The organism is Acidovorax delafieldii (assembly GCF_007993815.1).
In the GTDB taxonomy this organism is placed as follows: Bacteria; Pseudomonadota; Gammaproteobacteria; order Burkholderiales; family Burkholderiaceae_C; genus Acidovorax; species Acidovorax delafieldii.
This window is the reverse complement of the sequence record NZ_VJWE01000011.1, coordinates 845,369-901,966: the sequence shown is the minus strand read 5'-3', so window position 1 is coordinate 901,966 and position 56,598 is coordinate 845,369. Positions and strand designations below refer to the sequence as shown.

Annotated in this window: 51 protein-coding genes and 1 riboswitch (2 of these 52 only partly in view); of the genes, 32 read left to right on the top strand and 19 right to left on the bottom strand. The window is 66.3% G+C overall.

Features of this window, described 5'->3' with window-relative positions; translation table 11 throughout:
* The 5 genes from ATF69_RS06860 to ATF69_RS06840 form a co-directional block, all read left to right on the top strand.
* Window positions 1-1,536, top strand: partial view of a nitric-oxide reductase large subunit gene (locus ATF69_RS06860; RefSeq protein WP_146870297.1) — the 3' portion only. The gene continues 750 nt to the left of window position 1, outside the view; only the last 1,536 of its 2,286 coding nucleotides appear in the window; the start codon falls outside the window, past its left edge; the stop codon is at window positions 1,534-1,536.
* Window positions 1,537-1,613: 77 nt separating this feature from the next.
* A complete protein-coding gene (locus ATF69_RS06855; protein ID WP_146870295.1) occupies window positions 1,614-2,042 on the top strand; it encodes a hemerythrin domain-containing protein in 429 nt (142 codons plus the stop codon).
* Window positions 2,043-2,337: 295 nt separating this feature from the next.
* Window positions 2,338-4,356: a ribonucleoside triphosphate reductase gene (locus ATF69_RS06850; protein WP_208758699.1), complete on the top strand. Its 2,019-nt coding sequence runs from the start codon at window positions 2,338-2,340 to the stop codon at window positions 4,354-4,356.
* A gap of 187 nt (window positions 4,357-4,543) precedes the next feature.
* Window positions 4,544-4,744 carry an anaerobic ribonucleoside-triphosphate reductase gene (nrdD, locus tag ATF69_RS06845; RefSeq protein WP_146870292.1) on the top strand — a complete coding sequence of 67 codons (201 nt, stop codon included), beginning with the start codon at window positions 4,544-4,546 and terminating at the stop codon, window positions 4,742-4,744.
* A complete protein-coding gene (locus ATF69_RS06840) occupies window positions 4,722-5,387 on the top strand; it encodes an anaerobic ribonucleoside-triphosphate reductase activating protein (RefSeq protein ID WP_146870290.1) in 666 nt (221 codons plus the stop codon). The genes nrdD and ATF69_RS06840 overlap by 23 nt, the downstream gene beginning before the upstream one ends.
* Window positions 5,388-5,419: 32 nt before the next feature.
* Here ATF69_RS06840 and ATF69_RS06835 read toward each other — a convergent pair whose 3' ends face one another.
* Window positions 5,420-5,803: a DoxX family protein gene (locus tag ATF69_RS06835; protein WP_208758698.1), complete on the bottom strand. Its 384-nt coding sequence runs from the start codon at window positions 5,801-5,803 to the stop codon at window positions 5,420-5,422.
* A gap of 344 nt (window positions 5,804-6,147) precedes the next feature.
* Window positions 6,148-8,010 carry a DNA helicase RecQ gene (gene recQ / locus ATF69_RS06830; RefSeq protein ID WP_146870732.1) on the bottom strand — a complete coding sequence of 621 codons (1,863 nt, stop codon included), beginning with the start codon at window positions 8,008-8,010 and terminating at the stop codon, window positions 6,148-6,150.
* A gap of 185 nt (window positions 8,011-8,195) precedes the next feature.
* Here recQ and ATF69_RS06825 point away from each other — a divergent pair, with 185 nt between their 5' ends.
* The 5 genes from ATF69_RS06825 (at window position 8,196) to ATF69_RS06805 (ending at window position 14,040) form a co-directional block, all read left to right on the top strand.
* Window positions 8,196-9,260: a homocysteine S-methyltransferase family protein gene (locus tag ATF69_RS06825; RefSeq protein ID WP_056057104.1), complete on the top strand. Its 1,065-nt coding sequence runs from the start codon at window positions 8,196-8,198 to the stop codon at window positions 9,258-9,260.
* Between the two features lie 177 nt (window positions 9,261-9,437).
* Window positions 9,438-10,388 (top strand): tRNA 2-thiocytidine(32) synthetase TtcA, encoded by a 951-nt coding sequence (gene ttcA / locus ATF69_RS06820; protein ID WP_146870287.1) that lies wholly within the window; start codon window positions 9,438-9,440, stop codon window positions 10,386-10,388.
* A 36-nt stretch (window positions 10,389-10,424) separates the two neighbouring features.
* A complete protein-coding gene (gene trhP / locus ATF69_RS06815; protein ID WP_146870285.1) occupies window positions 10,425-11,864 on the top strand; it encodes a prephenate-dependent tRNA uridine(34) hydroxylase TrhP in 1,440 nt (479 codons plus the stop codon).
* A 21-nt stretch (window positions 11,865-11,885) separates the two neighbouring features.
* Window positions 11,886-13,262, top strand: coding sequence for an SH3 domain-containing protein (locus tag ATF69_RS06810; protein WP_244303668.1), 1,377 nt, complete (start codon window positions 11,886-11,888; stop codon window positions 13,260-13,262).
* A gap of 49 nt (window positions 13,263-13,311) precedes the next feature.
* Window positions 13,312-14,040, top strand: a complete 729-nt coding sequence (locus ATF69_RS06805; protein ID WP_146870283.1) for a hypothetical protein — start codon at window positions 13,312-13,314, stop codon at window positions 14,038-14,040.
* Window positions 14,041-14,137: 97 nt separating this feature from the next.
* Here the strand turns inward: ATF69_RS06805 and ATF69_RS06800 are convergent, their stop codons facing one another.
* Window positions 14,138-14,779: a hypothetical protein gene (locus ATF69_RS06800; protein WP_146870282.1), complete on the bottom strand. Its 642-nt coding sequence runs from the start codon at window positions 14,777-14,779 to the stop codon at window positions 14,138-14,140.
* A gap of 207 nt (window positions 14,780-14,986) precedes the next feature.
* On the opposite strand from ATF69_RS06800, the gene ATF69_RS06795 reads away from it, so the two are divergent.
* Window positions 14,987-16,153, top strand: coding sequence for a hypothetical protein (locus tag ATF69_RS06795; RefSeq protein WP_146870281.1), 1,167 nt, complete (start codon window positions 14,987-14,989; stop codon window positions 16,151-16,153).
* Window positions 16,154-16,172: 19 nt separating this feature from the next.
* Here the strand turns inward: ATF69_RS06795 and ATF69_RS06790 are convergent, their stop codons facing one another.
* The 3 genes from ATF69_RS06790 to ATF69_RS06780 all read right to left on the bottom strand — a co-directional run bounded on the left by ATF69_RS06790 (window position 16,173) and on the right by ATF69_RS06780 (window position 20,990).
* The gene (locus ATF69_RS06790; protein ID WP_116748554.1) at window positions 16,173-17,690 is read right to left on the bottom strand and encodes an MFS transporter; all 1,518 of its coding nucleotides are present in this window, start codon (window positions 17,688-17,690) and stop codon (window positions 16,173-16,175) included.
* An 8-nt stretch (window positions 17,691-17,698) separates the two neighbouring features.
* Window positions 17,699-19,387, bottom strand: coding sequence for a class I adenylate-forming enzyme family protein (locus tag ATF69_RS06785; RefSeq protein ID WP_146870279.1), 1,689 nt, complete (start codon window positions 19,385-19,387; stop codon window positions 17,699-17,701).
* A 295-nt stretch (window positions 19,388-19,682) separates the two neighbouring features.
* On the bottom strand, window positions 19,683-20,990 hold the full coding sequence (locus tag ATF69_RS06780) for a Glu/Leu/Phe/Val family dehydrogenase (RefSeq protein ID WP_056057120.1): 1,308 nt from the start codon (window positions 20,988-20,990) through the stop codon (window positions 19,683-19,685).
* A 282-nt stretch (window positions 20,991-21,272) separates the two neighbouring features.
* Here ATF69_RS06780 and ATF69_RS06775 point away from each other — a divergent pair, with 282 nt between their 5' ends.
* On the top strand, window positions 21,273-22,010 hold the full coding sequence (locus tag ATF69_RS06775) for a hypothetical protein (protein WP_146870278.1): 738 nt from the start codon (window positions 21,273-21,275) through the stop codon (window positions 22,008-22,010).
* A gap of 57 nt (window positions 22,011-22,067) precedes the next feature.
* On the opposite strand, the gene ATF69_RS06770 is transcribed toward ATF69_RS06775, so the two are convergent.
* A complete protein-coding gene (locus tag ATF69_RS06770) occupies window positions 22,068-22,979 on the bottom strand; it encodes a PPK2 family polyphosphate kinase (RefSeq protein ID WP_099731571.1) in 912 nt (303 codons plus the stop codon).
* A gap of 315 nt (window positions 22,980-23,294) precedes the next feature.
* A complete protein-coding gene (locus tag ATF69_RS06765; RefSeq protein ID WP_146870277.1) occupies window positions 23,295-24,284 on the bottom strand; it encodes a GlxA family transcriptional regulator in 990 nt (329 codons plus the stop codon).
* Window positions 24,285-24,382: 98 nt separating this feature from the next.
* On the opposite strand from ATF69_RS06765, the gene ATF69_RS06760 reads away from it, so the two are divergent.
* Window positions 24,383-25,219, top strand: coding sequence for an MBL fold metallo-hydrolase (locus ATF69_RS06760; RefSeq protein ID WP_146870276.1), 837 nt, complete (start codon window positions 24,383-24,385; stop codon window positions 25,217-25,219).
* 33 nt (window positions 25,220-25,252) lie between these two features.
* Here ATF69_RS06760 and ATF69_RS06755 read toward each other — a convergent pair whose 3' ends face one another.
* Window positions 25,253-26,194 (bottom strand): LysR family transcriptional regulator, encoded by a 942-nt coding sequence (locus tag ATF69_RS06755; RefSeq protein WP_146870275.1) that lies wholly within the window; start codon window positions 26,192-26,194, stop codon window positions 25,253-25,255.
* 74 nt (window positions 26,195-26,268) lie between these two features.
* Between ATF69_RS06755 and ATF69_RS06750 the strand changes: the two genes are divergently transcribed.
* The 4 genes from ATF69_RS06750 (at window position 26,269) to metH (ending at window position 32,294) form a co-directional block, all read left to right on the top strand.
* Entirely contained in the window at window positions 26,269-26,724 is a 456-nt protein-coding gene (locus ATF69_RS06750; RefSeq protein ID WP_056057131.1) for a PACE efflux transporter, read from the top strand.
* A gap of 88 nt (window positions 26,725-26,812) precedes the next feature.
* On the top strand, window positions 26,813-27,568 hold the full coding sequence (locus ATF69_RS06745) for a hypothetical protein (RefSeq protein WP_146870274.1): 756 nt from the start codon (window positions 26,813-26,815) through the stop codon (window positions 27,566-27,568).
* Between the two features lie 105 nt (window positions 27,569-27,673).
* Complete coding sequence (locus tag ATF69_RS06740) at window positions 27,674-29,389, top strand: IPTL-CTERM sorting domain-containing protein (RefSeq protein WP_146870273.1); 1,716 nt, start codon at window positions 27,674-27,676, stop codon at window positions 29,387-29,389.
* A gap of 29 nt (window positions 29,390-29,418) precedes the next feature.
* Window positions 29,419-29,529, top strand: a riboswitch (S-adenosyl-L-homocysteine riboswitch).
* A gap of 26 nt (window positions 29,530-29,555) precedes the next feature.
* Window positions 29,556-32,294 (top strand): methionine synthase, encoded by a 2,739-nt coding sequence (gene metH, locus ATF69_RS06735; RefSeq protein ID WP_244303667.1) that lies wholly within the window; start codon window positions 29,556-29,558, stop codon window positions 32,292-32,294.
* A gap of 75 nt (window positions 32,295-32,369) precedes the next feature.
* Here metH and ATF69_RS06730 read toward each other — a convergent pair whose 3' ends face one another.
* Window positions 32,370-32,771 carry a RidA family protein gene (locus tag ATF69_RS06730; protein ID WP_056742291.1) on the bottom strand — a complete coding sequence of 134 codons (402 nt, stop codon included), beginning with the start codon at window positions 32,769-32,771 and terminating at the stop codon, window positions 32,370-32,372.
* 160 nt (window positions 32,772-32,931) lie between these two features.
* Here ATF69_RS06730 and ATF69_RS06725 point away from each other — a divergent pair, with 160 nt between their 5' ends.
* Window positions 32,932-33,855: a LysR family transcriptional regulator gene (locus ATF69_RS06725; protein WP_146870272.1), complete on the top strand. Its 924-nt coding sequence runs from the start codon at window positions 32,932-32,934 to the stop codon at window positions 33,853-33,855.
* Window positions 33,856-33,966: 111 nt separating this feature from the next.
* Here the strand turns inward: ATF69_RS06725 and ATF69_RS06720 are convergent, their stop codons facing one another.
* Window positions 33,967-34,446, bottom strand: coding sequence for a VOC family protein (locus ATF69_RS06720; RefSeq protein ID WP_099731565.1), 480 nt, complete (start codon window positions 34,444-34,446; stop codon window positions 33,967-33,969).
* Window positions 34,447-34,653: 207 nt separating this feature from the next.
* Here ATF69_RS06720 and ATF69_RS06715 point away from each other — a divergent pair, with 207 nt between their 5' ends.
* Window positions 34,654-35,079: a hypothetical protein gene (locus ATF69_RS06715; RefSeq protein WP_143227305.1), complete on the top strand. Its 426-nt coding sequence runs from the start codon at window positions 34,654-34,656 to the stop codon at window positions 35,077-35,079.
* 123 nt (window positions 35,080-35,202) lie between these two features.
* Here ATF69_RS06715 and ATF69_RS06710 read toward each other — a convergent pair whose 3' ends face one another.
* The 4 genes from ATF69_RS06710 to ATF69_RS06695 form a co-directional block, all read right to left on the bottom strand.
* A complete protein-coding gene (locus ATF69_RS06710; RefSeq protein WP_099731564.1) occupies window positions 35,203-35,745 on the bottom strand; it encodes a shikimate kinase in 543 nt (180 codons plus the stop codon).
* A 238-nt stretch (window positions 35,746-35,983) separates the two neighbouring features.
* Entirely contained in the window at window positions 35,984-37,138 is a 1,155-nt protein-coding gene (locus ATF69_RS06705; RefSeq protein ID WP_099731563.1) for a serine hydrolase domain-containing protein, read from the bottom strand.
* A 105-nt stretch (window positions 37,139-37,243) separates the two neighbouring features.
* Window positions 37,244-38,935, bottom strand: coding sequence for a long-chain fatty acid--CoA ligase (locus ATF69_RS06700; protein WP_146870271.1), 1,692 nt, complete (start codon window positions 38,933-38,935; stop codon window positions 37,244-37,246).
* A gap of 135 nt (window positions 38,936-39,070) precedes the next feature.
* Window positions 39,071-39,844, bottom strand: a complete 774-nt coding sequence (locus tag ATF69_RS06695) for an SDR family oxidoreductase (protein ID WP_056057149.1) — start codon at window positions 39,842-39,844, stop codon at window positions 39,071-39,073.
* 327 nt (window positions 39,845-40,171) lie between these two features.
* Here ATF69_RS06695 and ATF69_RS06690 point away from each other — a divergent pair, with 327 nt between their 5' ends.
* Entirely contained in the window at window positions 40,172-41,146 is a 975-nt protein-coding gene (locus ATF69_RS06690; RefSeq protein ID WP_109790948.1) for a YihY/virulence factor BrkB family protein, read from the top strand.
* A 316-nt stretch (window positions 41,147-41,462) separates the two neighbouring features.
* On the top strand, window positions 41,463-42,257 hold the full coding sequence (locus tag ATF69_RS06685; RefSeq protein ID WP_146870270.1) for an outer membrane lipoprotein: 795 nt from the start codon (window positions 41,463-41,465) through the stop codon (window positions 42,255-42,257).
* A 61-nt stretch (window positions 42,258-42,318) separates the two neighbouring features.
* Here the strand turns inward: ATF69_RS06685 and ATF69_RS06680 are convergent, their stop codons facing one another.
* From ATF69_RS06680 to fdxA, 4 genes are all read right to left on the bottom strand, one after another.
* The gene (locus ATF69_RS06680) at window positions 42,319-43,506 is read right to left on the bottom strand and encodes an amidohydrolase family protein (protein ID WP_121941659.1); all 1,188 of its coding nucleotides are present in this window, start codon (window positions 43,504-43,506) and stop codon (window positions 42,319-42,321) included.
* A gap of 68 nt (window positions 43,507-43,574) precedes the next feature.
* A complete protein-coding gene (locus tag ATF69_RS06675) occupies window positions 43,575-44,291 on the bottom strand; it encodes a TetR/AcrR family transcriptional regulator (RefSeq protein ID WP_146870269.1) in 717 nt (238 codons plus the stop codon).
* Window positions 44,292-44,341: 50 nt separating this feature from the next.
* Window positions 44,342-45,118 (bottom strand): ferredoxin--NADP reductase, encoded by a 777-nt coding sequence (locus ATF69_RS06670; RefSeq protein WP_056742273.1) that lies wholly within the window; start codon window positions 45,116-45,118, stop codon window positions 44,342-44,344.
* A 66-nt stretch (window positions 45,119-45,184) separates the two neighbouring features.
* A complete protein-coding gene (gene fdxA, locus ATF69_RS06665; RefSeq protein ID WP_056057161.1) occupies window positions 45,185-45,514 on the bottom strand; it encodes a ferredoxin FdxA in 330 nt (109 codons plus the stop codon).
* A 175-nt stretch (window positions 45,515-45,689) separates the two neighbouring features.
* On the opposite strand from fdxA, the gene ATF69_RS06660 reads away from it, so the two are divergent.
* The 11 genes from ATF69_RS06660 to ATF69_RS06610 form a co-directional block, all read left to right on the top strand.
* A complete protein-coding gene (locus tag ATF69_RS06660; RefSeq protein ID WP_146870268.1) occupies window positions 45,690-47,309 on the top strand; it encodes a 6-hydroxynicotinate reductase in 1,620 nt (539 codons plus the stop codon).
* 12 nt (window positions 47,310-47,321) lie between these two features.
* Window positions 47,322-48,242, top strand: coding sequence for a UPF0280 family protein (locus ATF69_RS06655; protein ID WP_146870267.1), 921 nt, complete (start codon window positions 47,322-47,324; stop codon window positions 48,240-48,242).
* A 21-nt stretch (window positions 48,243-48,263) separates the two neighbouring features.
* Window positions 48,264-48,905: an amino acid synthesis family protein gene (locus ATF69_RS06650; protein ID WP_146870266.1), complete on the top strand. Its 642-nt coding sequence runs from the start codon at window positions 48,264-48,266 to the stop codon at window positions 48,903-48,905.
* Between the two features lie 55 nt (window positions 48,906-48,960).
* Window positions 48,961-49,545: an amino acid synthesis family protein gene (locus tag ATF69_RS06645; RefSeq protein WP_063461058.1), complete on the top strand. Its 585-nt coding sequence runs from the start codon at window positions 48,961-48,963 to the stop codon at window positions 49,543-49,545.
* Between the two features lie 80 nt (window positions 49,546-49,625).
* Window positions 49,626-50,837, top strand: coding sequence for an ABC transporter substrate-binding protein (locus ATF69_RS06640; RefSeq protein WP_015012054.1), 1,212 nt, complete (start codon window positions 49,626-49,628; stop codon window positions 50,835-50,837).
* 167 nt (window positions 50,838-51,004) lie between these two features.
* Window positions 51,005-52,912: an ABC transporter permease gene (locus ATF69_RS06635; RefSeq protein ID WP_146870265.1), complete on the top strand. Its 1,908-nt coding sequence runs from the start codon at window positions 51,005-51,007 to the stop codon at window positions 52,910-52,912.
* Entirely contained in the window at window positions 52,909-53,691 is a 783-nt protein-coding gene (locus ATF69_RS06630; protein WP_099731555.1) for an ABC transporter ATP-binding protein, read from the top strand. Before ATF69_RS06635 ends, ATF69_RS06630 begins: the two co-directional genes overlap by 4 nt.
* Before the next feature lie 2 nt (window positions 53,692-53,693).
* Complete coding sequence (locus ATF69_RS06625) at window positions 53,694-54,437, top strand: ABC transporter ATP-binding protein (RefSeq protein ID WP_056057728.1); 744 nt, start codon at window positions 53,694-53,696, stop codon at window positions 54,435-54,437.
* Between the two features lie 75 nt (window positions 54,438-54,512).
* A complete protein-coding gene (gene pncA / locus ATF69_RS06620) occupies window positions 54,513-55,238 on the top strand; it encodes a bifunctional nicotinamidase/pyrazinamidase (protein ID WP_056057733.1) in 726 nt (241 codons plus the stop codon).
* Window positions 55,239-55,358: 120 nt separating this feature from the next.
* A complete protein-coding gene (locus ATF69_RS06615; protein WP_082522292.1) occupies window positions 55,359-56,531 on the top strand; it encodes an ABC transporter substrate-binding protein in 1,173 nt (390 codons plus the stop codon).
* Between the two features lie 21 nt (window positions 56,532-56,552).
* Window positions 56,553-56,598, top strand: partial view of a (2Fe-2S)-binding protein gene (locus ATF69_RS06610; RefSeq protein WP_146870264.1) — the start only. Its footprint extends 461 nt past the window's final position; 46 of the gene's 507 nt are visible here — the first part of the coding sequence; it begins with the start codon at window positions 56,553-56,555; the stop codon falls past the right edge of the window.

Here is a 56,598-nt window from a genome sequence, read left to right as displayed (position 1 = left end):
TGGTCTTTCCTGCGCAAGCATGACGAGGTGGAGCCCACGCCACCCCAGCACGACCCGCTCTCGCGCGTGCCGCTCACGCCGTCGCAGCGCGCTCTGGGCAAGTACCTGTTCCTCATCGTGGCGCTGTTCAGCTTCCAGGTGCTGCTGGGTGGCTTCACAGCCCACTACACGGTGGAGGGCCAGCAGTTCTACGGCATCAACGTGTCGCAGTGGTTCCCGTATTCGCTGGTGCGCACCTGGCACATCCAGAGCGCGCTGTTCTGGATCGCCACGGGCTTCCTGGCCGCCGGCCTGTTCCTTGCGCCGCTCATCAACGGTGGCAAGGACCCGGCTTACCAGAAGCTCGGTGTGGACATCCTGTTCTGGGCGCTGGTCGTGGTGGTCGTGGGCTCGTTCACGGGCAACTACCTGGCCATCGCGCAGATCATGCCGCCCGAGTGGAACTTCTGGTTGGGCCACCAGGGCTATGAATACGTGGACCTGGGCCGCCTGTGGCAGATCGGCAAGTTCACCGGCATCGCCTTCTGGCTGGTGCTCATGCTGCGCGGCATCGTGCCGGCGCTGCGCACTCCCGGCGGCGACAAGAACCTGCTGGCGCTGCTGACGGCTTCGGTGGTGGCCATCGGCCTGTTCTATGGCGCGGGTTTCTTCTACGGCGAACGCACCCACCTGTCGGTGATGGAGTACTGGCGCTGGTGGGTGGTGCACCTGTGGGTGGAGGGCTTCTTCGAGGTCTTCGCCACCACGGCGCTGGCCTTCATCTTCTCGACGCTGGGGCTCGTGTCGGTGCGCATGGCCACCACGGCCAGCCTGGCCTCGGCCTCGCTGTTCATGCTGGGTGGTGTGCCCGGCACCTTCCACCACCTGTACTTTGCAGGCACCACCACCCCGGTGATGGCGGTGGGCGCAGCCTTCAGCGCGCTCGAAGTGGTGCCGCTGGTCGTGCTGGGCCACGAGGCCTGGGAACACTGGCGGCTGCAGCACCGCACGCCCTGGATGGCCCGCCTGCGCTGGCCGCTGATGTGTTTCGTGGCCGTGGCCTTCTGGAACATGCTGGGCGCGGGTGTCTTCGGCTTCATGATCAACCCGCCCATCTCGCTGTACTACGTGCAGGGCCTGAACACCACGCCGGTGCATGCCCACGCCGCGCTGTTCGGGGTGTATGGCTTCCTGGCGCTGGGCTTCACGCTGCTGGTGCTGCGCTACATCCGGCCGCAGCTGGTGTTCAGTGAGCGGCTCATGACGACGGGCTTCTGGTGGCTCAATGCCGGCTTGGTGCTGATGATTGCCACCAGCCTGCTGCCCATCGGCTTGTTCCAGTTCCACGCCAGCGTGAGCGAAGGCCTGTGGTACGCCCGGGGTGAGGCCTTCATGCAGCAGCCTTTCATCCAGACGCTGCGCTGGGTGCGCACCTTCGGCGACGTGGTCTTCATTGTCGGCGCGCTGGCCATGGCCTGGCAGGTGGTGAGCGGCGTGTTTGGCTCGCGGGCCACTGTTGCCAACGCTGGCGCCTACCTCGCGGAGACCCGCCGCTGATACGCCACCGACCTGCGCCGCGCGCCACCCCCCTCGGCGGCAGCGCAGGCCCTTCATTCATCCCACAAGGAGTGAGCATGAACCTCGAAAAATTCAAGCACCAGCACACCGACATCCTGCGCAGCATCGCCACCTTGCGCGCCCTGGCCCAGGCGGGCGTGGAAGGCAATGCCCGCGCCATCGCGCAGGGCATCGTGGCCATGAGCGGCACCATCAAGCTGCACCTGGCCGTGGAAGACCAGGTGCTCTACCCCGCGCTGCAGCGTGGCGGCAATGTGGAACTGGCGCGCCTGGGCCGCCAGTACCAGAGCGAGATGGCCTCGATTGCCAGCGCCTACGACGCCTTCGCGCGCCGCTGGAACACGGCCGAGAACGTGCGCCGCGATGCGCAGGATTTCCGCAACGAGGCCAACGTGGTGCTGCGCCGTGTGTTCGAGCGCATGCAGCGCGAGGACCATGACTTCTATCCCCGCATCGAGGAGGAAGAAACCGCCGCCTGCCATTGAGCGCCAACGAGAGCGCAGCCCGGCCGCAGCGGTGTGGCCCCCACGGCCCACAACCCCCCAAGAGAAACAACCCACCCTTTTCTTACGCACCCCTGGTGCGCCAGCGTGCCTCCGCACGCACCCCCATCCATCGGTAGGGCCTGACGGCACCTTCCTTTTGCCGGCCTTTGTGCCGGCATTTTTTTACCCCTGCTTACCGCCTCGATTGTGTTGGGTCAAACTACCTATAGTGTTTGATGGGTATCGTGGACACCATAGGTAGTGTTTTAACCCGTTCCATAGATTGGTCGAACCCATGGCGCCCACCCTTGTCACCCTGCCCCGCGATGTTGTGTTGCGCAGCGGCCAGCGCGTTCCTTTTGATGCCGAACGCATCCGCGCTGCGCTGGCCAGTGCGGGCCAGGCCTCGGGCGAATATGGCGCCGAAGAAGCGGCGTTGCTCACCGCGCAGGTCACCAAGGTGCTGATCCACCGCTTCCATGGCGAGGCGCCCACGGTCGAACAGATCCAGGACGTGGCCGAGCAGACCCTCATCGCCGCCAACCACCTGGCCACGGCACGGGCCTACATCGTCTACCGCGAGCAACACGCCACACTGCGCGCCGACAAACAGACGCTTGTCGATGTGGAAAGCTCCATCAACGAATACCTCACGCGCGCCGACTGGCGCGTGAACGCCAACGCCAACCAGGGCTACTCGCTGGGCGGGCTGATCCTGAACGTGGCAGGGAAGGTCACGGCCAACTACTGGCTGTCGCACGTCTACACGCCCGAGATCGGCGAGGCGCACAGGAGCGGCGACCTGCACATCCACGACCTCGACATGCTCAGCGGCTACTGCGCGGGCTGGTCGCTGCGCACGCTGCTGCACGAGGGGCTCAACGGCGTGCCGGGCAAGGTGGAGGCGGGGCCGTCCAAACACATGAGTTCCGCCGTGGGGCAGATCGTGAACTTTCTGGGCACGCTGCAGAACGAGTGGGCGGGCGCGCAGGCGTTCTCGTCGTTCGACACCTACATGGCGCCGTTTGTGCGCATCGATGCCATGGACTACGCCGCCGTGCGCCAGTGCATCCAGGAGCTGGTCTACAACCTCAACGTGCCCTCGCGCTGGGGCACGCAGACGCCGTTCACCAACCTCACCTTTGACTGGACCTGCCCCGAAGACCTGCGCGAGCAGGTGCCCGTGATCGCTGGCAAAGAGACGCCGTTTTGCTATGGCGACCTGCAGACTGAGATGGATCTCATCAACCGCGCCTACATCGACGTGATGACCACGGGCGATGCCAAGGGCCGGGTGTTCACCTTCCCCATCCCCACGTACAACATCACCAAGGACTTCCCCTGGGAGAGCGAGAACGCGCAGCTGCTGTTCGACATGACGGCCAAGTACGGTCTGCCGTACTTCCAGAACTTCATCAACTCCGAGCTGGAGCCCAACATGGTGCGCTCCATGTGCTGCCGCCTGCAGCTCGATTTGCGCGAGCTCTTAAAACGCGGCAACGGCCTGTTCGGCAGCGCCGAGCAGACGGGCAGCCTGGGCGTGGTCACCATCAACTGCGCGCGGCTGGGCTACCAGCATGCCGGCGATGAAGCGGGCTTGCTCGCCGCGCTAGACCGCCTGCTGGAACTGGGCAAACAAAGCCTGGAGACCAAGCGCAAGCTGATCCAGCGCCTGATGGACCAGGGCCTCTTCCCCTACACCAAGCGGTATCTGGGCACGCTGCGCAACCACTTTTCCACGCTGGGCGTGAACGGCATCAACGAGATGATCCGCAACTTCACAGCGGACCAGCACGACATCACCAGCGACTGGGGCCACGCCTTCGCGGTGCGCCTGCTCGACCATGTGCGCGAGCGCATGACGCAGTTTCAGGAAGAAACCGGCCACCTCTACAACCTGGAGGCCACACCCGCCGAAGGCACCACCTACCGCTTCGCCAAGGAAGACAAAAAGCGCTGGCCCGGCATCCTGCAGGCGGGCACGGCCGAGCAGCCGTACTACACCAACTCGTCGCAGCTGCCCGTGGGCTTCACGGACGACCCGTTCGAGGCCCTGACGCGCCAGGAGGCGCTGCAAGCCAAATACACCGGCGGCACCGTGCTGCATCTGTACATGGGCGAGCGCTTGTCCAGCGGGGCGGCCTGCCGCGACCTGGTGCGGCGCGCGCTCACACGGTTTCGCCTGCCCTACATCACCGTCACGCCGACGTTCTCCATCTGCCCCAGCCACGGCTATCTGGCGGGCGAGCACCCGTTTTGCCCGCGCTGCGATGAAGAACGCCTGGCCGCCAAGCGTGCGGCACGGGCGGCCTGAACGCAGGGTTGCCGCGCATTGACGTCAAACAGCCCGTTGGTGCCGATTTTATAAGCACAGACAGCTATTGATTTCATAGTGAATCAATGGGGCAGGCAGAACCGCGTTCAACCTTTGCCCCGTTGCCTTCGGCGGCGCAGCACCCGCTGCGGCACGCCCGTTTATTGACCCCAAGGAGCACACACCCATGAGCCACTTTTCCGCCACCGAACACACCGCCGTTGCTGACATCCAGCTCACCGACACCGAGCGCCAGCCCTGCGAGGTCTGGACCCGCGTGATGGGCTACCACCGTCCGGTGGCGAGCTTCAACGTCGGCAAGCAGGGCGAGCACCACGAGCGCCGTTTTTTCTCTGAGCAGTCGCGTGGTTGCAGCAACATCCGCTGAGGCGCTGCGCGTGGGCGGCCTCACGCCGCTCACCACCATCGACTTCCCGGGCCGGCTCGCGGCGGTGGTGTATTGCCAGGGCTGTCCCTGGCGCTGCAGCTACTGCCACAACCCCGAACTGCTGGACGCCACGGCACCCGCCGCGATGCCGTGGCCGCAGGTGCGGGTGTTTCTCGAAAGCCGCCGGGGCCTGCTCGACGGTGTGGTGTTTTCCGGCGGCGAGCCCACCTTGCAGGCCGCGCTGCCCGCAGCCCTGGCGGAAGTTCGCGCCATGGGTTTTGCTACCGGTCTGCACACCGGGGGCATGTACCCCGAACGACTGGCCGGTTTGCTGCCGTTGCTGGATTGGGTGGGGCTGGACATCAAGGGGCCCCAACATCGGTACGACGCCATCACGGGTGTGCCGGGCAGCGGGGGCCGTGCATGGGAGTCGCTGGGTCTTCTGGTGGCCAGTGGCGTGGCGCACGAGTGCCGCACCACCTGGCATGCCGGGCTGTTCCCGACCGAGGAACTGCAGGTGCTGGGCAACACGCTGGCCAACGCGGGGGCCGTGCGGTGGAAGGTGCAGCCCTGCAACGTTGGGGGTGACCCCACGGCGGCGCGCCCGCAGAAAAGCGAACAGGGCAGCCACGTCGTGTCGTAGGCCGCCCTGGTCGCGTGGGTTCAGCGCTGGTTTCAGCTGCGGCCGGGCACCCAGCCGAGCAGGCCCGGTTCCTCGCGCCATGCATCGGCAAAAACCACCAGGGAGGCCACGGCCCAGAACACCAGGTATTCCACCCCGGACTTGTTCCAGTACCAGCCCACACCGTTGACGATCATGATCGCGCCCGCAGCCACCACCATCAGGCCGGCGGACAGGAGCGCCGCGTACTTGGTGAACACGCCCACAAGCAGCGCCACCCCCACCGCCAGTTCCATGCAACCGGACAACACCACAAACACCTCCGGCGGCTGGAAGCCGGCCTTGCCGAAGAACACCACGGTGCCTGCAAAGCCGACGATCTTGGACAGCACATGGGGCAGGTAGAAAAAGCCCACAAGCATGCGCAGGACGCGCATCAGGGGATCGTTCGCCTCACGGGAGGCGAACGAGGAAGCAGTGAGTGGAAGCGATGACATGATGACCTACCTCGACAACGGTGCACCTTCCACGTGCGAGGCGGCGAAACCTTTTGGGCCTTTGCCTGGCAACCCCGTTCGTACAGAAGGTGAGGTCAGTGTATTGGTCGAGAATTTGTTAATAAATCAGGCAATACGGGACACACTGGTGCGCCATTGGTGCTGATATTGCGCCCAATGATTGATGCATATCAAGCACGGCGGGCGCGTGTTGCGCTGGTGTTTTGGGGCCTCCACGGCAAGGCATACAAACTGCTCTCCCCCGGCTACCCCACCCAGCCGGGCTAGGTGCTTGTGCACACCCTCAACACCTCCGCCCCATACGCCTCCAGCTTCTTCGCTCCCATGCCGCTGATGCCTTGCAAGTCATCCAGCGACCCTGGGTTGCGCTCGGCAATCGCCGCCAGGGTGGCGTCATGAAAGATCACATACGCGGGCAGGTTGTGCTCGCGTGCCACTTCGGCGCGCCAGGCCTTGAGGTTGATGAAGCGCACCTGTGCGTCGGGCCCCAGGTTGGCGGCAGCGGCGGGCGGTGCGCTGCTCTTGCGCGTGCGCTTGGCGGCGGGGGCCGACGACACCGATTCGCGCAGCTGTACCGGCACCTCGCCCTTGAGCACCGCACGCGAGCCCTCGGTGAGGCACAGGGTGTCAAAGCTGTGGCCGCTGTCCAGCATGACCTTCTGCAGGCCGAGCGCGCCCGTGGCGATGAGCTGGCGCAGCACGCCGCGCAGCTGGGGCTCGGTCAGGTCCGCGCCAATGCCGAAGGTGGAGATCTTCTCGTGCCCGAACTGCGCGACCTTCTCGGTCTTCTTGCCACGCAGGATGTCCATGATGTGCCCCGTGCCAAAGCTGATGCCGCTGGCCTGGTTCACGCGGTAGATGGTGGACAGCAGCTTGCGCGCCGCGTCGGTCGCGTCCCAGATCGCGGGTGGCGTCAGGCAGTTGTCGCAGTTGCCGCAGGGCGTGGACTGCTCGCCGAAATAGGCCAGCAGCCGCACGCGGCGGCAGTCGGTGGCCTCGGCCAGCGCCAGCAGCGCATCGAGCTTGCCGCGCAGCGCCTGCTTGAACTCCTCGCCCGCCGGGCTCTCGTCGATCATGCGGCGCTGGTTGACCACGTCGTTCAGGCCGTAGGCCATCCAGGCATCGGCGTTCAGGCCGTCGCGGCCCGCGCGGCCGGTCTCCTGGTAGTAGCCCTCGATGTTCTTGGGCATGTCCACGTGCGCCACAAAACGCACATCGGGCTTGTCGATGCCCATGCCGAAAGCGATGGTGGCCACCATCACGATGCCCTCCTCGCGCAGAAAGCGGTCCTGGTTCTTCTGGCGCACCTTGGTGTCCAGCCCCGCGTGATAGGGCAGGGCGGTGATGCCCGCGTCGCTCAGGGTGGAAGCCAGCTCCTCCACGCGCTTGCGCGACTGGCAATACACCACGCCCGCCTCGCCCGCGTGCTCGCGCTCGATGAAGCGCAGCAGCTGAGTGGTGGCGTCCTTCTTCTCGACGATGGTGTAGCGGATGTTGGGCCGGTCAAAGCTGCTGATGAACAGGCGTGCGTCTTCCAGCTGAAGCCGCTCGATGATGTCGGCGCGTGTGAGGTCGTCGGCCGTGGCCGTGAGCGCAATGCGTGGCACGCCCGCATAGCGTTCGTGCAGCACCGTGAGCGCGCGGTATTCGGGGCGGAAGTCGTGGCCCCACTGGCTCACGCAGTGCGCCTCGTCGATGGCAAACAGCGAGAGGTGGCCGCCTTCGTACAGGCTATCGAGCAGGCCCAGAAAACGCGGCGTGTTCAGCCGCTCGGGCGCGGCGTACAGCAGGGTGATGTCGCCGGTCTGCAGGCGCAGCTCCACATCCTGTGCCTCATCAAAACTCAGCGTGGAGTTCAAAAAGGCCGCATCCACCCCCGCCTCGTGCAGTGCCCCCACCTGGTCGTGCATCAGCGCGATCAGCGGAGACACCACGATGGTCACCCCGCGCCCCTGCCGCTGGCGCACGATGGCCGGCACCTGGTAACACAGGCTCTTGCCGCCGCCGGTGGGCATGAGCACCAGCGCATCGCCACCGGCGATCACATGCTCAACAATGGCCTGCTGCGGGCCGCGAAACTGCTCGTAGCCAAAAACGTCCTGCAAAACGGCATGGGCAGGGGACAGCGCGGGAGACGGGCGAGAGGACAAGCGGATACTCTGAAATGGATAGCTGCGAGCGCATATAAATCAAGCGCTTGGTGCCGATAAGGCCAGTATTTTCTGGCGCGCCAGGGCTTGGCCCTGAGCGCGGCAGGCGCATATTGTGCGCTGCAAGGGCTTAGGGGCCGCACTTTCTACAATAGGGGCCTATGCAAGCCCTCCACTACACCCGCGCCGCGCAACTGCCCGACATCCTCGCCCAACGCATCGTCATCCTCGACGGCGCCATGGGCACCATGATCCAGCGCTTCAAGCTGGGTGAAGCGCAGTACCGGGGCGAGGGCTACACCGGGCCGGACGGCGCGGGGGACCGGTTCAAGGATTTTGCGTACGACGTGAAGGGCAACAACGAGCTGCTCAGCATCACCCGGCCCGACGTGATTCGCGATATCCACGAGCGGTATCTGGCCGCTGGCGCCGACCTCATCGAGACCAACACCTTCGGCGCAACCACTGTGGCGCAGGAGGACTACCACATGGCCGAGCTGGCGCGCGAGATGAACCTGCGCTCGGCCCAGCTGGCGCGCGCCGCTTGCGACAAATACAGCACGCCCGACAAGCCCCGCTTCGTGGCCGGCGCCCTCGGCCCCACGCCCAAGACGGCCAGCATCAGCCCCGACGTGAACGACCCCGGTGCGCGCAACATCGACTTTGAAACCCTGCGCGCTGCCTACTACGAGCAGACCGAGGCGCTGGTCGAAGGCGGCGCCGACGTGCTGCTGGTCGAGACCATCTTCGACACCCTGAACGCCAAGGCGGCGCTGTTCGCGATTGACGAGTTCTTTGAAAAGAGCGGCGAGCGCCTGCCGCTCATCATCAGCGGTACCGTGACCGACGCCTCGGGCCGCATCCTCTCCGGCCAGACCGTCACCGCCTTCTGGCACAGCGTGCGCCACTCGCGCCCGCTGGCCATTGGTCTGAACTGTGCCCTGGGCGCCACGCTGATGCGCCCCTACATCCAGGAGCTGAACCGGGTGGCCGAGGACACCTTCATCAGCTGCTACCCCAACGCCGGCCTGCCCAACCCCATGAGCGACACCGGCTTTGACGAAACGCCTGAGATCACCAGCCGCCTGGTGCACGAGTTTGCGGCCGAGGGGCTGGTCAACATCCTGGGCGGCTGCTGCGGCACCACGCCGGACCACATTGGCGCCATTGCCAAGGCGGTGGCCGATGTGCCCACTCGCAAGATGTTCTACCCCGCAGAAGCCTGAATTTGAGTCGAATTGGCTGCTAGCGTCTGTTCCATATGCGCTGGTAGCTATAAAAATAGTAGTCAATGCCGTACCAGCGCAGTGCGGCAGCCCATTGCAAGGCGCCGCTGGGTGCGGCAACCTTGCAATCCCCCCTTCATTGCGCCTTCCCGTTTCGCCGTCTGGTCCGTCCATTCCATGCTTGATACCGCCACCCCGCCCGCCTCTTCCTTTGTGGAGGGCGACGACGACGCTGCCGCAGCGGCTGCCAAAGCCGCCGCCCACGCCGCGCTCAAGCTCGAAAAGCGCCTGGTGCGCCAGGTGGCCCAGGCCATCACCGACTTTGGTCTGATCGAAGACGGCGACAAGGTCATGGTGTGCGTCTCCGGTGGCAAGGACAGCTACGCCATGCTGGACGTGCTGCGTTTGCTGCAGCAGCGCAACGGCCACAGGTTCGAGCTGATCGCCGTCAACCTCGACCAGAAGCAGCCGGGTTTTCCGGCCCATGTGCTGCCGGAGTATCTGACGCAGGTCGGCGTGCCCTTTCATATCGAAACGCAGGACACCTACAGCGTCGTCAAGGAGCACATCCCCGAAGGCAAGACCATGTGCAGCCTGTGCAGCCGCCTGCGCCGGGGCATCCTGTACCGCGTGGCCGACGAGCTGGGGTGCACCAAGATCGCGTTGGGCCACCACCGCGACGACATGCTGCAGACCTTCTTTTTGAACATGTTCTTCGGCGGCAAGCTCAAGGGCATGCCGCCCAAGGTGCAGAGCGACCGGGGCGACCACCTCATCATCCGCCCGCTGGCCTATGTGGCCGAGGATGACCTCACCCGCTGGGCCGAGGTTCGCAACTTTCCCATCATTCCTTGCACCCTGTGCGGCAGCCAGGAGAACCTGCAGCGCAAGCAGATCGGCCAGATGCTGCGCGACTGGCAGCAGCTCTACCCCGGCCGCATCGAAAACATGGCCGTGGCGCTGCGCAACCTGGTGCCTTCGCACTTCATGGACACGCGCCAGTTTGACTTCAAGGGGCTGGTACCCAACGGCGTGGCCGACGCCGATGGTGACAAGGCCTTTGATGCCGAAGAACTGCCTGCGCAGGCCGTGGGCATGCTCGCGGGCCTGCCCCTGATGCCCCGCTGAACCCGACCCCCGACGATTTTTAGATTGGGCCACCCCATGACCACGCTCAAAGCCCCCGAACTGCTCCTGCCTGCCGGCTCGCTCGACAAGATGCGCGCCGCCTACGACTTCGGCGCCGACGCCGTGTACGCCGGCCAGCCGCGCTACTCCCTGCGCGCGCGCAACAACGAATTCAAGCTCGAGCAGATCCGCCAAGGCATCAGCGAGGCCCACGCACGCGGCAAGAAGTTCTTCGTCACCAGCAACCTCATTGCGCACAACGACAAGATCCGCACCTACCTGCGCGACATCGAGCCCGTGATCGACTGCCAACCCGACGCCCTCATCATGGCCGACGCGGGCCTGATCATGATGGTCAAGGAGAAGTGGCCCGAGCAGGTGGTTCACCTCTCGGTGCAGGCCAACACCACCAACTGGGCGGCGGTGAAGTTCTGGCAGAAGATGGGCGTGGAGCGCGTCATCCTCTCGCGCGAGCTGAGCCTGGACGAGATCGAGAAAATCCGCCAGGAATGCCCCGACATGGAGCTGGAAGTGTTCGTGCACGGCGCGCTGTGCATTGCGTACTCGGGCCGCTGTTTGCTCAGCGGCTACTTCAACCACCGCGACCCCAACCAGGGCACCTGCACCAACGCCTGCCGCTGGAACTACGCCACGCACGACGCCGACATCGACCCCACCACCGGCGAAGCCATTGCCCAGAAGATGGAAGGTGACTTCAACTTCGAGGCCGCGCAGCAGAAGGCCGAACAGTCCTTTGCATCGACCACCGGCAACGGCGAGCGTCATCCCAAGGCCGACAAGGTCTACCTGATCGAAGAAGCGGGCCGCCCTGGGCAGATGATGCCCATCATGGAAGACGAGCACGGCACGTACATCATGAACAGCAAGGACCTGCGTGCGGTGGAGCACGTGGCGCGCCTGGCGCAGATTGGCGTCGATTCGCTCAAGATCGAAGGCCGCACCAAGAGCCTGTACTACGTGGCCCGCACCGCCCAGGTGTACCGCCGCGCGATCGACGATGCCGTGGCGGGCCGCCCCTTCAACCCCGAGCTGCTCATCGAGCTGGAAGGCCTGTCCAACCGGGGCTACACCGGTGGCCTGCTGGAGCGCCGCCCCAGCAACGATTACCAGAACTACCTCAGCGGCCACTCGGCCACGCAGCGCAGCCAGTATGTGGGCGAGGTGCTGGGTGCCGAAGGACAGGCCAATGTGGGCCTGTCAGGAGATTGGGTACAGGTCGAAACCAAGAACCACTTTGCCGTGGGCGACCTGGTCGAGGTCGTGCACCCCAGCGGCAACACCACCGTGCGCCTGCAAGAGATGCGCAATGTGGAAGGCCAGCCCGTACAGGTCGCCCAGGGCAGCCCGGTGCGCGTGTGGATCCCGCTGCCCGGGCGCTACAGCGGCGCGCTGCTGGCGCGGGTGATTGAATCGCAACCGCCTGCTGCAGCGGCAGAGCCTGCATTGGCGGTGTAACTCTCTCGCAGGGGCTGGAGCATGAAGACTTTGGTGCACGCCACACGGCCTCGCCACTGGACCATGGCTGCTTTGCTGGGCGTAGCACTCGTGGGCCCGGCCAATGCCCAGACGCCGGCTGTGGCGCCTGCCAAGCAGCGTTATGTGCAGGGCTCCTGGGTCAACCTGCGCGATGCTGCCCAGTCGCAGGCCCGCATCGTGGCCCAGGTGCCTGCCAACACTGTGCTGCAGCAGCTCTCCGAGCGCGACGGCTGGTGCACCGTGCTCTACGCGGGCGATGCGCGCCTGGGCCCGCCTTTGCCTGAGCCCCTGCAAGCCCATGTGGCCTGCAACCTGCTGGCCGACCAGCCCCTCACCCTGGCCCAGGCGGGTAAGGACGCCGCCCGCGCCTTCTGGGTGGCGCCGTCCGCCAACCGCATGCGAGCCTATGGCAACGCCCTGCCGCGCCCCGCTGCATTGCAGTTGCCCGCGTTGGCTCAAAGCCACACGCCCCGGATGCCCGTGCAGTACCCCCTGCGCCCCGAATGGGAGGCTGCCAAAAAGCTCATGCGCGGCGGCGTGTTGCTGCGGCCCGAGCAGGAGATCGATCGGGGCCGCCCCGTCAACCCGCTGGACAACTTGAAGCTGGCCACCCGCGCCGCGGACCATAGCCCGGCCGTGGCGCCCCTGGCATCCGCCCCCACGCTGCCTGCCATTGCTCCGTCGTACTTCCGCAGCCACACCAGCGTGGCCCTGCTGCACGAGACCGAGGCCGACGGCATCGCGGCCGTGGCGGGCAGCCGTATTGCCGTGGAGCCCACCGCTGTGCCCTATGGCAACTTCAACCGCCACAGCGGGCCCGAGATCGAGTTCGTGACCGGCTTCTGGGACGTGGGCGGTGCCGATCTGGCCTTTGCACCGGCGCTCACGCTGTACGCGATCACGCACCAGGGCCTGGTGGGCGCCCGCACCATGGGGCGGCGGTATTGGGACATCAGCAATGCAGACCACTATTGCGGCGGCCACTACCCGGGCAAGGGCTTTGACGACCCGCGCAACGACGAGACCACTGCCGTGCGCGGCTATGCCAAAGTGTCAGAGTCGGCCGACGTGCTGGTGCGCCTGGTGGTGCCCGGCAGGCTGCCGCCCGATGCGGTGAAGGTGCGCTCCAGGCGCTATGCCACCAGCTGGATGATGCCCGCCGATCCGCCCTACCGGCCCCAGCCCGAGCGCAAGAAAACGGCGGTGACGGTGCACGAGATTGACCTCGACCGCGACGGCGTGGCGGACATTCTGCGCATCGACACCCCCTCGCCGGGCGGCATGAGCTTTGAGCCCATCTTTGAATGGCGCTGGTACCTCAATATCAACGGCCAGTGGTTTCCGGCGGGGTATTGGGTGGATCAGGAGTGCACGTGAGGGGAGGCTGCTGGACAACGTTCGGCTGGGAGCAGCAGTCGGCGAGCCAGTGTCACCGTCCAATTCAATGCTTGAATGTTATTTTTCTCTTCAATTGAAGTTTGCCGCGCACTATGCGGTGAAAGCGGCGGTTCCAATTGACGTGGCCATTGACCGTTGTACTAACCTGCGACGCAGGCTGAACCTTTGGGGCAACGCCGGCGAGACTCAATGGCATCGCTTCTTGGCCAGAGTTCAAAGCACAGGCAGTGACCATGCTGCCCAACTCGCCTCGTGCGCCGAGTACCAGCGGCCCCACTCCTACCCCGAACTCGAACGGTCGTTTGGCTGCTTCTCGTACGACCCGCCCGATGCCACCGGTACCTTGCGCATCCACTTTCTACCGCCAAGTGGACTCAAGTCCAGTCCATTGGCCGTTGAGAACGTCGGCGCTAGGATGTCAGACCTGCGCGACTTGTTTGCACATGTTCAGCGAAGTGCGCCAATGGCTACAACAGTGCGTGGCGTTTCGTGGCTCTACAACCTTCACGCCTACAGGCGGCTCTTTCCTCTGGCCTATAGCGCATCAGTGCAAGCTGTGCGGTTTCCATTGCATTTGAATGGGAGTTCAACCTGGGGCCAGGTCTTGAACTGGCGACAGGAAGTGAAAGCGGCTGTGCGGGATCAATTGTTGGCTCGCCTTGATGACATGAGCGTTGAAACTCCCTGGGAGATTTTTCAGCTCCAGGCCAAGGTCGCTACGAGCCCGATTGATGTGTTTTATGAGCAGTTCAGCTGAGTTCAGCTGAGTTCAGCTGAGTACTGCTGAGTACTGCTGAACGTCGGGCATGGCTCTCATCCGTCTGCCAGCGGATCTGCACGGCGTCTCCCTCTTATCACTGCCCTGGCTGACGCAACAACGCCCCCAACACCAGCGCCTCGGCCAACACTTCCAGCCCTTCTTCCAGCGTGGCCAGAAGGGATGGCAACTCGGGCAGTCGGGGCCAGCGCGCTTGCACTTCGGGCCATTGGTCCACACCAATCGCCAGCCAGCCCACAGCCAGGCCCGCCCACAGCAGGGCGCGTGTGCCGGTGTGTAGCAAGGCGCGGTGCAGCCAGGCCATGGTGAGCAGGCCCACCACCGCCACGGCGAGCATGGGGGCTTCGCGCACGGGGGCCCAGCGGCAGGCGTCCGTCCATTCATGGCAGCGGAACTTCCACAGCTCGTGCAGCATGAACTGCTCGTCCAGCGCCAGCACAAAAAACGCAAGCGCCAGCCAAGCACCCAGCAGCCGGGGCAGGGCGCGGTCCCCCACCATCCGCAGGGCCGTGATGCTGAGCGCCAGCAGCAGCGCACTCGACAGCCACGACACCGGCGAGCCGTCTGAGCGGAAGGCGCGCTCCCACTGCGGCGCATACATCCACCCACTGAACAGCAGGAAGCCCAGCACGGCCATCAGCAGTGCAGGCGCAACCCCGGTGTGGGGTGTGGTGTGGCGATCAACAAGGCGCGAGCGGGCGGTGGTGTGCGGGTGCATGGCGGGGAGGTGGCCGCACGCTGAGAGGCAGCGCGGCGGGCGGTGGAACCGGATTGTGGGCAAAAAGTGCCGGTAGCGCTGGACTTTATTGCACCTTTTGCTATGTAGTTGATAGCTGATGCGGGCGACAGGTTTGCCCGCACCATGGCCTGTTCACGCTGGACGAATCACTACAGAATCGGGCATCCATTCCCCAGGCAACCCGGCATGACCCTCCCGATCGATCCGTCCCGCACGGCACTGCCGCCCGTGGCCCAGTTCCTGGCCGAGGCGGCGCTGCAGCGGCAGACGGCGTTGCTGGGGCTGGACAAGCCCAAACCTGCTGTACCCGCCGCACCCTCGCCGTTGCCCACGGCAGACCCCAGCGCGCCGCCGCCCTCGGTCACATCACCCAGCCCGCCCGGCGGGCCGCTGCCTACGCCGGCAGACCAGGCCAGCATCTCGCCCCAGGCGCGCGAACAGTTGGCGGCGGGCTTCGACCCGCGCCGGGCGGGCGGGGTCGATGGCCGCTTGCAGGGCGCAAGGGGTGAGGGCGCCGCGCGGGCCTCGCCACCGGGGGCATCGGCGCTGCCCCGTGGCGCAACCATGGCGGCGCAGGCCAATGCGGCAACCTCCGCTGCCTCCGCCACAAGTGGCACGGCCTGGCCCGCGTCGGGCCTCAGCGCACCGTTGCTGCGGATGGTGAGTGCCCTGGTGGCACAGGTCACCGCCCAGGCCGGAGTGCCGCAGCGCGTGGTGGCCGCGCAGCCCTGGCCGATTGGCATGGCGCAGGCGCTGGAGAGCGGCGCGCTGGATGCCGACCAGCCGCCGCTGCAAACCTGGCTGGTGCGCCAGGGCGTGGTGTCGACCCCCGAGGGGCCGCGTGGGCTGGCGCTCACCTTGCGTGCCCCGGTGCCGTGGCTGGCGGCCCAGGCGTCACCTGCCGCTGCGGGCGCGGCGGCGGCGCAAGTCAGCGCAAGCCTGGGCGCGGGCGCCACCGCTGCGGGCGGCGCGCTGCAGGTGCCTTTTGCGGGCGGCGGCCAGGCGTTGCAATCGGGGGTCATGGCCTTGGTGTTGCAGGGCATGGATGCTGCCGCGCCGCGCACCAGCGCGCTGCTGGTGCTGGACCTGCAACCGCAACTGGCCGCCACCGTGTATGGCCGCGACATGCTGCAGCAGGCCACAGGGCGCCTGGACCCCTGGACCCAGATGGCCGTGCTGCAGGCCAGCGGCCAGGTGCCGCGCGAGGACGCGCGGGCGCGCAACGGGGATTCGGGCCTGTGCGAGACCGTGGGCTGCCCGTATGCAGCGCGCGCAGAGTGTGCGCAGCCCTTCTGTCTGGCGCTGCGCGGCGTGTTGCCGCCCGAACCGGTCGGGCCAGCGCCGTCTGCCTGAGGGCGCTCTCGGATGTTCTCTAACGACTGTGTGCGAAGTCGTGCCCACCACCGGGCAGGGTGCGTGAGGGCTCCCACGCAGGGCGGGTGGTGTGTTCGCTCTGGCGTACAGGGGTTGCGGCCACTGCTGCCGCACTGGCCGTCTCCGCCGGGGCGGCGGCGCCCACGCTGCGCACCAGGTCTGCATGGCGGGCGCGGGTGATGGGGTAGGCCATCAGCAGCGGGATGGCCAGCACCAGGCACAGCGCTGGCAGCAGGCCCGTCATGGCCGTGATGCCTTGCAGCGCCTGGGCAGACTGGGCTACGTTGGGCACATAACCGGTCAGCTCCAGCATGCCGGCCACCAGCACCGTGGCCAGGGTGCGAGCCAGCTTGTCGACCAGGCCATACAGGCCGTAGTACATGCCGGTCTGGCGCTCGCCCGCCTGCATGTGACCGTGGTCGATGGTGTCGGGCACCATGGCAAACGGCACGATCCAGTGCGCACCCATGCCAATGCCCACCACCACCAGAATGCCCGTCACCAGGGCCTGCTGGCCTGGGCCCACCCAGTACAGCGCTACCAGCCCCGCGCAGCAAAACACCAGCCCGAGGATGTAGGCCAGGTTCTTCTCCCACCGGTCCACCACGCGCTTCCACACGAACAGCGAGACGCCCACCACCGCGAGCAGGATGCCCATGAAGCGTGGCAGGTCGCCCTTGTCGCCCTGCAGCTGGTAGATGACGAAATAAGCGAGCGAGGCCTGCACCAGCGTGAGGCCCAGCCGCACCAGCCCGGCTGCGCTCACCAGCATCACAAACGGGCGGTTGCGCAGCGTGGCCAGCAGGGTACTGCGTACCGATGTCCAGCCGGGTGTGGCTGCTGGAGGGTTTGGGGCCGTAGGCGATAAGTCGCCGGTGGTGGCGGGCTCGCGCACGCGCCAGGCCACCACGGCCACAGCGACCCCGGCGGCCAGCCCGAAACAGGCGCCGGCCAGTGCGTAGCCCGTGCGTGCATCGGGCGCGGCCCGTACCAGCAGGGGCATGAACACGCTGCCCGCAAAAAACCCCAGCAGGGCACCCATGGATGCAAAAGCCGTGAGGCTGGTGCGCTCGTCGTAGTCCTGCGTCATGTTGGCGGCCATGGCCTGGTAGGGCAGCTGCACCAGCGTCATCACGGTGTCGAACAAGGTGTAGGTGACGGCGATCCACACAAACGCTGCCCAGGGGCTCAGGCCCGGCGGCACCATCCACACGGCGGCAGCCACCACCGCCAGGGGCAGGGCGCCGTAGATCAGGTACACGCGGTGGCGGCCGTGGCGCGAGCGCGTGCGGTCGGTCAGCCAGCCAAACAGCGGGTCGTTGATGGTGTCCCACACCTTGCCCACCAGCAGCGCCGCACCGGCTACGGCCGGAGGCACCAGGGCCACATCGGTGTAGAAGATCATGAGCAGGAAGCTCATGGCCGCAATCAGCATCTGCAGGCCGACGTTGCCCACCGCGTAGCCGAGCTTGGTGCCCAGGCTCAGCCGGATGTGTGGGGTGTGCTGCATGTTCATGGGGACTGTCATGGGTGCGCGGATGCCATTGCTTCGGCCTGGGGAGCCGTCGCCATCGAGCCCGCCACAGGCTCTGCGTGCGCCATGTGCGCCGCGCTGCTGCGCGGCGGCATGGCCTCCAGCATCAGGCGCACCTCGCGCCGCAGCATCTTGTTGAGGAAGCTGCGCGGAATCTCGGTGACCAGGCGCACATCGTCGGGCCGCATCTCGGGTGGCAGGTGTTGCACCAGGAACTCCGCCAGGTCGTGCTCCAGGGCCTGGGTGCCCCGGTCGTTGCGCCAGCTCTGCCGCAAGCTGGCCACCAGCACGGCGGCGGCGCCATGCTGCACCAGGCAGGCTTCCTTGACGGCCGGGTGGCAGTGCGCCACTTCCTCGATCTCGCGCGGGTTGAGTGCCTGGCCGTGGCGCACCACGCGGTCGGCGCTGCGACCCAGCACATGCAGATAGCCCGCAGCATCGAAATAGCCCAGGTCGCCCATCACCACCCAGCCGTCGCGCAGGGTTTCGCTGGTCTTTTCCGGGTCCAGCCAGTAGCCATCAAACCGCACCGGTGTCTGCACGGTGATCAGGCCCATCTGGCCCAGCGGCAGCGGCGCAAACTGCTCGTCGCGGATGACCACGTCCACGCCCGGCATCACGCGGCCCACGGTGGAGAGGATGTCGTTGCCCAGCGGGTTGCCTTGCGCGTCCACATGCTCGTGGGGCAGCAGCCAGGTGATGGGGGGCAGGGCCTCCAGGCAGCCGTAGCCCTGCTGGAAGATGGGCCCGAAGCGGCGGATGGCCTCGGCGATCTTGGGCGCGGGCATCATCTCCGAGCCGTAGGGCACATGGGTCAGCGACGACAGGTCGTACTGGCCCAGCGTGGGCTCGTCCAGCAGGTCGATGATGGCCGAGGGCGACAGGAAAGCGCGCGACACGCGGTGCTTCTGGATCAGCCCGGCCAGCGTGGTGGCACGAAAGTCCTCGGGCATCACCAGCGCCGCACCCGCCAGCAGCGTAGGCAGCACCAGGCCCGAGCCCGGGCCGGTGAGCGGCAGGCCCAGCATGTTCACGTCCGGCCCGTTGGCGGGCGGCTTGAAGTCGATGGCGCGCGAGATCAACCGCACGCTGTCCAGGTACTTGCGGTTGCTGTAGCCGATGGACTTGGGCAGGCCCGTGGTGCCCGAGGTCATGTGCAGCGCAAACACATCGTCTTCGTGCACATCGGCCGTTCCCGCAGAGGGGGTCTGCTGCGCCAGGGCTCGCTCGTATTCATCCCCCAGCGCCAGCACGCGCAAGCCGGGCAGCTGCTCGCGCACGGCCTGCAGGATGGGCGCGCTCAGCAGCGGGTCGTGGATGAAGACGGTGGGCTTGACGCGGCCCATGGTCGTGAGCGCTGCCTCGGCCGGCAGGTGCTTGTGAAAGCTGGCAAAGATGGTGCCGTTCTCGAACGTGGCCAGGCGGGTCTCGTACTGCTCTCCGGTCTCGGGCAGCCAGGTAAAGACCACGTCCCCTTTTTTTACGCCCTGGGCCTGCATCCAGGCCTGCAGGCGGTACACGCGATCCTGCAACTGCGCGTAGGTGAGGGTGCCGCGCCGGTCGATGAGCGCGGGTTTGTGGGGATTCAGGCGGTACGCCAGACGGGCCACGGAGCGCGCGGTGCGCAGGCGGCTGAGCAGAAAGCGCGCCAGCAGGCTGCGCAGGGATGGAAGGGCCACCAGAATCTCCCGAAGACGGCGTGAGTGCAAAGTCCAGGCAGTTTTTCACGCAAGGTCCGGGGGAAAGATCACCATTTGTATGTGTGCGTATCTTTTGGTTTCTGCGGCGGCTGCGCGGTCGTTCTGGGGCCTTGAACGGCCGTTGCGCGCACTTGCTGCGTCGCCAGGGCGCAACAGCCAAGGTGGCTGCGCAAGGCCTGGGCAAAGAAAAACCGCCAGGGCTGGATCGCAGCAGCTGGCGGTGGTGTGGCGGCCTGCCCCGGGTAAGGGGCGGGCCGATGGGGCGGGCGAGGGCTTATGGATACAGGCCGCGCATTTCGCGGGCGTGCAGGATGCGCTGGCAGGCCACGATGAAGGTGGCAGTGCGCAGGCTCACCTTGTGCTCTTGCGCCACTTGCCAGATGCCCGCAAAGGCCTCTTGCATGATGCGCACCAGGCGGGCGTTGATCTCGTCCTCGCTCCAGAAGAAGCTGGAAAAATCCTGCACCCACTCGAAATAGCTCACCGTCACGCCACCGGCATTGGCGATCACGTCGGGCAGCACCAGCACGCCCTTGTCGTGCAGGATGTCGTCGGCCTCGGTGGTCGTGGGGCCGTTGGCGCCTTCGATCACGAGCTTGGCCTTGATCTGGCCCGCGTTGTCCTTGGTGATCTGGCCTTCCAGCGCGGCAGGGATCAGGATCTCGCAATCCACGCCCCAGAACTCTTCGGCCTTCATCACATCGGCGCCGGCAAAGCCGCCCACGCCACCACGGGTCTTTACATGCGCCAGCAGTGCGGGCACATCCACGCCCTTGCTGTTGAAGATGGTGCCGGTGTGGTCTTGCACCGCCACCACCTTGGCACCCGCTTCGGCAAACAGCTTGGCGGCAATGCCGCCCACATTGCCAAAGCCCTGCACGGCCACGCGGGCACCGTCGAGCGCCAGGCCGGTCAGCTTGGCGGCTTCCACGCCCACGGTGAACACGCCGCGGCCGGTGGCTTCCACACGGCCCAGCGAGCCACCCAGGTCCACGGGCTTGCCGGTGACCACGCCGGTGGCGGTGGCGCCCACGTTCATGGAGTAGGTGTCCATCATCCAGGCCATGATCTGGCCGTTGGTGTTCACGTCGGGTGCGGGGATGTCCTTGGATGGGCCGATCAGCAGGCCGATTTCGCTGGTGTAGCGGCGCGTCAGGCGCTCCAGCTCACCCATCGACAGCTTCTTGGGGTCCACGCGGATACCACCCTTGGCACCGCCGTAGGGCACGTTCACCGCGGCGTTCTTCACCGACATCCAGGCCGACAAGGCCATCACTTCCGACAGCGTCACGTCCTGGTGAAAACGCACGCCACCCTTGCCGGGGCCGCGGCTCAGGTTGTGCTGCACGCGGTAGCCTTCGTAGTGGGCGATGGTGCCGTTGTCCAGCTCGATCGGCACGTCCACGATCAGGATGCGCTTGGGGCGCTTGAGCGTTTCCACCCAACGCGCCAGGCTGCCCAGGTAAGGGGTGACGCGGTCTACCTGCTGCAGGTAGTTGCCCCAGGGGCCGAGGTGGTCGGCCTGCAGGTACGAGGGCAGGGGGTGGGATTGTGCGGCGGGGGCGCCGACGGGGTTTGACATGGTGAATTTCCTTGTGGGATCAGTTCAGGCTGCGAAGCTTATGCCTCGGCTCGGGTACTGTCCAAGGCCGGTGTGTTTGTGGGTTATGCATTTGATGCATGGTTTGGTGCAGCCCCATCCCATGCTGCAGTGCGGCAATCTACCGGCGGGGTAGCGGCCCGTGGGCCCGGACCTTGCCGGGCGGCCCTTTGCGCCTAGACTCGGCCAGCCCGGCGCAGAACCAGGCGCTGCACCGGGCACACACCGGACCGCCGGGACCATGAAAAAAGAGAGGGAAATCCCATGAGCGTGACCTACACCGCCTGCCCGCAGTGCCAGGCGCCCAACCACCCTACGGCGCGCTGGTGCGTGAAGTGCGCCCACCCCCTGGCGGCAGAGGCCAACCTCGCCACCCCCGCTGCCCCGGCGCCGATGGAGTTTGTGTTCGATGACGACGAGCACCCTGCTGCGGTGCCGGCGCGCCAGCGACCGGCCATGGCCTACGCAGGCGCCGCAGTGGCCCTGCTGGTGGTGGCGGGCGCCGCGGCCTGGTACCTGCTGGGTCGGCCCGATGCCGTGCCGCCCCCGCAGCAGGCCCCAGCCGCCGTGCCCGGCACCGCGGGCACAGCGGAGTCTGCACCTGCCCGCCCCGAGCCGGTGGAGGAAATCATTGAATCCGAACGCGCACGCCCTGCAGCCGCTGCGTCCGCACCGGGCAGTACCGCTGCTGCACCGTCGTCTGCATCTGCGGCCTCTGCGCCGCCCTTCACGCCTGTCACCGCGCCCCGTGTGGCCGATGCGGCATCGCTGCCTGCCACCGGCAAGCCACGCACAGTGGCACCGGCCGACAACGCGCCGTGGCCGCCGCCCGCAGCGCACGCGCCGTCGCCCGGCGACAGCCTGGCCCGCTTGCGGGGTGCGCTGGCCCAGTGCGCGGCCATGAGCAACGAGCTGTCGCGCGCAAGCTGCCTCACCCGCACACGGCAGAACTTCTGCGGCGACGCCTGGGGCCGCATCCCCGAATGCCCGCCTGGCCAGTGATGGCATGCGCAGCCTGTCTCCGCGCCGCCCGCTGCCGTGTCCGCAGCGGTGCGGAGCCTATTCGATGCGGATCTTCTGCAGCGCCGGGTCGCCCGGCGGGTAGCGCAGGTCCAGGCCGGTGAGCACTTCGCGCACCAGCGTGGCGATCATCAGGTTGCGGTGGGTCTTGGAGTTGGCAGGCACGATGGTCCACGGCGCCCAGGGCGTGTGCGTGGCGGCCAGCAACATTTCGTAGGCCTTCTGGTACTGGCTCCACTGCTTGCGTGCCTCGATGTCGCTCATCGAGAACTTCCAGTGCTTGGCCGGGTCGTCCAGGCGCTCCTGCAGGCGTTCACGCTGCTCGTCAGCGCTGATGTGCAGCATGAACTTGAGCACGATGGTGCCGGTGTGCGTGAGCATGCGCTCGAAGTCGTTGATGTGGCCAAAGCGCTGGTGGTGCTGCTCGGGGGTGATCCATCCGTTCACGGCGGGCACCAGCACGTCCTCGTAGTGGCTGCGGTTGAACACCGTGATCTCGCCCGCGCCGGGCACCTTCTGGTGGATGCGCCACAGGTAGTCGTGGGCACGTTCGGCCTCGGTGGGGGCGCTCCAGCCCACGGCGTGCACGCCCAGCGCGCTCATGCGGCCAAACACGCCCCGGATGGTGCCGTCCTTGCCGGCCGTGTCCGTGCCCTGCAGGATCACCAGCAGCTTGTAGCGCTTGTCGGCGTAGAACAGGTTCTGCAGCGTGTCCAGCTCCTGCGCAATCGACTCGGTGGCGGCCTTGTCCTTGAGCTTGTCGCCCAGCGAAAACGGCTTGGCCGACGGATCAAAGTCCTTGAGCGCCACCGTGCGGCGGTGTTTGCCGGCCTTGCGCCGCTCGGGCTGGCCGTCGGGCCGCTTCTCGTCGTCGTGCTGCGGCGCGTCCGGCTGCCACTGCGACCAGCGCTGGGCCACGTCTTTGTTGCTGCTGTGAAACGGGTGGTTCATGCGGGCTCCTCGATGGGCCATCGTACGTCAGCAGTGGGGGCGCGGTCTCCTCTTCTACGAAAACATGATGCTATCAAGTTGATAGCTGATTGCGCATGATTCACTAGCGCTTGGAGCAGATTGGGCTTGAAAATTGCCGCGGGAGCCGTTGAGGGACCCTCTGCACAAATCACCGCGCCGTGTGCCGCTGCGGTCTCGGGCGGTCTGCGGCGTTGCAAATACTCGCAATAGCTGCGGCTATTGCTGCGTTTTGCGCCTTGCAGCCCATCCCGATCCGCAGCGCCCACTTGCCGCTCGATTCGTGCAGAGGACCCCTTAGCGCACGCCATGTGCCATGCGGTAGGCCAGCGGCGTCTGCCCCGTGGCCTGGCGGAACGTGCGGTGCAGCCCGGCCTCGCTGGCAAAGCCCAGGTCTTCGGCAATGCGCTTGAGCGGCAGCGGCGTGTCGCACAGCGCCTCGCTGGCCTGGCGCAGCTTGATGCGGCGCATCCACAAGGCCGCCGTCAGGCCCGTGTGGGCCTGCACCCGCCGCGCGAGCGTGCGGGGCGAAAGCCCCAGCGCCTGGGCCAGCGCAGGCAGCCGCAGATCGGCGGCGGGGCTGCGCTGCACCCACAGCATGGCGCGGCGCAGGTCGGCGTCGGCCAGCGTCATCAGGTCATGCCCGGCAAATGCGGGGTGCGCCGTGCGGGGGCGGGGCAGCATCAGCAGCTCCTGCAGGTCGGTCAATGCCTGGGGCGGCAGGCGGGCGGACAGCGCGTGCAGCATCAGCGGCAGATAGCCGTTGGCCCCGGCGGCCGTGGTGGCAGTGGGGCCGGCCACCAGCGGCTCGTCAAAGCGCCAGTCCACCGGCGCAAACTGCTGCTCCAGCGCCGCACGCAACCACCAGGTGGCTGTGGCGCCCTGGCCGCGTAGCCGCCCGCTGGCAGCCGCCAGCACCACGCCCGCGCAGTAGCTCCACAGCTGGGTGCGCCGGGGCAGCGCGCGCAAGGCCTGTACCACCGGGGCCAGCTGCAGCAGCGGCCCCCGCAGCTGGTCGGGCGACGAGAGCCACAGGCCCGGCACCAGCACCACATCGGCCTCGGCATGCTGCAGCGCCACGGTGGGGGTCAGCGCGGGGCCTTGCCAGGTGGGCACCGGCAGCAGGTCCACCCCCACCCAGCAGATGTCCATCACGCTGGCCTGCGCGCGCAGGTTGGCGGCGCGTGCCATGTCCGCCGCCGCAAACAGGCCGGCGGGCATGCAGCCCGGGTAGAGCAGCAGCGCCACGCGCAAAGGCAGCTGGGGTGCAGAGGACGGAGAAACCATGGGTGGCACAAAAGCGCAAGAAATTGTCAATTTGCGCCATTTTCAGGGGAGGCCTGCTTTTCAACAATGGCAACACCCCTTCCCACTGAAAGCCCCCCATGCTCATCACCCAACTACGCAACGCCACCGTTCTGCTCGAGTTTCAGCACGCGGGCCGCCCGGTCGGCCTGCTGGTGGACCCCATGCTCGCGCCCCGGGGCAGCCTGCCCGCGCTGCGCTACCTGGGCACCCGGCGCCAGCGCAACCCCCTGGTGGATTTGCCCGCCGAGGCCGACACGGCGCTGCAGCGCGTGACCCACACGCTCATCACCCATTGCCAGCGTGGGCACTTTGACCACCTGGACCGCGCGGGCAAGCAGTTTTTGCGCGAGCGCCAGATTCCCGTCCTGTGCATGCCACACGACGCCGCCTACCTGGCGCAGCGCGGCCTGCAGGTGCTGCCGCTGGCGGGCGAGGGCCGCCAGCCCTTTGCGCTGGGCGGGCAGGTCACGCCCGTGGCTTGCACCCACGGCCGGGGCTGGGTGGCGCGCTTCATGGAGCACGGCCACGGCTACCTGCTGGAGCTGCCGGGCGAGCCCAGCGTGTACCTGGCGGGCGACACGGTGCTGACGCCCCCGGTGCGCGACTGCCTGCAGCATCTGCAGCCCGGTGTGGCCGTGCTGCCGGCGGGTGGCGCCCGGTTTGACCTGGGCGCGGACATCCTGATGGACGCCGCCGAGGTCGCACAGGCTGCCGCACTGACGACGGGCGCCGTGGTCGTCAACCACCTGGAGGCGCTGGACCACTGCCCCACCACCCGTGCCCAGGTGCGCGCCCTGGCGCAGCGCGGCGGGTGGGCGCACCGCCTGTGGGTGCCCGAGGACGGCGAGTGCCGGGAATACCCCGGACGCATCGTCCAAAGAAATGCTATGAATTTAGTAGCTGCAACGGCATGATCGACTAGCGCTACTGCCCAAAAGAGCCATAAATCACGCCAGTTCGGCCTCCAGCGCCCGCTGGTCGCGCATCAGCGCCACAAACCGCGCGGCGCCCAGGCCCAGCGGCCGCTCCTTGGACCACACCACGTCCACCCACAGAGCGGTGCCGTTGCTCAGGTTTTCGAACGGCATCTCCACCAGCCGCCCTGCCTCGATGCGCGACTGCACCAGCGCGCGCGGCTGCCAGCCCCAGCCCAGGCCGGCTTCGATGAGGCCCAGCGCGGCCAGGTGGTTGTCGGTGCGCCAGTGGTGGCGGGCAAATACAAAGCGCGGGTCGGTCTGTGCCAGGTCGCGGCTGGCCACCACGATCTGGCGCGTGGTGGTCAGGTGCTCCTCGCGCAGCATGGCGTCTTCTGATGGTGCGCCGCGCGCTTGGGCGGCAGCGCGGGCGGCCACCAGCACCGGGTGCTGCGGCGCCATCACCGCCACCAGGGTTTCGGTGCCCACTTCCTGAAAGCCCTCGCGCCCGTCGATGCTGGGCCGCTCGAACACCAGCGCCAGCTGCGCGCGGCCGCTGTGCAGCAGCGCCAGCGCATCCACCTGCGGCGCGGCCAGCACCTCGATCTGGAGCAGCGGGTGCTCTTGCGCCAATGCCGCCAGCGCCTCCGTCCAGCGCGAGGCCAGCAACTCGGGTGCAATGGCCAGCGTGAGCCGCTCCTCCAGCCCCTGGGTGAGCGCAAGCGCCTGGGCGTTGAGCTGCTGCAGCTGGCCCGCCAGCAGCCGGGCCTGGGGCTCCAGCGCGCGGGCGGCGGCGGTGGGCCGGGGCTCGCGCCCGCTGCGGTCAAACAGCTGCACATCCAACTCGGCCTCCAGGTGCGCAATGGTCATGCTCACGGCCGACGGCACACGCGACAAGGCCCGCGCGGCGGCCGAGAACGAGCCGTGGTCGAGCACGGTCAGAAACACCTGCACGCTGTCAGAGTTGAAGGCCATGGTGGTTTTATCTATCAGTAAAACTGAAATAAGCTGACTTTATATGTCAGTGTGGCGAATATAAAGTACCACCCATGGACAAGACACCCACTCTTTTTGGCCTGCAAGGCGTCAAGCGCCGCGTGATCTACGTGACCCTGTACGAGCTGATTGCCATCGGCGCCGCCACGGTGGGCCTGGCGCTGCTCACGGGCCAGGGCGCGGGGCATTCGAGCGTGGTGGCGGTGGCAGCCTCGGTGATCGCCATCGTCTGGAACATCGTCTTCAACTGGGCGTTCGAGCGCTGGGAGGCACGCCAGCCCGTGCGCGGGCGCAGCGTGGCGCGGCGCGTGGCGCACGCCATCGGGTTTGAGGGCGGCCTGGTGTTCACACTGGTGCCGCTGTTTGCCTGGTGGTTTGGCGTGAGCCTGTGGCACGCGTTTGTGATGGACCTGGGACTCATCGTGTTCTTCCTTTGCTACACCTTTGTCTTCAACTGGGTGTTTGACCACCTGTTCGGCCTGCCCGCATCGGCCATGGCGGCGTCGTAGCAACAGCCCAGGGCGCGCTTCTTCAAACAATGTCAACCGCCGTTCGCCGGCGGGCTGGGGCGCTAAGCGGCCACCCATAATCGGCCCCATGCGAGGGCCGTTTTTATTGCTGCTGCGGGGTTTGCGGGGTCGGTGGGCTGGCGTGGCGGTCTGCTGCGTGCTGGCAGGCTGTGCCAGCAACGCCCCCACTCCGCGCGGCGAGGTGAAGGGTGCACCCACCCATGCCGCCGAACTGGCCCAGTCCGATGCCAACCGCATGGCCACCCTGGCCATGCAGGAGAACCTGGACGGCCTGATGCGCCTGGCCGACAAGCTCTACCGCCGCAACCCCGCCGAATGGCGCAAGGGCGCCGCCACCGGCCGCGAGCAGGCGCTGGAGCAGCTGCGCACCGCCGTGCTGCAGCGCCAGCCCTGGGCCCCACTGCAGGGCCGCCGCGACATCGCCGCCATGGCGCTGGCCCTGGCGCCCGAGTTCTCAGGCGACCGCGTGGCGGCCTTCATTTACGCCACGGCCGACATGATCGTCACGGCCCACGGCGGCAAGACCGAGTTCTTCTTGCTCGACGGCATGGATGCCCAGCACCTCTACAACGCCGCGCGCAACGTCGAGACCGCAGTGTGGCTGCTGGCGCAGCGCCGCAACGCCCAGGGCCAGCCCCTGCTGCTGGCCGACGAGATCGGCCAGCAGGGCCGCAACCTGAGCTTCGAGCGCGAGTTCGGCAAGATCATCGCGCGGCTGGACCTGCTGGCCGCGTTCACCACCGAAAAGTACCGCCGTGCCGCCATCAGCTATGTGCAGGGCATTGTGGGCGGCACCTTTTTGCAATTCCTGCCGGTGCGTTGAGCCGATACCAGGCCCCGCTGCTGGCCTGCCGCGGGGTGTATGCGAATGCACAACATCCCGTTACACTGCGGCGCTATTCCTATTCAAACCTGAGGGGATCTCGCCATGCTGCAACGTGCTGTGTCCTGGGTGTCTGTGGTCTTTTTCATGATGATGATGGGGGCCACGGCCGCACATGCGCAGTCTTCCGACCTGGCCATCACCAAGACGGACGGCGTGACCACCGCAGTGCCGGGTGGTTCGGTCACCTACACCATCACCGCCAGCAATGCGGGGCCGGATCCCGTGACTGGCGCGACGGTGGCAGACACCTTCCCAGCCGTGCTGACCGCCACCTGGACCTGCGTGGGCGCGGGCGGCGGCACCTGCACAGCCTCGGGCAGCGGCAACATCAACGACACGGTCGATCTGCCGGTCGGCGGGTCGGTGACCTACACCGCCACGGCGTCGATCAGTGCGGCGGCCACGGGAAGTTTGTCCAACACGGCGACGGTGGCACCGCCAGGAGGCGTGACCGACCCCAATCCGGGCAATGAAAGCGCCACGGATACCGATACGCTCGATCCGCAGGCCGACCTGGCCATCACCAAGACTGACGGCGTGACCACCGCAGTGCCGGGGGGGTCTGTCACTTACACCATCGTCGCCAGCAACGCCGGGCCGTCCGACGCCCCGGGCGCAACGGTGGCCGACACCTTCCCGGCCGCACTGACGGCCACCTGGACCTGTGTGGGCGCGGGCGGCGCCACCTGCACGGCCTCGGGCAGTGGCAACATCAGCGACACGGTCAACCTGCCTGCGGGCGGCTCGGTGACCTATACGGTGAGCGCCACGGTGAGCGCGGCCGCAACAGGCACGCTGAGCAACACGGCGACGGTGGCGGCGCCGGCGGGCGTGACCGACCCCACCCCAGGCAACAACAGCGCCACGGACTCCGACACCCTCACGCCCCAGGCCGACTTGGCCATTACCAAGACCGACGGCGTGACCACCGTCACGGCAGGCGGCTCGGTCACCTACACCATCGTCGCCAGCAATGCCGGGCCGTCCAACGCCCCGGGCGCCACGGTGGCCGACACCTTCCCGGCATCGCTCACCGGCACCTGGACCTGCGTGGGGGCCGGTGGCGGCACCTGCACGGCCTCGGGCAGTGGCAACATCAATGACACGGTCAACCTGCCTGCGGGCGGCTCGGTGACCTATACGGTGAGCGCCACGGTGAGCGCGGCCGCAACAGGCACGCTGAGCAACACAGCGACGGTGGCGGCGCCGGCAGGCGTGACCGACCCCACCCCGGGCAACAACAGCGCCACGGACACCGACACCATCACGCCGGTGGCCGATCTGGCGATCACCAAGACCGATGGAGTGACCACCGTCACGGCCGGCGGGACTGTGACCTACACCATCACCGCGAGCAACGCCGGCCCCTCCGGTGTGGCGGGCGCGACGGTTTCGGACACCCTGCCCGCTGCGCTCACCGGCGGCACATGGACCTGCGTGGGCGCGGGCGGTGGCACCTGCACGGCCTCCGGCAGCGGCAATATCAGTGACTCGGTCAATCTGCCCGTCGGCGGCTCGGTGACCTACACCGTCACCGCCACGGTCAGCGCTTCGGCCACAGGCATGCTGAGCAATACAGCTACGGTGTCGGTCCCTGGCGGCGTGTCGGACCCCACGCCGGGCAACAACAGCGCCACCGACACGGACACCATCACAGCGGCGCCCAGCGCCATCCCGACATTGTCCGAATGGGCGCTGCTGGCGCTCGCGGGCCTGGTGCTGCTGGCAGCGGCACGCAGCCGTCGCATGCTGCGCTGATCCCCGGGCTGGCAACTACAATCGCTCGTTGGTCCAAGGAGCGTTGCAGCGGCCCGCCGTGCCTTTCATGGGGTAGGGCGGCCCGTCAGGCTTGGGCCGCGCATGCCCCCGCCTTCCATCGACAACGACGCTCACCTGAACCCCTTGTGCCGCGCAGGTGAGCCTTATGTCCGATTTGTCCATCCCCCCCATGAAGCTGTCCGGCCTGGAGCCCGTCTCCATCGGCGAGGGCACGCTGTTCGTCAACATCGGCGAGCGCACCAACGTCACCGGCTCCAAGGCGTTTGCGCGCATGATCTTGAACGGCCAGTACGAAGAGGCCCTGGCCGTGGCGCGCCAGCAGGTAGAGAACGGCGCGCAGGTCATCGACATCAACATGGACGAGGCCATGCTCGACAGCAAGGCGGCCATGGTGCGCTTTCTGCAGCTCATCGCGTCCGAGCCCGACATCGCCCGTGTGCCCATCATGGTGGACTCCTCCAAGTGGGAGGTGATCGAAGCCGGTCTGCGCTGCATCCAGGGCAAGGGCATCGTCAACTCCATCAGCATGAAAGAGGGCGTGGAGAAGTTCAAGCACGAGGCGCGCCTGGTCAAGCGCTATGGCGCTGCGGCCGTGGTGATGGCGTTTGACGAAGTGGGCCAGGCCGACACCTACGCGCGCAAGATCGAGATCTGCGAACGTGCCTACCGCGTGCTAGTCGATGAAGTGGGCTTCCCACCCGAGGACATCATCTTCGACCCCAACATCTTTGCGGTGGCCACCGGTATCGAGGAGCACAACAACTACGCGGTCGACTTCATCGAGGCCGTGCGTTGGATCAAGCAGAACCTGCCGGGCGCCAAGGTGTCGGGCGGTGTGTCGAATGTGTCGTTCAGCTTCCGCGGCAACGACCCGGTGCGCGAGGCCATCCACACGGTGTTCCTGTACCACGCCATCCAGGCGGGCATGGACATGGGCATCGTCAACGCGGGCATGGTGGGCGTGTACGACGACCTGGAGCCCGTGCTGCGTGAGCGTGTGGAAGACGTGGTGCTCAACCGCCGCCCCGACGCGGGCGAGCGCCTGGTGGAGATCGCCGAAACCGCCAAGAGCGGCGCCAAGGACGAGAGCAAGAAGCTCGAATGGCGCGGCACGCCGGATAACCCCAAGACCGTGGGCGAACGCTTGAGCCACGCCCTGGTGCATGGCATCACCGACTTCATCACCGAAGACACGGAAGAGGCCTACCGCGCCATCCTGGCCAAGGGTGGGCGCCCGCTGCACGTGATCGAAGGCCCGCTCATGGACGGCATGAACGTGGTGGGCGACCTGTTCGGCGCGGGCAAGATGTTCCTGCCCCAGGTGGTGAAAAGCGCGCGCGTGATGAAGCAAGCCGTGGCCCACCTGATCCCCTACATCGAAGAAGAAAAGCGCCAGGACGAACTGGCTGGGCGCGATGTGCGCAGCAAGGGCAAGATCATCATCGCCACCGTCAAGGGCGACGTGCACGATATCGGCAAGAACATCGTCACCGTGGTCCTGCAGTGCAACAACTTTGAGGTGGTGAACATGGGCGTGATGGTGCCCTGCCACGAAATTTTGGCGCGCGCCAAGGTCGAGGGGGCCGACATCGTGGGCCTGTCGGGCCTGATCACCCCCAGCCTCGAAGAGATGCAGTACGTGGCCGGCGAGATGCAGAAGGACGACCACTTCCGCATCAAGAAGATCCCGCTGCTCATCGGTGGCGCCACCACCAGCCGCGTGCACACCGCCGTCAAGATCGCTCCGCATTACGAAGGCCCCGTGGTCTACGTGCCCGATGCGTCCCGCAGCGTGAGCGTGGCGCAAAGCCTGCTGGGCGACGGCGTGCAGAGCTACGTGGATGAGCTGAACGCCGACTACGACAAGGTGCGCACCCAGCACGCCAACAAAAAGGCCACACCCCTGTGGCCCCTGGCCAAGATCCGCGCCAACAAGACACCCGTGGACTGGTCGGCCTACCAGCCCGCCGTGCCCCGTGCGCTGGGCCGCCGCGTGTTTAAGAACTTTGACCTGGCCGAGCTGGCCAAGTACATCGACTGGGGCCCGTTCTTCCAGACCTGGGACCTGGCCGGCCCGTACCCCGCCATCCTCACCGACGAGATCGTGGGCGTGGAAGCCACGCGTGTGTTTGCCGATGGGCAGGCCATGCTCAAGAAGATCATCGAAGGCCGGTGGCTCACGGCCAGCGGCGTGATGGCCCTGCTGCCCGCCAACAGCGTGAACGATGACGACATCGAGTTCTATACCGACGACACCCGCACCGAAGTGGCCATGACCTGGTACGGCCTGCGCCAGCAGGCCGAGAAACACACCATCGACGGCGTGACCCGCCCCAGCCGCTGCCTGGCCGACTTTGTGGCCCCTAAGTCCAGCGGCATTGCCGACTACGCCGGTATGTTTGCCGTGACGGCGGGCCTGGGCATTGAGAAGAAAGAAAAGGCTTTCATCGACGCGCTGGACGACTACTCCGCCATCATGTTCAAGAGCCTGGCCGACCGCCTGGCCGAAGCCTTTGCCGAAGCCCTGCACCACCGCGTGCGCACCGACCTGTGGGGCTACGCTGCCGGTGAAGCGCTCAGTAACGACGACATGATTGCCGAGAAGTACCAGGGCATCCGCCCCGCGCCCGGCTACCCCGCCTGCCCCGACCACAGCGCCAAGACCGACCTGTTCCGCGTGCTGCAGGCTGGCGAGATCGGCATGTCGCTCACCGAAAGCCTGGCCATGATGCCCGCCGCCAGCGTGAGCGGCTTCTACATCGGCCACCCCGACAGCGTGTACTTCAACGTCGGCAAGATTGGCGAAGACCAACTGCACGACATGGCCCAGCGCCGGGGCATGGACGAGAAGGTGCTGGAGCGGCTGCTGGCGCCGAACCTGTGATGCTATGAATTGAATAGCTTCCGGCGCTTGTTCGATAAGCGCTGGAAGCCTGTTTGATTCAAATGTCCCGGCCCATCAGCCCTTATAGCCAGGCAGCTTCGCGATCACCTTGATCTCGAACTGGAACCCGTACAGCCAGGTCACCCCGATGCCGGTGAGCGTGGGGTAGGGCGCCTCCCCCCAAAACTCGGGCACGACGCCCCAGACGGTCTCGAAGTTCGCCTCCGGGTTGACCACAAACATCGTCACGTCCACCACGTCATCAAACGTGCAGCCTGCAGCGTGCAGCACGGCGTTGAGGTTGCTGAACGCCAGGCGCACCTGGGCTTTCAGGTCGGGCTCGGGCGAGCCGTCCTCGCGGCTGCCCACCTGGCCCGAGACAAACAAAAAACCGTTGGCGCGCACGGCGGGCGAATAGCGGTTGCGCTCGTACAGCGCCTGGCGGCCTGCGGGGAAGACAACATCACGGTGGGGCATGGGATTCCTTTCGTTCTGCAGGGCAGATGATTGCGATGAAAAGGCACTGTAGAAGCGCGCGTTGTTTTGATAAACCGGCTAATCTGCGCACCACTGTTCCTGATCACCAAACAATGACGGGCACGCCGCCCTTTCGGCACGCCTCAACTACCTGTACGCCATGGACCGTTTTGACGCCCTGCAGGCCTTTGCCCGCGTTGTGGAATCCGGCAGCTTCACCAAGGCTGCCCTCACCCTGCACCTGAGCCGCACCACCGTCACGCAGCTGGTGCAGCAGCTCGAAGCGCGCCTGCGCGTGAAGCTCCTGCACCGCACCACCCGGCGCGTGCAGGTCACGCCCGATGGTGCTGCCTACTACGAGCGTGTGGTGCGCCTGCTGGCCGACCTGGACGATGCCGATGCCAGCGTTTCCACCGCCGCCGCCGCGCCCCGGGGCCGCCTGCGGGTGGACGTGCCCAGCCCCTTGGCGCGCCTGGTCCTCATCCCCGCGCTGCCCGCGTTCCACGCGCAGTACCCCGACATCCTCCTGCACATGGGCGTGAGCGACCGCCCAGTGGACATGGTGGGCGACAACGTGGACTGCGTGGTGCGCGGCGGCGCCCTCACCAACCCGGCGCTCGTCGCACGCCATGTGGGCGACCTGCAATTGCGCGTGTACGCCGCCCCCAGCTACCTGCAGCGCGCGGGCACGCCCGAGCACCCGCAGGCGCTGGAAGGACCTCACCATCGCACCGTGGGTTTTCTGTGGGCGCGCACCGGCCAGCCTCTGCCTTTCGAGATGCGCCGCGGCACCGAACATGTGCACGCCCAGGGCCACGACATCTGCGCTGTGGACGACGGCAACGCCTACCTGGCCGCAGGCCTGGCGGGCCTGGGCGTGCTCTGGCTGCCCGACTACATGGCCCGCCCCCACGTGGCCACAGGCGAGCTGGTGCCCCTGCTGCAGGACTGGACGCTGGAGCCGATGCCGCTGTACGTGGCCTACCCACCTCAACGGCATGTGAGCGCCAAGGTGCGGGTGTTCATTGAATGGGTGGCGAGGTTGATGGCGCTGCATGCGCCGGTGATGGGGCGCAGCAGGTAAGTGCTATTGAATAAATAGCTAAGAGAGATTGCTGGACAGGCGCAAGACAGGGTTTTGAGTCAAAAATTCACCACACCAAGTGAAAAATCTGCGGCACCGCCATCACCCACGTCACCCACGCCACGCCGCCTCAATTGCCGCCACGTCAATCTTGCGCATGCCCATCATCGCTTCAAAGGCCCGCTTGGCTGCCGCGCGGTCCGGGTCGTTGATGGCCTGCGTCAGCACCCGTGGCGTAATTTGCCACGACAGCCCCCACCGGTCCTTGCACCAGCCGCAGGCGCTCTCCTGCCCGCCGTTCCCCACAATCGCGTTCCACAGCCGGTCGGTTTCAGCCTGATCGTCCGTCGCGATCTGGAACGAAAACGCCTCGCTGTGCGTGAAGGCCGGGCCGCCATTCAGCCCCAGGCATGGGATGCCCAGCACCGTGAACTCCACCGTCAGTACGTCACCCTGCTGGCCTGCGGGGTAGTCGCCGGGCGCATGCATCACCCGCCCCACGGCGCTGTCGGGAAAGGTGGCTGCGTAGAACGTCGCCGCCTCCAGTGCCGTGCCGTTGAACCAGAGGCAGAGGGTGGTTTTGGGGGACATGGGGTGCTCCTGTTGGGAACCGGAGGATGATCGGGCTGAGCGGGATGGAGCCGAGATTTTGGCAGTTTGTGCGGTGTCGAATAGCTCTTTGAGATTGGGATGGAATGGGCCCGAAGCCGACGGTGGGCTTTGGTTCCCCAAAGCGGTCTGTGATTCAGGTTGCCTTGTAAATCAACCGCAACTGAGAGTTACTATAAAAATGCGTCAATGAACAACCCCGATTACCGCGCGGCTGTCTTCGCAGCAACAGCCAACGATTACGCTGCTGCCAGAGTAGGCTTTGAGAAGCTCATCGCTCAATCGCGAGATGCAGGCGACAACGAATCTTTGGGGTTCCTGCTACACAACCTTGGCGAAGTGGAGGCTCGTGCTGGTTACCCTGACAAAGCACACCAGCTGTACCGAGAAGCGGCTTTGCTTGATCCGTTTAGTCCGCAACCACTGCTCTTCTATGCACAGAGTTTGATCAAGGCATTTGCAGCGCCAAATTTAGTTGAGAGCGTGCTTCAAGAAGCTGAGCAACGTCTAAATTCACCGGCCTTTGACATTCAGCAAGAGCTTCCACGCTCCTACTACGTGCGCCAGTTTGAGCTGCTTCGCGAAGAGCTACGCCGTGCGGCGCCGGCCCCCTGAGCATCAATTGCTGAGTGAATGCTTATCCGTGATGCAACCGACGGCTCTTGGCCGTTGTCTGCCGTTGGTTGTCTGAACCGATAGGCCTTTAACCGTGCTTGGAGCCGCAAATTGTCTTGCCCTTCAGCGCGACCCCGTCCCACCCGCACTCTCCGCCATCTCCAACTGCATCATCACCATGTTGACCAGCGTGTGCACCGAAGGCCGCCCGGTTTCGATCACGTAGTGGGCGGTCTCGCGGTACAGGTGATCGCGCTGGGCGTAGAGGTCGCGCAGCTTGTCCATGGGGTTGCCGCCTTGCAGCAGGGGGCGGGTCTTGTCGTGTTTGACGCGCTTGAAGATTTCTTCGGGCGAGGCGCGCAGGTACAGCACGTTGCCGAACTGGCGCAGCACCTCGCGGTTCTCGGGGCGCAGCACGGCGCCGCCGCCGGTGGACAGCACCATGCCGCCGGGCTGCTGGGCCACGTCGGCCAGCACCTGGGATTCGATGTCGCGAAAGCGGGCTTCGCCTTCGGCCTCGAAGAAGCTGCGGATGGTGGTGCCCAGGGTCTGTTCCAGCCGGTGGTCCAGGTCGATGAAGGGCACACCCGCCCGGTGGGCCAGTTGCCGGCCAACGGTGGATTTTCCCGAGCCGGGCATGCCGACCAGTGCGCAGCGAATCTGCATAGGTTCAAGAAAGAGATCTGGGGGACGGGTTTGCCAGCGGGTATGGGAGGCCACTGCGTGCCGTGACTGGACGCCGAGTGTAAGCCGGGACCTCTGTTGCCATGCGCAGCGGTTGGAACTGGCGCTCCCCCCGCCAGAGACGCCGAGCAAGGGCCGCCCCGCAGCGAGGGCGTTGTCCCCATGCCCGCGCGCAGCGCGAGAGCGGGGGTGAAGGAGCAAAGCTCCTCAGGGGGGTGTCTTATTGAAGAGCGGCATACACCAGCGCCGGGTACAGCTCGCACAGGTACCGCAGCTGGCCGGGCGCCTGCGTGAGCAGGATGGCGAACAGGTCTTCCGCGGGGTCCACAAAAAAGAAGGTGCCGCCCAGGCCGCTCCAGCTGTAGTGCCCGGCCGATCCGGGGCGCGTGGCCTGGCCGGTGGCGGTGCGCACGGCCACGCCCAGGCCAAAGCCGTAGCCGGTGGGCAGGATGTCACCCGCCACGGGCAGGGCGCCCAGGTGGTCGGCGGTCATGAAGTCCACCGTGGCGCGGCCCAGCAAGCGCACCGGGCAATCGGGCCCGGGGGCGGTGCCCCGGCCCAGCATGAGCTGCAAGAAGCGCGCGTAGTCGCTGGCGGTGGACACCAGCCCGCCACCGGCCGATTCGAACACGGGCGGCGCGGTCACGTCGATCAGTGGCATGCCGATGCCGGTCTGCGGGTCGCGCTCAAAGGCCTCGGCCAAGCGGTGCTGCTGCGCGGGAGGCACCGAAAAGCCCGTGTCGTGCATGCCCAGCGGGCCAAACACGCGGCGCTGCAGGATGGCGCCCAGGCTTTCGCCCTCAATCACCTCCAGCACCGCGCCCAGCACGTCGGTGGCGCGGCTGTATTCCCAGCGGGTGCCGGGCTGGTGGACCAGGGGCAGGGGGCCCAGCGCCGCGACCAGATCCGCATTGCTATGGCGGCGCGAGCCGACGCGGGCGGCGCGGTAGGCGTCGGGCACCGTACCAGCCTCCCACGCGTAGCTCAGGCCGGCGGTGTGGCGCAGCAGGTCGTGCACCGTGGCCTCGCGCTGCACGGGGGCGGTGGTGCCGGTGGTTTCGTCGTACACGCGCTGGCCAGCAAACGCGGGCAGGTAGTGCGACACGGGGTGCGACAGCAGCAGGCGGCCTTCTTCCATGAGCATCATCGCCACCAGCGAGGCGATGGGCTTGGTCATGGAGTAGATGCGGAACACCGTGTCGGGCGCCATCGCGGGCACCGCCGACTCGGCGCTGGGCGGGCGCTGGTGGCCCACCGCCGTGTGCAGCACGGTGTGGCCCTGGTGATGGACCAGGGCCACGGCACCGGGTAGCAGGCCCTGGTCCACATGGGTTTGCAGCACGGAGCGCAGGCGGGCGATGGCAGAGGGGTTCATGGCAGATGGAGGCGGGTTTTGAGGCAATTTGGGCCGGTAGCGCTAGTGCATATTGCGCTGGCAGCTATCAAAAAAAGAGCGTATGGGGTAGGCCGTTAATGGGGCTCAGGACGCCGTGCCAGCGGCACGGCTGCGTTCCTGCTCTTGCAGCTCGCGCCATTGCACCTTGCCCGTGCCGGACTTGGGCAGGCTGTCCACCAGCTGGACGATGCGCGGGCTTTTGTAGGCGGCCATGTGTTCGTGGCTCCAGTCGATGATGGACTGCTCGCTCACCTGGCCCTTGAAGGCGTCGCGCAGCACGACCAGGGCCTTCACCGTCTCGCCCCGGCGCTCGTCGTGGGCGGCGATCACGCACACCTCCTGGATCGCAGGGTGGGCGTACATCATGGCCTCGACCTCGGCGGGCCAGACCTTGAAGCCCGAGGCGTTGATCATGCGTTTGAGCCGGTCCACCATGAAGAAGTAACCGTCCTCGTCCACCTGCGCCAGGTCGCCCGTGCGCAGAAAACGCTTGCCGTCCAGCGTGATAAAGCTGTCGGCCGTGGCCTGCGGGTTGTTCCAGTAGCCCAGCATGACCTGCGGGCCGTGCACCACGATCTCGCCAATCTCGCCCGGTGGCAGTTCGGCGAACGTGGCCGGGTCCACCACGCGCGCATCCACGTCAAACACCGGGATGCCCAGGCACTGCGGCTTGGGGCGGTGCGGCGGGTTGATGTGGGTAGCGGCCATGGTTTCAGACATGCCGTAGCCCTCCACGTAGTCCAGTCCGGTCAGGTCCTTCAGCTGCTGCGCCACGGCCTTGGGCATGGCCGCGCCGCCGCCGCGTATGGCCTGGATGCTGCTGATGTCGTAGTCGGCAATGCGCGGATTGGCCAGAAAGTCCACCACCATGGTCGAGATGGCCTGCCAGATGGTGACTCGGTAGCGCTGGATGAGCTGGGCGGCCGCGTCACGGTCCCAGCGCGGCAGCACGACCACGGTGGCGCCCACAAACAGCGGCCCGTTCATGCTGCCCGACAGGCCGGTGACGTGGAACAGCGGCAGCACCGCGAGGTAGGTTGAATCCTGCGTGCGCGCAAACCACTGCACGCCGCCCACCAGTGTGCTCATGGCGCTGCGGTGCGTGTGCATGCAGCCCTTGGGGTGGCCCGTGGTGCCCGAGGTGTAGGGCATCACGCACAGGTCGTCGGGCCCGGTGGTGATGGGGCCCGGGGTGTGCTGCTGCGCCAGCATGTCGCTCCACAGCGTGACGCCCGGCGCATCAATGGTCTGGCGCGAAGCGGAGACGAACGCGGGTACCTGCAGGTCGGTGGGCACCTGCAGGTAGTCGCTGTAGGCGGCCACGATGAGGTGCTTCAGCTTGCCTTCGCCCCCCGCCACATCCACCAACGGCTGGGCCTGCGCATGCAGGTCCTGCGGCACAAAGGCCACGGTGGCACCGCTGTCGTGCACATAGTGGCGCAGCTCGTCGGTGCGGTTCATGGGGTTCACCGGCACCACCACCGCGTTGGCGCGCAGGATGCCGTAGAACGCCAGGATCCACTGCGGGCTGTTCTGCATGTACAGCAGCACGCGGTCGCCCGCCTTCACGCCACACACCTGCTGCAAGAAGCCCGCAATGTGCTCCGCCTGCTGCTGGAACTGCCGGAAGGTCACCAGCGTGTCGTAGAACACCAGAAAAGGCTTGTCCGGGTAACGCGCGGCCGACACCTCGGCGTTGTGGAACAGATGGGTCTGCGGCAGCGTGAGGTGGCGCGACAGGCCGGGCGGCCAATGGGCGAGGTGGCGGTCGGACATGGGGTGGGCCTATCTTCTCAGTGGGTCGGATTCGGGCATAGCGCGATGCAACTGGCGCGGCCCAGGCGCGGGACGCCAAGCAAGCGCAGCGCAGCGAGAGCGGGGGGAAGCCGCGCAGCGGCTTAGGGGGGTGTCTCAAATCAAACTGGCGCCACCGTCCACCACGATGCTTTCACCCGTGATGTGCCGCGAGGCATTGGACGCCAGGAACACCACCGCGCCCTTGAGGTCCTCTTCGCCGCCAATGCGGCGCAGGGGCGTGCGCTCGATCATCGCAGGGCCCAGCTTTTCAATCAGGCCGCTGGCCATCTTGCTCGGGAAGAAGCCGGGGCAGATCGCATTGACGCGAACGCCGTAGTGCCCCCATTCGGACGCCAGCGTGCGCGCAAAGTGCAGCGCGGCGGCCTTGGAGGTGTTGTAGGCAATGGTGTTCATGCCCGGGGGCGTGCCCTTGAGCGCGGCCACCGAGGCCGTGACGATGATCGAGCCCTTGCCGCGCGGGATCATGCAGCGCTTGCCCACTTCGCGCGACAGGAAGAACGGCGCGCTCACGTTCAGGTCCATCACCTTGTGCCAGGCGGCGTCTGGGTAGTCCTCGGCCTTGGCACCCCAGGTGGCGCCGGCGTTGTTGACCAGGATGTCGATGGTGCCAAAGCGCTCGACCACCTGGTCCACCAGGCCGGGGATGTCCTCGGTCTTTTGCAGGTCGTTCACCACGGTCAGCACCTCGTAGCCCATGCCTTCCAGGTGCTTCTTGGCCTCGGCCAGCTCATCGGCCTTGCGCGCGGTGATGGCGAGTTTGGCGCCCATTTCGCCCAGGGCCTCGGCCATCTGCAGGCCCAGGCCGCGCGAGCCGCCGGTGACCAGGGCGACCTGGCCGGTGAGATCGAAGAGTTGCTTGACGCTCATGGAAAAAACGCTTTCGTGCAGAGAGGGGTGAAGGTGAATGAATGCCAAGACCGGCCCGACGGCTTGTGGCCCGCAGGGGGGGGAGGAGGTGAGGCTGGGGCGGCGGTGGCCGCTGTGTCAATGGCGGTCGAGTCAACCGACAGCGACCCATGCTAGCCCTGCCCAGGCACCGTGTAAAACCGGTGCTGTCACCTTTGAAACTCTGTGCGATGCATCCGGCACGGTGCGTGTGGGACAGCGCCTACCCCGCCTCGCGGCTGTGGCGGATGGATGGGGCCGCCGCCAGGCCTTACGCTCGCGGGGATGACCGCGCCCCCTCCGTCCCTGATGGCGACTTCGCTTGCCCGCATCGCCCAGCCCCTGTTGCCCCTGTGGCGCCTGGTGCAGCCGTTCTGGCGCGCCGCGCAGATGTGGCTGGACGCCGATGGGCTGCGCATGAGCGCGGCCATGTCGTTCTACGGCATGCTCAGCCTGGCGCCCCTGCTGCTGCTGTTGGTGGGCGTGCTGGGCTGGTGGGTGGACCGCAGCTACCTGGAGAGCAGCCTGGTCGCCCAGGTGCAGTCGGTGATGGGCCAGCAGGTGGCCGATGTGGTGCGCCAGGCCATGGCCAGCGCCCAGGCCCCGTCCGAGGGGCGACTGGCATCGGCCATCGGGTTTGTGGTGCTGGTCTCGGGCGCCACCGGCGTGTTTGTGGAGTTGCAGTCGGCGCTGGAGCGGCTGTGGCGCCGGGATGGCTACACCCCGCCCCAGCGGGCCGCGTGGTGGCGCATGGCGTCGCTGCGGCTGCGGGGGCTGGCCTATGTGCTGGCGCTGGGCTTTTTGCTCATGGTGTCGCTGGCGCTGTCCACGCTGATCCACCTGTTGGCGGGCTGGGCGGGAGAGCGGCTGACCGTGGCACACCTGCCCACCTTGGCGCCCCTGGCACCGTTGCTGCAGGTCGTCAACGAAGCCATTGCCTTCGGGTTTGCGGTGGCCCTGTTTGTGGGGCTCATGCGCATCGGCGCGGGCCCCAAGCCATCGCTGCGCTACCTGGTGATGGGCGCTGTGGTGGGGGCCACGCTGTTCACGGTGGGCAAGCAGCTGCTGGCGTGGTACCTGTCCACAGCAGCCGTGGTGTCGGCCTATGGTGCGGCGGGCTCGCTGGTGGTGCTGCTCATGTGGATCTATTTTTCATCGGCCATCCTGCTGTTTTCTGCCAGCTGTGCGCAGGCGCTGGAGCAGGCCTTGCACCCCGGGCCACGCCGGCCGGTGGGCTGGGCCCGATGGACGGCTGCGGCCCGCGCGCGGGTGCAGGAGCTGTAAATGTTGGCAACAGCGCACAACAAGCTGGGGCCAGCGCGGCGCCCGGATCGTTCGGGCCGCTGCGATGGTGCCCGTTGCGCTGCCGGGCCGTGCGGGCAGGGCCTATATGCGGGGCCTGGCGCCGCAAGTGCTGGCCAAGCTGGTTTACCGCTGCTTACTGCCGCTTACAAACCGGCCACACCGCAGCGCCCCCCGCTGTGTACCTTTGCACCATCCAGGCCGTTGAAACACCACGGCCCCATTCCGTAGCGGGCGTGCAGCGCACATCTACCTGCCGCCCTGTGCGGATTTCTCCGACATGAACAAGGACATGACCATGAACCTGACTGTTTCTTCTCCTGCCTCGCCCGTACCCGCAGCAGCCCCCGCCGGACCAGCCCTGAAATGGATGTGGGCGGCCATTGGCGCGCTGGGCGTGAGCGTGCTGGCCTTGGGCGCCACCCTGGTGATGCAAAACCGTACGCCCTCGGCAGCAGCCGATGCGACAGCCCCCGCCACCCTGGCGGCGGCCCCCCGCACGCCCGAATCCGAAATCATTGAAGAAAAACGAGCCCAAGCGCCGGTTGTACCCGCCCAGAATGCTATGAATAGCGGAGCAAACTACCGTCCGCAGTCCGGCGGCAGCGCAGGCCGGTCCGGTGACATGGCGGGTGGCATGGCCCCCGGGGGCGCTGCCCAGCCTGTGCGTGCGGCAGCCCCCGTGTGCCGCAGCTGCGGCCGTGTCGAATCGGTGCAGGCGGTTCAACAAGCTGCCCCCGCCACGGGCGTGGGCGCCGTGGCCGGCGGTGTGCTGGGCGCCGTGGTGGGCAACCAGATCGGCAAGGGCAGCGGCCGCACCGCTGCCACCGTGCTAGGTGCCGTGGGCGGTGGTTATGTGGGCCACAAGGTCGAGGAGCGCACCCGCACCCACACGGTGTACCAGGTGGCGGTGCGCATGGAAGACGGCTCGCTGCGCCACTTCCAGCGCGCAGAACCCACGGCAGTGGGCACGCCCGTGGTACTGCAGGGCAAGGGCTTCCGCGTGGATCAGGGCGGCTCGGCCCGGGCGGCAGACCCCTATGCGCAGCCACAGCCCCAGCCAGGTGCGGTGCGGGTGTCGGACACCTACTGAGTCAGGTAGGGAAAAAGCAAAGCCCGCGAAAGCGGGCTTTGCTTTTTGTGTGCGGCGCGGGCTACAGCACCACAGGGATTTCAGTGGCAGGCGGCGTATTGCGGCTGCGCCCGCAGCGCACCAGGCCGTCGATCATCACCATGCCAATGCCCGGGATGTCGCCCAGCTGCACGCTCTCCAGTAGCGTGGCACCGGCGGTGTGCTGGGCGCGGTCCATGAAGACGAAGTCGGCCGCGCGGCCCACCTCGATCAGGCCGCAGTTCAGGTTGCGGATGCGCGCCGTGTTGCCCGTGGCAAAGCAGAACACCAGTTCGGCGGGGATGTCGGCAAAGCTGGAGATCAGCGCAATCATGCGCAGCATGCCCAGCGGCTGCACGCCCGAGCCGGCCGGACCGTCTGTGCCCAAAATCACGCGGTGCGGGCACTTGAGCTCGATGGCCGCCCGCGCGGCCTGGATGGCGATTTTCTCGTTGCCGTTGTGCACCAGCTCGATCGCGCGGGACGACTTCTCGCACAGCTCGCACACATGCTTCCAGGGCAGCGAGGTGTGGCCGCCGTTGATGTGGCCGATCACGTCGGCATCAGCCTCCAGCACCACGTCCTTGTCGATCAGGCCCGAGCCCGGGATGGACGGGCCGCCCGTATGGATGGTGCTCTGGATGCCGTGCTTGCGCGCCCAGGCCACCATCTGCTGGGCTTCGTAGCCCGCCTTGACGGAGCCCAGGCCCACTTCACCCAGCAGGGTCACGCCGGCGTCGGCGAGGTCCTTGAAGTCCTGCTCGGTCATGCCTTTCTCGATCACCGGGGCGCCTGCAATCACCTTCACGCCGCCGGGGCGGAAGTTGTCGAACGAGCGCTGCGCGGTGATGGCCAGCGCCTTCAGGCCCACGATGTCCTTGGGCCGGCCGGGCAGGTGCACTTCACCGGCCGAGACCATGGTGGTCACGCCGCCGTTCATGGTCGAGTCGATCCAGCCGATCTGGTTCTGGCGCGGCGTCCAGTCGCCAAACACGGGGTGCACATGGCTGTCGATCAGGCCCGGCGCCACACAGGTCTGGCGTGCGTCGATCACGGTGTTGGCGTGGTCGGTATCGCAGTCCTTGTAGCGGCCCACGGCCACGATGAGGCCGTCATTCACCACGATGGTGTCGGCGTCGAGGATGGGGTGGTCCAGGTCGCCCGACAACAAAAGACCGATGTTCTGGATGACGACCTTGCCCGATTTGCCGCCTGCTGCTGCTTCTGCCATGGATTCTCCTCGTGGGGTGGTGGGCGGGGCACCACGCGGCACCCCGCAGGGAAAAATCTCTTGTTGATTCAGGCCGCTGCCCTGCCCTTGGGCAGGCTGGGGCCGGGTGCCACGGTGCGCAGCACGCTGTCGATGACAAACGATTCCCAGTGCGCCAGCGCGTCGGGCGTCTCCAGGTCTTCGCCCAGAAAGGCCGACAGCGTGTGCCGGTTGGACATGTAGAAGTAGCCCGTGGCGGCGATCAGCAGGTACACGTCGCGCGCCGACACGTCCTTGCGGAACAGCCCTTGCGCCTGGCCGCTCTCCAGCACGCGGCGGATCACCTCGATGGCGGGTGACGAGTATTCGCGGGCGCGCATCGACTTGGAGATGTGCTTGCCCTTGTGCAGGTTCTCGGTGTTGAGCAGCGTGATGAACTCGGGGTTCTCGCGGTAGTAGCCCACCACAAAGCGGATCACCGCATGCAGCGCCTCGACCGGCTTGGCGGTGTCCAGGTCCAGTTTGGATTCCGCGTCGTTCATGCGCCGGTAGGTTTCCTCCAGCACTTCGATGAACAGGCCTTCCTTGCTGCCGAAGTAGTAATAGATCATCCGGTCGAAGGACTTGGCCGCCTTGGAGATCTTCTCCACGCTGCCGCCTTCGTAGCCGTAGCGGGCGAACACCTTGGTCGCCGCCTTCAGGATGTTGTCGCGCGTGGTCTGTGCGGCCTGCTCGCGCACGCCCGTCTTGCGGGCAGAGGCTGCGCGGGGGGACGCGGTCCGGGTCTTGGTGGGAGTGGCAGACATGGCGGGTCCTGGTGGATGAGGCGGGCCCCGGTAAGGGGGCCGCCGGGGGATCACTGCTCTGCGAACGCGCGCTCGATCACGAAGTCGCCGGGCTTCGTGGTGTTGCCTTCCTTGAAGCCACGCTCTTCCATCATGTGCTTGAGGTCGCGCAGCATTTCGGGGCTGCCGCAGATCATCACGCGATCTTCGGTGGGGTTGAGTGCGGGCAGGCCCAGGTCGCGGGCCATCTGGCCGTTTTCGATCACGGTGGTCACACGGCCCTGGTGCTTGAAAGGCTCGCGCGTCACGGTGGGGTAGTACTTGAGCTGCTTGGTGACCATCTCGCCCAGGAACTCGTGTTGTGGCAGCTCCTGCGTGATGTAGTCGTGGTAGGCCAGCTCCTTCACCTCGCGCACGCCGTGCACCAGGATGACTTCCTCGAACTTCTCATAAGTCTCGGGGTCGCGGATCAAGCTCAGGAACGGGGCCACGCCCGTGCCGGTGGAGAGCATGTACAGCCGCTTGGCGGGCAGCAGGTAGTCGATCAGCAGGGTGCCTGTGGGCTTCTTGCCGACCACGATGGTGTCGCCCACCTTGATGTGCTGCAGGCGCGAGGTCAGCGGGCCGTCGGGCACCTTGATGGAGAGGAACTCCAGGTGCTCTTCGTAGTTGGGGCTCACGATGCTGTAGGCGCGCAGCAGGGGTTTGCCGTTTTCGCCGCGCAGGCCAATCATCGTGAAATGGCCGTTGGAGAAGCGCAGCGCGGTGTCGCGCGTGGTGGTGAAGGAGAAAAGGCGGTCCGTCCAGTGGTGGACCGTCAGGACGCGTTCGTCAAGAAAGGCGCTCATGGTGCGTTAGATGGAAAAGTTGGAAGCAAATAAGGAATTTGGCTGAAGAGCAGGGCCCCATGCGCTCTACAGCGCAATGTTCAGGCCTGAAAGCTTGTGGCTCACAACCCTCCATTGTTCCGCATCTGGCAAAGCCGCTTTTCTTTTGGTGATTGTGGGGAGCGTGGGCGCCAGCTTTTTGTTGAACTGCAGGAAGATTTCCATGCCCTCGGGCAGGTCGTCTTCGGCATAGATGGCGTTGGCCGGGCACTCCGGAATGCACACCGCGCAGTCGATGCATTCGTCCGGGTCAATGACCAGGTATTCCGGCCCTTCCTTGAAGCAATCGACAGGGCACACATCGACGCAGTCGGTGTACTTGCACCGAATGCAGGCGTCTGTCACAACGTGCGTCATTTTGGGGCTCCTCATGCACCATTTTTGGGGGCGCAAAAACACCATTGCAGAGTCTGATCGATTCCGCTACATTGACATCGAATGTAGTGTTCACAACATTTAAGTTAAGTGAATGCTACACAAAATGCAATGCGTGTACAAGCGCTTGCAACAAAGCAATGAATGGGTCGCCACGATGACTGAACACACCAAGACCGATGGGCTGCCGGGTATGGATGCGCCAGAGTTGCCGCAGGTGCTGGAGCGCGCCCGGCCGCGCAACGAGCGCATGAACGCCGCCAAGGTCGAGTGCAATGCGTGTCCGGTGCTGTGCCAGATTTCCGAAGGCCGCGCAGGCGCTTGCGACCGCTACGCCAACCAGGCGGGCGTGCTGGTGCGGCTGGACCCGGTGGTGTTGCTGCGCAAGACGCTGGAGGCGGGTGAGGCCACGCTGGTGCCATTTGCGGGCCGCGCTGAGGCTGCAGAAGATGCTGGGACCGAAGTGGCTCCTGAACCCGCATGGAACGGCGATCTGCTGCTGTCGGAAGAAGTGTTCGTGACAGGCGTGGGCTCATCCACCACCTACCCTGACTACAAGCCCGCGCCCTTCATCGTGGGCTCCAAAACCGATGGCGCGGACATGGTCACCGTGGTCACTGAGGGCATCTTCAGCTACTGCAGCTTCAAGGTGAAGATCGATACCGACCGCTTCCTCGGCTCGGAGCAGGCCAACGTGCGCTGCAAGGGCGAGGTGGTGGGCCATGTGACCACGGCCGAATACGGCTCGCAGATGCTGTCGCTGGGCGGCGTGCACCACCTCACGGGTGGCACCAAGAAGGAAGGCCGCATCACCGCCGAGATGATGCAGGCGCTGGGCAACAAGCAGGCGGTGGAGTTCACCATCGACGGCGGCTCGCAGCTCGTGATCCAGGCGGGGCGTGCGCCCATCGTCAACGGTGTGGCCGAGCAGCGCATGCGCGTGGGCTGCGGCTCGGCGGCCATTGGCATCTTTGCGCGCCAGTTCTTCGGCCATGCGGACGAGGTGGTGGTGGTGGACGACCACATCACCGGCGTGCTCACCGAGCACCAGGCGGGCCGTTGCCTCGACATGAAGCCTTCGGGCATTCAGATGCGCGGGCGCAAGTCCACACCGGGCCGTTACTTTCAGGTGGCCAACCCGGGCACCGGCTGGGGCGGCACCGACATTGCCGACCCGCTGTCCATCATCGAGGGCTGGGACGAATCCGTGGCCTGGCCGGGGCTGCGCTTGTTGATGACCTCCACCACCGGGGAGCATGCCTCCTGGTACGTGCTGGACGAGCAACTCCATCCGGTCGAAGCCGAAATGCCGGCCGAGGTGCGCCGCATCGTGGACCGCATCGGCGAAAACTGCGAGCCCTCGCTGGCGTCTGTGCTGTTCCTTGGCGGAGCCGGCGGCAGCCTGCGCGCGGGGGTCACCGAGAACCCGGTGCTGCTCACGCGCTCCATCAAAAACGCGCTGGTCAACGTGACCTGTGGCGGTGCCCCTGCCTATGTATGGCCGGGCGGCGGTATCACCGTGATGGCCGACGTGCTGCGCATGCCGGACAACAGCTTTGGCACCGTGCCCACGCCCGCCATCGTGGCACCCATCGAGTTCAGCATGCGCCGCGCGGACTACGAAGCGCTGGGCGGGCACACCGAACAAATTCGCAGCCTGCGCGAAGTGCTGGAGCGCGGTGCGTGGCACAACGACGGGGCGCCGCAGGCGCGCGTGTGGCAGACCTTGCCCGCGGCCAATCCGTGGCCGCTGGGCCGCCCACCCCTGCTAGGCTGAGTGAGCCGCGCTGTGAACGCTTGCCGCAAACTCCTTTCCGACGGCCGCTGGCATTTCCAGCATGGCCCGATGGACCTCATCCTTCAGGCCGAAGGGGCGCGCGACGCCGTGGCCCACGCGCACGAGCGCGCCTGGCAACGTTTTGAAGGGCTGCTGCAGGAGCTGGTGAGTGAACTCCCTGGCCTGCGGGCGCCGGTGGGTGCGCACTGCACTTTGCAGGGCGTGGTGGCGCGTCGCATGTGGGCGGCCTGCAGCCCCTACCGCGCAGGCTTCATCACGTCGATGGCTGCGGTGGCGGGTGCGGTGGCCCAGGAAATTCTGGCGTGCTACGACCAGCAGGGCATAGACCGGGCCTGGGTCAACAATGGGGGCGACATTGCGCTGCACCTGGCGCCGGGCCAGTCGGTCACGGTGGGGGTGTACGCTGATATCGCTGCACTCAACGCTGCACAGATGCGCAACGGCTTGGTGCTGGATGGGCAGATCCGCATCGACAGCGACATGCCGGTGCGCGGTGTGGCCACCAGTGGGTGGCGCGGGCGCAGCCAGTCGCTGGGCATTGCGGACAGCGTCACGGTGCTGGCGCGTTCGGCGGCGCAGGCCGATACGGCCGCAACCATCGTGGCCAACGCGGTGGATGTGGCCGATGCGCGGATTGTGCGCAGGCCCGCGTGGCAGGTGCGGGACGACAGTGACCTGGGGGCCATTCCTGTCACCGTGGATGTCCCTGCCTTGCCCAGGGAGCTGGTGGCCCGGGCATTGCACCAGGGGCTGCAAAAAGCGCAAGAATTGCAGTCCAGCGGCCTGCTGTGGTTTGCGCTGCTGGCGTGCCAGGGGCAGTTCGTGGCGACCTCGGCGCCCCAGGCGCTGGCGGATGCGGTATGGCCCCGGGATCCGGCGGTGGCATCGGAAGTTGGTTCAGTATTTGCTTAACGAAATGCACAGGTCTCCAGAATGATCCAGATACGAAGCGTTTTCACCCATCTTGAGGAAATCCGGCACGAATTCGGGCCGGTGGCCGACGTGCCGCTGCTGCGCGGTGCCATCGGCGCGGTGCTGACAAACCCGTTTGCGGGGCGGTACGAGCCCGACATCCTCCCCATGATGGACGCGCTGCAGGACGTGGGGCTGGACATGGCCCAGCGCCTCCTGAAGGCCATGGCGGTGCCTGCCGAGCGCATCGAGACCTATGGCAAAGGCGCCATCGTGGGCGCGGCGGGTGAGCTGGAACACGGCGCGCTGTGGCATGTGCCCGGCGGCTACGCCATGCGCGAACTGCTGGGCTGGAAGGGCGACCGCAACGCCTACGCCAAGGGCCAGGCCGAAGAGAAGACCGGGCAGCCCGCGAATGCGCTGTCCATCGTGCCCTCCACCAAGAAAGTGGGCGGCCCCGGTGCAGCGCTGGATGTGCCGCTCACCCATATCAACGCCAGCTACGTACGCAGCCATTTCGACGCGATCGAAGTGCGTGTTCCCGGCGCGCCATCCGCTGATGAGATCGTGTTCATACTTGCCATGACCACGGGCCCGCGCATCCACGCCCGCGTCGGAGGGCTCAAGGCGGCAGACATCAGCCAGTGGAACGGCCTGCGCTGAGCCGCCCGCCGACCCGCACACCATCGAACAAGACAAGATCCCAAGGAGCCAAAAAATGCCAGCCAAGATTCGAAAGATCATCGTCCAGACCGACGAGGTCCGCGTTGAAATGGGGCGTGACGTTCAGCCCCCGGTGCGCAAGGCGCTGGCCATGGCCGTGATCGAGAACCCCTTTGCCGGACGTTATGTGGAAAACCTCGACGAACTCATCGCCATCGGTGAGGAGCTGGGAGGCCTTCTGGGCGCCCGCTGCGTGCAGGCCCTGGGCATTGCCCCGGGCGATGCGCACAGCTACGGAAAGGCCGCCATCGTGGGCGAGGCGGGCGAGCTGGAGCACGCCGCCGCCATCCTCCACCCCAAGCTGGGCGCACCACTGCGTGTGGCTGTCGAGAAGGGCGCCGCGTTGGTCCCATCCAGCAAGAAGATGGGCGGCCTCGGCACGGCCATCGACGTGCCCCTGGGCCACAAGGATGCGGCTTACGTGCGCAGCCATTTCGACGCCATGGAAGCCCGTGTAGCCGATGCACCGCGGGCCAATGAAATCGTGGTGGCCGTCGTCGTGACCGACAGCGGGCGGCCATTGCCACGTGTCGGCGGCCTCACGGCCTCTGAGATAAAAGGCGTTGACGGCCTGCGCTGAGCCCGGCGCGCGTACAACACACACCTGTCCTGTCTCACCCCCGTTCGATCTCTCTCCAACCATCCTTCAGGAGTCTCCCCATGACGATGCGACGAAACCTCATGCGTGCCACGGCTGCGGCTGCATTGGCCCTTACCCTGGCCCCTGTTTTTGCCCAGGGCGTGATCAAGATTGGCGAGGTCAACAGCTACAAGGCGCAGCCCGCTTTCCTGGAGCCCTACAAGAAGGGCATGGAGCTGGCGGTCGATGAGATCAACGCTGCGGGCGGCGTCAATGGCAAGAAGATCGAACTGATCACGCGCGACGACAACGCCAACCCCGGCGACGCCGTTCGTGTGGCCGAAGAGCTGGTGTCGCGCGAGAAGGTCGATGTGCTGGCTGGCACCTTCCTGTCGAACACCGGCCTCGCAGTGGCCGACTTTGCCAAGCAGAAGAAGTTCTTCTTTCTCGCAGGCGAGCCTCTGACGGACAAGATGACCTGGCAGGGTGGCAACCAGTACACCTTCCGCCTGCGTCCCGGCACCTACATGCAGGCCGCCATGCTGGTACCCGAGGCCGCCAAGATGAAGAAAAAGCGCTGGGCCGTGGTCTACCCCAACTACGAATACGGGCAGTCTGCCGTGGCGGCGTTCAAGCAACTGCTCAAGGCCGCCCAGCCCGACGTGGAGTTTGTGGCCGAGCAAGCCACGCCACTGGGCCGGGTGGACGCCGGCAGTGTCGTGCAAGCGCTGTCCGATGCCAAGCCCGACGCCGTTTTCAATGTGCTGTTTGGCGCGGACCTGTCGAAGTTCGTGCGCGAAGGCAACACGCGCGGCCTGTTCAAGGGCATCGAGGTGGTCAGCGTGTTGACGGGCGAGCCCGAATACATGGACCCCCTGAAAGACGAGGCCCCCAACGGCTGGCTGGTGACCGGCTATCCCTGGTACGGCATCAACACCCCCGCACACAAGGCGTTCGAGCAGGCGTACCAGGCCAAGTTCAAGGACTACCCGCGTCTGGGCTCGGTGGTGGGCTACAGCATGATCAAGTCGGCTGCGGCTGGTATTGCCAAGGCCAAGAGCACCGACACCGACAAGCTGGTCGCTGCCTTCAAGGGGCTGCAGGTGGACACCCCGTTCGGCAAGATCACCTACCGTCCTGAAGACCATCAGGCCACCATGGGCGCGTTTGTCGGTCGCACCAAGAACGAAGGCGGCAAGGGCGTGATGGTCGACTATGTCTACCTGGATGGCGCCGATGCCAAGTACCAGCCGTCCGCTGCCGACGTGAAGAAGTCACGAAGCGCTGATTGATTCCCTCTGAGGTCTGAGGCGCCTGCCGCGCCTCGGTCCCAGCAGACGCTACCGGCAGTCCGGCACAGCCGGATTTCTGGTGGCGCTGGCGGGGGCGCGCCTGGCTTCTTTCATGTGCTGCGAGCGATGCGCAACACGGGTGGTGATGACTTGAGGGTTTTTCGAACATGAGTTTTTCGGGTTTCATCGTCCAGCTCATCAACGGGCTGGCGAGCGCGTCGTCGCTGTTCCTTGTGGCGGCGGGTCTGTCGCTGATCTTTGGCGTCACCCGCATCGTGAACTTTGCCCATGGCTCGTTCTTCATGGTGGGCATCTACGTCGCGTACTCGCTGGTCGAGCGCCTGAGCGGTGCCCTGGGCTTCTGGGTGGCCTTGCCGCTGGCCGCGCTGATCGTCGGCGTGCTGGGGGCGCTGATCGAGGTGGTGCTGCTGCGCCGCATCTACAAGGCGCCCGAGCTGTTCCAGCTGCTGGCCACGTTTGCACTGGTGCTGGTCATCAAGGACGCCGTGCTGTGGCTCTGGGGCCCTGACGAACTGCTGGGCCCGCGCGCGCCGGGCCTTTCAGGCTCCGTGAGCCTGCTCGGGCGGCAGTTTCCCAGCTACGACCTGTTCCTCATCGTGGTCGGTCCGCTGGTGCTGGGTGCGGTCTGGCTGCTCCTCACGCGCACCCGGTTTGGCACGCTGGTGCGTGCCGCTACACAAGACCGCGAGATGGTGAGCGCCCTGGGCGTCAACCAGGCCTGGTTGTTCACGGCCGTGTTTGCGCTGGGCGCGATGCTGGCCGGGCTGGGTGGCGCACTGCAACTGCCGCGTGAGCCCGCGACGCTGGAGATGGACCTGCACACCATCGGTGCCGCCTTCGTGGTGGTAGTGGTGGGTGGCATGGGCTCCATTCCGGGCGCGTACGCCGCCGCTCTGCTGATCTCCGAGATCAAGGCCATCTGCATCTGGCTGGGTGTGGTCGATGTGTTTGGCCTGAGTGTGTCGTTTTCCAAGCTGACCCTGGTGGTGGATTTTCTGGTGATGGCGGTGGTGCTGGTCTGGCGCCCGTGGGGCTTGTTCGGCAGGCCGCAGGCGCCCAGCCGCTACGTGGGCATGCAGGAGGAGCCGCTGCGTCGGCCTGGCAGGGCCTACCTGGTGGCGGCCGCCGTGCTGGGCCTGCTGCTGGCGGCAGCCCCGCTGCTGACCGCGCAGTCGCCGTACACCACGGTGTTGCTGATTGACCTGCTGATCGCAGCGCTGTTTGCGGCCAGCCTTCACTTCATCATGGGGCCTGCGGGCATGCACTCCTTCGGCCATGCCGCCTACTTCGGGCTGGGCGCCTATGGCGCGGCCCTGCTGGTGCGCTCGCTCGGGCTACCGATGGAGGTCGCACTGGTGGTGGCGCCGCTGGTGGCGGCGGCCGGGGCGTTTGTCTACGGGTGGTTCGCAGTGCGGCTGTCGGGTGTGTACCTGGCCATGCTGACGCTGGCCTTCGCCCAGATCACCTGGGCCATCACGTACCAGTGGGACAGTTTCACGGGTGGCAGCAACGGCCTGACCGGTGTCTGGCCTGCGGCGTGGCTGGCAGACAAGCGCATGTATTACTGGCTCACGCTGGCACTGGTGGGGGCAGGGGTGTGGTGGCTGCGCCGCGTGCTGTTCTCGCCGTTTGGCTATGCGCTGCGCGCGGGGCGCGACTCTGTGCTGCGCGCCGACGCCATCGGCATCGACGTCAAGCGCATGCAGTGGGCGGCGTTTGTGGTGGCGGGCACGGCTGCAGGGCTGGCGGGGGCGCTGTATGCGTTCTCCAAGGGCAGCATTTCGCCGGAGTCGCTGGCCGTGGGCAAATCGGTGGACGGGTTGGTGATGGTGCTGCTCGGCGGCATCCAGACGCTGGCGGGCCCCGTGGTGGGTGCGGTCACCTTCACCTGGCTGCACGACACCGTGGCGCGCAACACCGACTACTGGCGCGCCATGCTGGGCGCCATCATCCTCATCCTGGTGCTGCTGTTTCCGCAGGGCATCGCTGGCACCATCAAACAGATTTTTGACAACATGCGCGACGCCAAGAACACCAAGGAGGGCGCAGCATGAGCCTCCTCAAAGTCACCGGTCTGGGCAAATCGTTTGGCGGCGTCAAGGCGGTGGATGGCATCCACTTCGAACTGGCGGCTGGCGAGCTGCTGGCGCTGATTGGCCCCAACGGCGCGGGCAAGTCCACCACCTTCAACATGGTCAACGGCCAGCTGCCTGCCGATGCGGGCTCCATCCAACTCAACGGCCAGGAGCTGGTGGGCCGCAAGCCCCGCGACATCTGGCGCATGGGGGTGGGCCGCACCTTTCAGATCGCCGAAACCTTTGCATCGCTGACGGTGGTGGAGAACGTGCAGATGGCACTGATCTCCAACGACGGCCTGCTGTTCTCCATGTGGCGCAGGGCTGCCGATCACAAACGCGAAGAAGCCTTGGCGTTGCTCGACCAGGTGGGCATGAAGTCGCAGGCCGATCGGCCCTGCAGCGTGCTGGCCTATGGCGATGTGAAGCGTGTGGAGCTGGCGATTGCCATGGCCAACGCTCCCAAGCTGCTGCTCATGGACGAGCCCACCGCCGGCATGGCGCCCAAGGAGCGCAACGAACTTATGGCGCTGACCAAACAGCTGGTGATCGACCGCAATATGGCCGTGCTCTTCACCGAGCACAGCATGGACGTGGTGTTTGCCTATGCGGACCGCATGATCGTGCTGGCGCGCGGGCGGCTGATTGCCGAGGGCAAGCCGCTGGAGCTGCGCGACCACCCCAAGGTGCAGGAGGTCTACTTCGGCACCGGCAAGACGTTTGAGAAGAAAGCCGCAGCCAATGCGGAGGCGGCATGACCATGACGACCCACAACCCCAAAGAACTGCTGCTCCAGGCCAAGGGCCTGCAGGCCTGGTACGGTGCCGCGCAAATCCTGTACGACGTGGACCTGGACGTGCGCCGGGGCGAAGTGGTTGCGCTGATGGGCCGCAACGGCGCAGGCAAATCCACCACGCTCAAGACGCTGATGGGCATGCTGGCCAAGCGCAAGGGCAGTATCCAGTTCATGGGCAAGGACCTGTCCAAAACCGACCCGCACGACGCTGCCCGCCTGGGCCTGGGCTTTGTGCCCGAAGACCGCCGCGTGTTCACCGACCTCACGGTGATGGAGAACCTGGAAGTGGGCCGCCAACCCGCCCGCACCTGGCCCGATGGCACAGCCGCCCCGGTGTGGACGCCCGAGCGCCTGTTCAAGCTCTTTCCCAACCTGGGCGAGATGCCCCAGCGCCCGGGCGGTCGCATGAGCGGTGGCGAACAGCAAATGCTGACCGTGGCCCGCACGCTCATGGGCAACCCCTATCTGGTGCTTCTGGACGAGCCCTCTGAAGGTGTGGCGCCCGTCATCGTGGAGCAGATGGCGCACATGATCCTGGAACTGAAAGAGCAGGGCGTGAGCATCCTGCTGTCCGAGCAGAACATGCACTTTGCCGAGTTGGTCTCCGATCGCGCCTACGTGCTCGAAAAGGGCCAGATCCGTTACCAGGCCAGCATGGAAGAGCTGGCCGCCAACGAAGAGGTGCGCCGCGCCTACCTCAGCGTGTGAAGCAGAAGTTCCCCGGCCCTGGCCTTACCGGGCCATGGCCGATGTGTCAGTGCGTTCCCAACCGGAGTGTTCACCATGCAAACTGCGCAACGTCGTCGCTTTCTTCTTCAATCGGCCGCGCTTACCGTGGCCGGGGCCAGCTTCCCCGCCAGCTGGGCGGCAGGCAAGATCAAACCCGGTGAGCGAGCGGCGCTCATCGTGGTCGATGTGCAGAACTGTTTTGTCCCCGGCGGCACGCTGCCCGTGGCCAAGGGGGATGAGGTGGTGCCCGTCATCAACCGCATTGCCACAGCGTTTGAAAACGTGGTGGTCACGCAGGACTGGCACACCCAGGGCCACGCCTCTTTTGCCAGTGCTCACGCGGGCAAGAAGCCGTTTGAAACCACCAAGCTGAGTTACGGCCAGCAGGTGCTGTGGCCCGACCATTGCGTGCAGGGCACCGACGATGCCGCCCTGCACAAGGACCTCCAGGTGCCCAAGGCCCAGGTGATCCTGCGCAAGGGCTTTCACCAGCATGTGGACAGCTACTCGGCCTTTGAAGAGGCCGACCGCAAGACCTCTACCGGCCTGGCGGGCTACCTCAAGCAGCGTGGCATCAAGACCGTGTTTGTCACGGGCCTGGCCACCGACTTCTGCGTGGCGTGGACGGCGCTCGACGCCAAACGCCTGGGCTTCGAAACCTATGTGGTCGAAGATGCGACCCGCGCCATCGACCTCAACGGATCGCTCGACGCGGCCTGGAAAAACATGAAGGCCAAGGGTGTCAAACGCATCCAGTCCAGCGACATCGATGTCGCCTGACGGCGCACCGCCCCGGTGCTTCGGCGCCGGGGTTTGACGGATTCACAACACCCCGCAGAAATGGTTGCGCAGCCGCTCCGCTTGCAGGGAAACTTGCGCCTTTGATGTAAGGAGCGTTTCATGAAATGTCGTGGGATGGAGGAGGGCAGCATCGACCGCCGTGTGGTGCTGACGGCCCTGGCCGCCGCTGCTCTGGGGGCCGCGGGCCCGGCTGCTGCCGAGACCGGGGTGACCGACACCCGCATCAAGGTGGGGCAGTCGGCCGTGTTCACCGGTCCGGCCAAGGATTTCGGGGTGGACTACAAGGCGGGCATTGCGCTGGCGTTCGACAAGGTGAACAAGACCGGCGGCGTGCAGGGGCGCACGCTGGAGCTGGTGTCGCACGATGACGCGTACGAGCCCAAGAAGACCGCCGAGAACACGGCCAAGCTCATTGACGAAGACAAGGTCTTCGCCCTGATCGGCTATGTGGCCACCGGCAACCTTATCGCCGCCATGCCCCTGGCAGAGAAGGCGGGCGTGCCCATGTTCGCGCCGCTGGTGGGCACCACCTCGTTTCGCACCACACACAACCGCTACCTGTTCCACGTGCGCGCCAGCTACGAGACCGAGCTGCGCAAGATCGTGGGCCACCTCGCCACGCTGGGCATCAACAACATCGCCGTCATTTACCAGAACAGCGCGTTTGGCAAATCCAACCTCGACACCTGCCTGCAGATCGCCCAGGGCCTGAAGGTCAAGGTGGTCGATTCCGTGCCCATGGAGATCGCCGCCACCGACGCCAAGCCCCAGGTGGCGCAGCTCACCAAGGCCCAGCCGGGCGCGGTGGTGATGATCATGGCGGGCAAGATGGTGGAGGTGTTCCTGCGTGACTACCGGGCGGCGGGCGCGGCGTCGCCGCTGTACACCATCTCGGTGGGTATCACTGACGCACCGGGGTCTGCCCAGCGCCTGAACGGCGGCATCGAAGGGCTGGTCACGGCCAGCATCGTGCCGTCGCCGCAGGCCAGCCGCCTGGCCATCGTGGCCGACTACCGCAAGGACCGCGCGGACGCGGGCGAAAAGATCGACAGCTACACCATGCTGGAGGGCTATATCGCCGCGCGTGTGTTTGTGGAGGGCCTCAAGCGCGCAGGCAAAGCGCTCACGCGTGAAGGCTTCATCAAGGCCATGGAAGACATGGGCACCACCAAGATCGGCGACTTTCCGCTGGTGTACGGCCCGGGCAACCACAATGGCTCCAACTTTGTGGACCTGGAGATGTACACGCGCAGCGGCTCGCTGCGACGTTGACTGAGAACAACCCACCGAGACATGCACGCGCCCGCTTCACTCTCCCCGGTCGTCGTCAATGGCCAGC

Coding starts and splice junctions, on each gene's coding strand:
- ATF69_RS06710 (WP_099731564.1), bottom strand. CDS start 35,745: ATGCAGATTCGCTGCGCACTGGTCGGCATGCCCGGCTCGGGAAAATCC.
- ATF69_RS06705 (WP_099731563.1), bottom strand. CDS start 37,138: ATGAACCCCTCTGCCATCGCCCGCCTGCGCTCCGTGCTGCAAACCCAT.
- fdxA (WP_056057161.1), bottom strand. CDS start 45,514: ATGACGCACGTTGTGACAGACGCCTGCATTCGGTGCAAGTACACCGAC.
- trhP (WP_146870285.1), top strand. CDS start 10,425: ATGACCACGCTCAAAGCCCCCGAACTGCTCCTGCCTGCCGGCTCGCTC.
- ATF69_RS06760 (WP_146870276.1), top strand. CDS start 24,383: ATGCTCATCACCCAACTACGCAACGCCACCGTTCTGCTCGAGTTTCAG.
- ATF69_RS06765 (WP_146870277.1), bottom strand. CDS start 24,284: ATGGTTTCTCCGTCCTCTGCACCCCAGCTGCCTTTGCGCGTGGCGCTG.
- ATF69_RS06795 (WP_146870281.1), top strand. CDS start 14,987: ATGACCCTCCCGATCGATCCGTCCCGCACGGCACTGCCGCCCGTGGCC.
- ATF69_RS06685 (WP_146870270.1), top strand. CDS start 41,463: ATGAACCTGACTGTTTCTTCTCCTGCCTCGCCCGTACCCGCAGCAGCC.
- ATF69_RS06670 (WP_056742273.1), bottom strand. CDS start 45,118: ATGAGCGCCTTTCTTGACGAACGCGTCCTGACGGTCCACCACTGGACG.
- ATF69_RS06700 (WP_146870271.1), bottom strand. CDS start 38,935: ATGTCCGACCGCCACCTCGCCCATTGGCCGCCCGGCCTGTCGCGCCAC.
- ATF69_RS06675 (WP_146870269.1), bottom strand. CDS start 44,291: ATGTCTGCCACTCCCACCAAGACCCGGACCGCGTCCCCCCGCGCAGCC.
- ATF69_RS06745 (WP_146870274.1), top strand. CDS start 26,813: ATGCGAGGGCCGTTTTTATTGCTGCTGCGGGGTTTGCGGGGTCGGTGG.
- ATF69_RS06695 (WP_056057149.1), bottom strand. CDS start 39,844: ATGAGCGTCAAGCAACTCTTCGATCTCACCGGCCAGGTCGCCCTGGTC.
- ATF69_RS06690 (WP_109790948.1), top strand. CDS start 40,172: ATGGCGACTTCGCTTGCCCGCATCGCCCAGCCCCTGTTGCCCCTGTGG.
- ATF69_RS06780 (WP_056057120.1), bottom strand. CDS start 20,990: ATGTCAAACCCCGTCGGCGCCCCCGCCGCACAATCCCACCCCCTGCCC.
- ATF69_RS06740 (WP_146870273.1), top strand. CDS start 27,674: ATGCTGCAACGTGCTGTGTCCTGGGTGTCTGTGGTCTTTTTCATGATG.
- ATF69_RS06750 (WP_056057131.1), top strand. CDS start 26,269: ATGGACAAGACACCCACTCTTTTTGGCCTGCAAGGCGTCAAGCGCCGC.
- ATF69_RS06715 (WP_143227305.1), top strand. CDS start 34,654: ATGAACAACCCCGATTACCGCGCGGCTGTCTTCGCAGCAACAGCCAAC.
- ATF69_RS06730 (WP_056742291.1), bottom strand. CDS start 32,771: ATGCCCCACCGTGATGTTGTCTTCCCCGCAGGCCGCCAGGCGCTGTAC.
- ATF69_RS06800 (WP_146870282.1), bottom strand. CDS start 14,779: ATGCACCCGCACACCACCGCCCGCTCGCGCCTTGTTGATCGCCACACC.
- ATF69_RS06635 (WP_146870265.1), top strand. CDS start 51,005: ATGAGTTTTTCGGGTTTCATCGTCCAGCTCATCAACGGGCTGGCGAGC.
- ATF69_RS06650 (WP_146870266.1), top strand. CDS start 48,264: ATGATCCAGATACGAAGCGTTTTCACCCATCTTGAGGAAATCCGGCAC.
- ATF69_RS06625 (WP_056057728.1), top strand. CDS start 53,694: ATGACGACCCACAACCCCAAAGAACTGCTGCTCCAGGCCAAGGGCCTG.
- nrdD (WP_146870292.1), top strand. CDS start 4,544: ATGAGCCACTTTTCCGCCACCGAACACACCGCCGTTGCTGACATCCAG.
- ATF69_RS06790 (WP_116748554.1), bottom strand. CDS start 17,690: ATGAACATGCAGCACACCCCACACATCCGGCTGAGCCTGGGCACCAAG.
- ATF69_RS06755 (WP_146870275.1), bottom strand. CDS start 26,194: ATGGCCTTCAACTCTGACAGCGTGCAGGTGTTTCTGACCGTGCTCGAC.
- ATF69_RS06615 (WP_082522292.1), top strand. CDS start 55,359: ATGAAATGTCGTGGGATGGAGGAGGGCAGCATCGACCGCCGTGTGGTG.
- ATF69_RS06630 (WP_099731555.1), top strand. CDS start 52,909: ATGAGCCTCCTCAAAGTCACCGGTCTGGGCAAATCGTTTGGCGGCGTC.
- ATF69_RS06775 (WP_146870278.1), top strand. CDS start 21,273: ATGAGCGTGACCTACACCGCCTGCCCGCAGTGCCAGGCGCCCAACCAC.
- ATF69_RS06640 (WP_015012054.1), top strand. CDS start 49,626: ATGACGATGCGACGAAACCTCATGCGTGCCACGGCTGCGGCTGCATTG.
- pncA (WP_056057733.1), top strand. CDS start 54,513: ATGCAAACTGCGCAACGTCGTCGCTTTCTTCTTCAATCGGCCGCGCTT.
- ATF69_RS06660 (WP_146870268.1), top strand. CDS start 45,690: ATGACTGAACACACCAAGACCGATGGGCTGCCGGGTATGGATGCGCCA.
- ATF69_RS06810 (WP_244303668.1), top strand. CDS start 11,886: ATGAAGACTTTGGTGCACGCCACACGGCCTCGCCACTGGACCATGGCT.
- ATF69_RS06680 (WP_121941659.1), bottom strand. CDS start 43,506: ATGGCAGAAGCAGCAGCAGGCGGCAAATCGGGCAAGGTCGTCATCCAG.
- ATF69_RS06645 (WP_063461058.1), top strand. CDS start 48,961: ATGCCAGCCAAGATTCGAAAGATCATCGTCCAGACCGACGAGGTCCGC.
- ATF69_RS06835 (WP_208758698.1), bottom strand. CDS start 5,803: ATGCGCGTCCTGCGCATGCTTGTGGGCTTTTTCTACCTGCCCCATGTG.
- ATF69_RS06725 (WP_146870272.1), top strand. CDS start 32,932: ATGGACCGTTTTGACGCCCTGCAGGCCTTTGCCCGCGTTGTGGAATCC.
- ATF69_RS06855 (WP_146870295.1), top strand. CDS start 1,614: ATGAACCTCGAAAAATTCAAGCACCAGCACACCGACATCCTGCGCAGC.
- metH (WP_244303667.1), top strand. CDS start 29,556: ATGTCCGATTTGTCCATCCCCCCCATGAAGCTGTCCGGCCTGGAGCCC.
- ATF69_RS06770 (WP_099731571.1), bottom strand. CDS start 22,979: ATGAACCACCCGTTTCACAGCAGCAACAAAGACGTGGCCCAGCGCTGG.
- ATF69_RS06825 (WP_056057104.1), top strand. CDS start 8,196: ATGCAAGCCCTCCACTACACCCGCGCCGCGCAACTGCCCGACATCCTC.
- ATF69_RS06720 (WP_099731565.1), bottom strand. CDS start 34,446: ATGTCCCCCAAAACCACCCTCTGCCTCTGGTTCAACGGCACGGCACTG.
- ttcA (WP_146870287.1), top strand. CDS start 9,438: ATGCTTGATACCGCCACCCCGCCCGCCTCTTCCTTTGTGGAGGGCGAC.
- ATF69_RS06850 (WP_208758699.1), top strand. CDS start 2,338: ATGGCGCCCACCCTTGTCACCCTGCCCCGCGATGTTGTGTTGCGCAGC.